Genomic DNA, 53,111 nt, shown 5'->3' with positions numbered 1-53,111 from the left:
ACCTAGGGGCAACTGGATCGGTTTCATGCTGGCTGGGCAGTTCCGAAGAACCACAAGGGGCCTTTTGTGAAAAGTCTGCAAAGTTTATACCCGTGGCGCCAGTCGCACAATCGGCGCGGACCACAAGTAAAATCAAAGGCTTGCATCGACGATGGGTATTCGATGCAAGCCCTTGGCCAGTACCCTAGAGATCCGGGTCGATTTCACCGCCGTAAACATCCGACTCTTTATAGAGGTCGTGCATGTGTCGCAGCAGCACCATGATCACGGCCGCCACCGGCAACGCCAGCAGTACCCCGGTAAATCCGAACAGCTCGCCACCGGCAAGAATGGCGAAAATCACCGCCACCGGGTGCAGGCCGATTCGATCGCCCACCAACAGGGGCGTCAGCACCATCCCCTCCAGGGCCTGGCCGACCATGAACACCGCGGCGATAGCGAGCAACGGATAAGGATCGCCACCGAACTGGAACAACCCCGCTACCATCGCTGCACCGATACCAACGATGAAGCCCATGTACGGCACGATGGCCGCGAGGCCCGCCAGCAGGCCGATCAACAGGCCAAGCTCGAGGCCAACCAGCATAAGGCCGGAGGCATAGATCACCCCCAGGGCCAGCATGACCAGCAACTGGCCGCGCACGAAGGCGCCCAGCACCTCATGGCATTCGCCGGCCAACGCCACGGCCCGTTCTTCGCGCTGGCGAGGCAGCAGGCCGCGGATCTTGGCCATCATCAGGTCCCAGTCGCGCAATAGATAGAAGCTCACCACCGGTATCAGCACCAGGTTGGCCAACCAGGCCAGCAAGGCCAACCCCGACGCCGTGGCCTGGGACAGGATGATGCCGACAATGTCGGTGGTCTGGCCCATGTGCGCGCTGATGGCGGCCTTTATCTTGTCGAACTTCCAGAATCCGTCGGCCAATCCCAGGCGCGCCTGCACGAACGGCAAGGCCTCATGCTGCAGCCAGTCGAGCATCTGCGGTGCCAGCTCGTACAGGCGGATCAGCTGTTTGGCCAGCATCGGCACCAGCACCAGCAACAACAGGGTCAGCAAAAGGGTAAACAGGGTGAACACCACCACCACGCCCCAGGTGCGGGACAATCCCGCCCGCTCCAGGCGATCGACCAGCGGGTCGGCCAGATAAGCCAGCAGTATGCCGACCAGGAAGGGTGAAAGGATCGGGTGCAGCCAGTACAGCAGCGCTGCGCAGAGCAACGCTACGCCAAGCCACACCCAGCGACGCATATCAGTCATGAACGGCTCCAGGCCAGGTTTCACCGATTACCAACGAAAACGCAGCCCGTTGAACGGTTTGGGGGCTGCCGCCTGGGTTGCCCCGGGATTGGCCGGGTCGGCAGCTGGCGCAGGGGCCGGCGCCTCGGCGGGCAGCTCCTGCAGTTTGGCCAGTCCCAACTGGGCGCGCAGCTGGTCGCTGTTACCCGTGACCTTGTAGGTCATGGTATCGCCCTCGACCAGCTTGATCCGCGCCCCATAGGGCTCCAGCACCCGACCCAGCTCGGCGTAGCGCTGAAGGTTCATGCCCTGGACCTGTACCTGCATGTCGCTGCTGGCACCGGGACGGGTGACGAAGCGTGGCGCCAGGCGACTGCTCACCGCCAGCATGACCGCATCGGCCAGGCTTGCCTGGTCGGCCGCTTCGACCTTGCCCTGCTCGCGCTGCTCACCGAGCCACAAGCGCCAGGTGCCCTGCCAATTGCCGTCGGCTTCGCTGGCATGCACCGCCAGCAAGGCGTCGGCGCCGTAGCGCTCGGAAGCGTCGCGCAGTGGCGCAGGGTCTGCACCCTCGAGATTCTTGGCGTTCGCCACCAGTTGCTCGTTCAGGTCAGCCAGCGGCAGGCGCAGCGGCAGGCCACGGTGCTGGGCAGCGCGGCGCAGGGGGGCGGCGCTGTTCTGGCCATCGCCCACCAGGCTTGAGCCTTCGGTGCTGTCGTTCAGCCACCAGGTCAGGATCGCCGGCCGGTTGTTGCCCCACAGCGCCAGGCCCGCCTGGCGCAAGGTGCGCTCGGTGCTGCCCGGATCGAAGTCCACCAGCACGGTTTCCGGCGGGCCGGCCTCGAAGCCGAACTGGCTGATGATCTGCTGCGGGTCCTTGCGCAGCCCTGCCAGGGCTGGGCTCTGGGCCGCCTTGGGGTCGCCGGTCAGGCGCAGCACGAGGGTTTCGAGGGCTTTTCCGGTGGCCTCGGTGCGGGCTTCGGCCCCCTGGCCATTGACCGGTTCACGAACCTGATAGAGGCCCGAGACGGTTTCGGCCTGGGCCGACAATCCAAACAAGGCAAGACAGCCGACGGCCAGGTAATTACGCAAATGCATGGAGGATTCCTGTCCTGATAATAAAGAAGCGACGCTCACGGGCATGTGCGGGTATGACAGCAGCACCCTGCAAAACATTCGGCCAGGGCCGCAATTTCGCCTCATGGCCTTTGCTATACCTTATACAGCCTATGCCCCGGCAACCAGTCGCGGGCTGTCAAAGCGTCTTTTTTAGCTGATCTGTGCCCCTGCCGTCGGCCTGAGGATGGCCGCTACCGGGCAACCCTGATAAAATCGCGCGCCTTCGCAGACCGGCGACGGTCAGGCAGCTGGATTACCCCCCGCTTTGCCTGGCAGGTCACGGTCGATTCCCCCGAATCCCTCCCCCTAAAGGCCTGGATCATGAGCAAGCAACCCTCCCTGAGCTACAAGGACGCCGGTGTAGACATCGACGCCGGTGAAGCATTGGTCGAACGCATCAAAGGCGTTGCCAAGCGCACGGCGCGCCCGGAAGTCATGGGCGGCCTGGGCGGTTTTGGCGCCCTCTGCGAAATCCCGGCCGGCTACAAACAGCCGGTTCTGGTCTCCGGTACCGACGGTGTCGGCACCAAGCTGCGCCTGGCGCTGAACCTGAACAAGCACGACAGCATCGGCCAGGACCTGGTCGCCATGTGCGTCAACGACCTGGTGGTCTGCGGTGCCGAGCCGCTGTTTTTCCTCGACTACTACGCCACCGGCAAGCTGAACGTTGACGTCGCTGCCACCGTGGTCACCGGCATCGGCGCGGGCTGCGAACTGGCAGGCTGCTCCCTGGTAGGCGGTGAAACCGCCGAGATGCCTGGCATGTACGAAGGCGAAGACTACGACCTGGCCGGCTTCTGCGTCGGCGTCGTGGAAAAGGCCGAAATCATCGACGGCTCCAAGGTTGCCACCGGTGACGCGCTGATCGCCCTGCCGTCCTCCGGCCCGCACTCCAACGGTTACTCGCTGATCCGCAAGATCATCGAGGTTTCCGGTGCCGACATCGAAAACATCCAGCTCGACGGCAAGCCGCTGACCGAACTGCTGATGGCCCCGACCCGCATCTACGTCAAGCCGCTGCTGCAGCTGATCAAGGAAACCGGCGCGGTCAAGGCCATGGCCCACATCACCGGTGGCGGCCTGCTCGACAACATCCCGCGCGTCCTGCCAAAAGGCGCCCAGGCTGTTGTTGACGTCGCCAGCTGGGAACGTCCGGTCGTGTTCGACTGGCTGCAACAGCAAGGCAACGTGGACGAGCACGAGATGCACCGCGTGCTGAACTGCGGTGTGGGCATGGTCATCTGCGTGGCCCAGGACCAGGTCGAGAACGCCCTGAACGTCCTGCGCAGCGCTGGCGAGCAACCTTGGGTCATCGGCCAGATCGGCGTTGCCGCCGAAGGCGCAGCCCAGGTCGAACTGAAGAACGTCAAGGCGCACTGATGCCGAGCAAGCCTTGTGATGTCGTGGTGCTGCTGTCCGGCACCGGCAGCAACCTGCAAGCCTTGATCGACAGCGTCCGCACCGGCGACAGCCCGGTGCGGATCCGCGCGGTCATCTCCAACCGTGCCGACGCCTATGGCCTGCAGCGTGCGCAGCAGGCCGGTATCGACACCGCCGTGCTCGACCACAAGGCCTTCGAGGGCCGCGAGGCCTTCGATGCGGCGCTGGTGGAACTGATCGACGGCTACCAGCCACAGCTGGTGGTGCTGGCCGGTTTCATGCGTATTCTCAGTGCCGGCTTTGTCCGTCACTACCAGGGTCGCCTGCTGAACATCCACCCGTCCCTGCTGCCCAAGTACAAGGGCCTGCACACCCATCAACGCGCCCTCGAGGCCGGTGACAAGGAGCACGGCTGCAGCGTGCACTTCGTGACCGAGGAACTCGATGGCGGGCCGCTGGTCGTACAGGCAGTAATACCGGTAGAGTTGGACGACACGCCAGAAACCCTGGCGCAAAGGGTTCACAGCCAGGAACATCAGATTTACCCGCTGGCAGTGCGCTGGTTCGCCGAAGGCCGTTTGCGCCTGGGTGAACACGGTGCTCTACTGGATGACCAGCCCCTGGCGGCCAGCGGCCACTTGATTCGACCCTAGGAGATAATATGCGTCGTGCCCTGCTCTTAGCTCTTGCCGTGCTCGCACTGCCGCTGCAGGCAGCTGATCTGAAGCCTTTCTCGGCCAGCTACACCGCCGACTGGAAACAGCTGCCCATGAGCGGCACCGCCGAGCGCAGCCTGGAAAAGAACGCCAACGGTACCTGGAGCCTCAACTTCAAGGCATCGATGATGATCGCCAGCCTGACCGAGCAAAGTACCTTGCGCCTGGACAAGGACACCTTGCTGCCACAGTCCTACCACTTCGAACGTGGCGGCCTGGGCAAGGCCAAGAAGGTCGACCTGGACTTTGACTGGACCAGCAAGAAGATCACCGGCTCCGACCGTGGCGACGCGATCAACCTGCCACTCAACCGTGGCGTGCTGGACAAGTCCACCTACCAACTGGCCCTGCAGCATGACATCGCTGCCGGCAAGAAGAGCGTGAGCTACCAGGTGGTCGATGGCGACGAGATCGATACCTATGACTTCCGCGTCCTGGGCACCGAAAAAGTCACCACCAAGACCGGCCAGGTCGATGCCATCAAGGTCGAGCGCGTACGCGACCCGAGCCAGAGCAAGCGCATTACCGAGCTGTGGTTCGCCAAGGACTGGGACTACCTGCTGGTGCAACTGCGCCAGGTCGAAACCGACGGCAAGGAGTACGTCATTGTGCTGCAGGACGGTACGGTCGACGGCAAGTCGGTCAAGGGCAACTGAGCTACCCGCAGCATCCCGAACCCCGCCCAGTGCGGGGTTTTTTGTGCCTGTTTGCAGGAGCGGGCCAGCCCCGCGATAGCGATCCAGCAGCCACATCGCATCGCGGGGCAGGCCCGCTCCCACGCAGGTGCATGAAAGATGTTTCATGGGGCAAGCATTTACTTAGCCAGCTATCAAACCCTATAAAAGAGACCTGCGACACGGTGCCGCAGTTAACTGAAAGTGGAGTTTGCAGATGACTGTCAAAGTAACTGAGCGCGACGAATCCAAAATGACTTACGAAAGCCTTGCAGCAGGCCTGCGCATCTGGGATGTGCACCAGCAGAACCAACTGGTCGGCATGTTCCACAATGAACATGAAGCCCACAACTACCGTATCGAACTGGAATTCCTCGAAGCCAGACAGCAACAGGAATAACCCCTCCAGAAAACACAAACCCCGCCGAGGCGGGGTTTGTCGTTGTTACCACATCAGATCGTCAGGGATCACATAGGCCGCGTACGGATCATCGGCATCCGGCGCTTCCACCTGGGTGTTGAGCAGGACGATGCGCTTGGGGTCGCGCTCCTGGATCTTCAGCGCCGCTTCGCGGGGAATCACTTCATAGCCGCCAGCGTGGGCAACGATGGCCAGCGAACCGCTGCTCAGCTTGCTGCGCATCAGGGCGTTGACCGACAGGCGCTTGACCTTCTTGTCGTCGACGAAGTTGTAGTAGTCCTCGGTAGTCAGCTTGGGCAGGCGCGATACCTCGATCAACTGCTTGACCTGGGCGGCACGGGCCTTCTGCTCGGCCTTCTCCTGCTGCTGGCGATTCAGTTCCTGGTCGCGCTTGGCCTTTTCGGCCATGGCTTCGCGGGCCAGGCGCTGCTGGGTGTCGTCGACTTCGACCTGGCCCTTGTGCTCCAGACGCTTTTGTTTCTTCTGTTCTTTACTGACCTGCTTGACCTGCTTCTGGTTGACCAGACCGGCTTTGAGCAATTGGTCGCGAAGGGAAAGGCTCATCGTTCACTCACTTATGTGCTTCAGCTCAGCCGCAGCTGGGCAGGTTCTTTTCTTGACGTTTGGCTTCGCCCCAGAGCGCATCCATGTCTTCGAGGGTGCAATCTTCAATCGGACGGCCCATGTCGCGCAATGCCTGTTCGATGAAACGAAAGCGTCGTTCAAATTTCTGGTTGGCGCCACGCAAGGCATTTTCCGGATCGACCTTCAGGTGCCGGGCCAGATTGACGGTGGCGAACAACAGATCGCCCAGCTCGTCGGCCAGCGCCACACTGTCGTTATCGGCCATGGCCTGGAGCACTTCATCGAGCTCCTCACGCACCTTGTCGAGCACCGGCAGCGCATCGGGCCAGTCGAAACCGACCTGGGCTGCACGTTTTTGCAACTTGGCGGAGCGGGACAGGGCCGGCAAGGCAGCGGGTACGTCATCGAGCAACGAAAGCTGCTCGGGAATGCCCTTCTCTGCCCGTTCCTGGGCCTTGATCTCTTCCCAGCGCTGCTTGACCTGGGCCTCGTCAAGCTTCGGGGTATCCAGCGGCGCATACAGCTCGCCGGTGGGGAAGACGTGCGGATGACGGCGTATCAGCTTGCGGGTGATGCTGTCGATCACGCCGGCGAACTCGAAGCGGCCTTCCTCCCGTGCCAGTTGGCTGTAGTAGACCACCTGGAACAATAGGTCGCCCAACTCGCCCTGCAAGTGCTCGAAGTCGCTGCGCTCGATGGCATCGGCCACCTCGTAGGCTTCTTCGAGAGTGTAGGGAATGATGGTCGCGTAGGTCTGCTTGAGGTCCCACGGACAGCCGTACTGCGGGTCACGCAGGCGGGCCATGAGGTGGAGCAGGTCGTCTAGGGTGTACATCGTTGCTCTCTGCTGTGGTCGCTTCGCGGGGCAAGCCCTCTCCCACAGTTTATTGTGGAAGCGGGCTTGCCCCGCGATAAACGACTTTATGGCGTACGGTTACGCCGCGTCTCGATGATGTTCGGCAACTGCGAGATCCGCCCCAGCAAACGCCCAAGGGCATCCAGGCCGGGAATCTCGATGGTCAACGACATCAGCGCGGTGTTGTCTTCCTTGTTAGAGCGGGTGTTGACCGCCAGAACGTTGATCCGCTCGTTGAGCAGAACCTGGGAGACGTCACGCAGCAAGCCCGGACGGTCGTAGGCGCGGATGATGATATCCACCGGATAGGTCTGCACCGGCACCGGGCCCCAGCTGACCTGGATGATCCGTTCCGGCTCGCGCCCTGCCAGTTGCAGGACCGAGGCGCAATCCTGGCGGTGGATGGTCACGCCGCGGCCGACCGTGATGTAGCCGACAATCGCATCGCCCGGCAGCGGCTGGCAGCAGCCGGCCATTTGCGTCAGCAGGTTGCCGACCCCCTGGATCTGGATATCGCCGCGCTTGCCCGGCTTGTAGCCGGTGGCCTTGCGCGGTACCAGCTCGACGTGGTCGCTGCGCTCAGGCTCCACCAGTTGCTGGGCCGCATTGACCAGGTGCGCCAGGCGCAGGTCGCCCGCCCCGAGGGAGGCGAACATGTCTTCGGCGGTGCGCAGGTTGGCTTTGTCGGCGAGCCGGTCGAAATCCACCTGCGGCAGGCCCAGGCGATTGAGCTCACGCTCGAGCAGGGTCTTGCCGGCGGCGACGTTCTGGTCGCGCGCCTGCAATTTGAACCAGTGGACGATCTTGGCCCGCGCCCTCGACGTGGTGACATAGCCCAGGTTCGAGTTCAGCCAGTCACGGCTGGGATTGCCGTGCTTGCTGGTGATGATCTCGACCTGCTCACCGGTCTGCAGGCTGTAGTTGAGCGGCACGATGCGCCCGTTGATCTTCGCGCCACGGCAGTTGTGACCGATTTCGGTGTGCACCCGGTAGGCGAAGTCCAGCGGCGTGGCGCCCTTGGGCAGGTCGATGGCGTGACCGTCCGGGGTGAAGACATACACCCGGTCCGGCTCGATATCGACCCGCAGCTGTTCGGCCAGGCCACCGATGTCGCCCAGCTCCTCGTGCCACTCCAGCACCTGGCGCAACCAGGAGATTTTCTCTTCGTAGTGGTTGGAGCTTGGCTTGACGTCGGTGCCCTTGTAGCGCCAGTGCGCGCACACGCCAAGTTCGGCCTCCTCGTGCATGGCGTGGGTGCGGATCTGCACCTCGAGCACCTTGCCCTCCGGGCCGATCACCGCAGTGTGCAAGGAGCGGTAGCCGTTCTCCTTGGGGTTGGCGATGTAGTCGTCGAATTCCTTGGGGATATGCCGCCACAGGGTATGCACGATCCCGAGCGCGGTGTAGCAGTCGCGCATTTCCGGAACCAGAACGCGCACGGCGCGCACGTCGTAGATCTGGCTGAACTCCAGGCCCTTGCGCTGCATTTTGCGCCAGATCGAATAGATGTGCTTGGCCCGGCCACTGATGTCGGCATTGACCCCGGTAGCCAGCAGCTCGTTCTGCAACTGGTTCATCACGTCGCTGATAAAGCGCTCGCGGTCCAGCCGCCGTTCGTGCAGCAGCTTGGCGATCTGCTTGTACTGGTCGGGTTCCAGGTAACGGAAGGAAAGGTCTTCCAGCTCCCACTTGATATGGCCGATACCCAGGCGGTGCGCCAGCGGCGCATAGATATCGAAGACCTCTCGGGCGACGCGATGACGTTTTTCGTCATCAGCGTCCTTGACCGCACGAATGGCGCAGGTTCGCTCGGCCAGCTTGATCAATGCCACACGGACATCGTCGACCATCGCCACGAGCATTTTGCGCAGGTTCTCCACCTGCGCCTGGGAGCCGAGCACCAACGATTGGCGCGGGCTGAGACTGGCGCTGATCGCGGCCATGCGCAGCACGCCGTCGATAAGCTTGGAGACTACCGGCCCAAAGCGCTGGCCGACTTCGGCCAGGGTCACCTTGCCTTCGCGTACCGCGCGGTAGATCACCGCAGCGACCAGCGAATCCTGGTCGAGCTTGAGGTCGGCAAGAATTTCGGCAATTTCCAGGCCGGCCTGGAAGCTTGAAGTACCGTCGGCCCAGGAATGCTTGGCCGGATTGCCCTTTTTCTCGACTTCCTGGGCAAACTCGCACGCCCCCTTGAGGGCCTCGCGGTCCAGCGCCAGGTCGACGCTCACCACATGATCCAGCCATGCTTCGAGATTGATACTGCCGTCGGTGTTGACCGGCTGGTGCACTCTCACCTGTACCATCTTTGTTTACCTTTCCCTACAGCGCATACGCAATGCGCTTGATATCACTGGTGCTGCCCCTGCCGGACCCAAGGTGCAGCGCCGAACGCGCCAGCCTTGCTAGCCCGCTTCGAAAAACGCCATGGCTTCGACATGCGCCGTCTGAGGAAACATGTCGAGAATCCCGGCACATTTTAACCGGTACCCCTGCCTGACCAGCTCAAGCGTGTCACGGGCCAGGGTCGCCGGGTTGCACGATACATACACCAGACGTTTCGCCCCCAGGTCTGCGATTTTTCGCACAACCTCGTAAGCACCGTCTCGGGGTGGGTCCAAGAGTACCGCAGAAAAGCCTCCAGCGGCCCAGCCAGAGGCAGACAATGGCTGCGATAAATCGGCCTGAAAAAACCGGGTGTTATGCAAATTGTTGTGGCGGGCATTTGCCTCTGCCCGCTCGACCATCGCCTGCACACCTTCGACCGCCACAACTTCACGCGCCTGCCGGGCCAGCGGCAGGGCAAAGTTGCCCAGGCCGCAGAACAGGTCGAGTACGCGCTCATCGGCCTGCGGTGCCAGCCAGGCCAGCGCTTGCTCGATCATTGCCGTGTTGACCTGCGCATTGACCTGGACAAAGTCGCCCGGTCGGTACGCAAGCTCCAGCGCCCAGGGTGCCAAGGTGAAGCCCAGGGTCTGACCCGCGTCGACCGGTGAAGGTTCACCTTCACCTTGCAGCCACAGCTGCGCATCGGCCTCGGTGCAAAAGGCCTGCAGCCGCGCCAGGTCGCCCTCGCCGAACGGACCGGTATGCCGCAGCAACAAGGCGACTGCCGTACCGCTGAACAACTCGACATGGCCCACCACCTGCGGCTTGCTCAAGCTCTGCAAGAGCATCGGCAGGTGACGCAGGATCGACTGCAAGGGTTGTACCAGTACCGGGCAATCATCAATGGCGACGATGTCCTGGCTGGCCTCGGCGCGAAAACCGACCTCGAGTTTCTTTGCCTTGGTATCCCAGCGTACGGCCACTCGGGCGCGACGCCGATAGCCAAACTCGGGACCGCTGAGCGGGGCCGCCCACTGCTCGGGCACTACGCCGGCAACCCGCTGCAGTTGTTCTGCCAGCAGGCGCTGCTTGAGGGCCAGTTGATCGGCGTGGGGCAGGTGCTGCAGGTTGCAGCCACCGCAACGGTCAAAATGCTTGCAGGGTGCTTCGCGGCGATCCGGGCTTGCCGTGAAGACGCGCTCCAGGCGCGCTTCGACGACCTTGCCATGGGCATTGAGCACCCGCGCCTCGACCTCTTCCGCGGCCAGCGCACCACTGACGAACCACGTACGCCCTTCGAGGAAGGCAATGCCACGGCCGTCACCGGCCAGACGCTCGATACGCAGGCGCTGCTTCTTGCCGGTGGGCACCTGGGGGGTGCGGCTGCCGCCGGCCGGCTGGAAGCGCAAGCCGCTGTTACGTTTACTTTTGGACATCAGTTCGCCGCGTCAAAAATGCCGGTCGACAGGTAACGGTCGCCACGGTCGCAGATGATCGCCACGATGACGGCGTTTTCCAGTTCGCGGGACAGGCGCAACATCGCCGCCACTGCACCACCGGAGGACACGCCACAGAAAATGCCCTCTTCGCGGGCCAGGCGGCGCGTGGTTTCTTCGGCTTCGCTCTGGGCCATGTCGACCACCCGATCAACGCGATCGGCCTGGTAGATCCTGGGCAGGTACTCTTCCGGCCAGCGACGGATACCCGGAATCGCCGAGCCTTCCATTGGCTGCAAGCCAACGATCTGCACGGCCGGGTTCTGCTCCTTGAGGTAGCGCGAGCAGCCCATGATGGTACCGGTGGTGCCCATGGAACTGACGAAATGGGTAATGGTGCCCTGGGTCTGGCGCCAGATCTCCGGGCCCGTGCTCACATAGTGGGCCTCAGGGTTGTCGCCATTGCCGAACTGGTCGAGCACCAGGCCACGGCCTTCGGCCTGCAGCCGATCGGCCAGGTCGCGGGCGCCTTCCATGCCCTCGTCCTTGCTGACCAGGATCAACTCGGCGCCATAGGCCGTCATCGCGGCCTTGCGTTCGGCACTGGAGTTGTCGGGCATGATCAGGATCATCTTGTAACCCTTGATCGCCGCCGCCATGGCCAAGGCGATCCCGGTGTTGCCCGAGGTTGCCTCGATCAGGGTGTCGCCCGGCTTGATCTGCCCGCGCTGCTCGGCGTGGGTGATCATCGACAGCGCCGGCCGGTCCTTGACCGAACCTGCCGGGTTGTTGCCTTCAAGCTTGAGCAGGAGGGTGTTGCTGGTCTGGCCGGCAATGCGCTGCAGACGGACCAGAGGCGTGTTGCCGACGCAATCGGCGATGGTTGGGTACTGCAAGGTCATGGCTTAGTTCGCAATCCAGACTGCGGGGGCGCCTATCATACCGGCAAACCGGTTTTGCCCATATCACGCAATGTGTTGGTGTTATAGCTCCCAGCTATAAGCTGCAGGCGCGGCGGTGCGACGGTTCGACTTGCCCTGCCAGCGAAAGCGCGGTGGGGCGCTGGTCTCGGGGCAAGCCCGCACCTACTGGCAAAAGGATATTCAAGCGCAATCCCTGCCCGGTGTTCTGCGCCCAGAGCCGTCCGCCCTGGCGAACGATGGCGTTACGGGCGATGCTCAGGCCGAGGCCAAAGCCACCGTTCCCGGGGCGCGAACCATCCAGCCGGGTGAAAGGCGCAAAGATTCGCTCCAGATCCGCCTCGGCCACCCCGCCGCCGTGGTCTTCAAGCCAGAGCAGCCAGTGATCGCCCTGAAGACGACCGTCCAGGCGGATCACGCCGTTGGCCGGTGAATGGCGAATGGCGTTGCGCAAAATATTCTCGAAGGCCTGGGCCAGGCTGTTGAGATTGCCCTCTACCCAGCAGGATGCATCCAGGGCGCAATGCAATTGCTTGGCAGGCCAGGTACTTTCGAAGCAGGCGTCTTCGGCAAGCATTTCCCACAAGGCCTGGACCTGGATCGGCTCCTTGCTCGGCGGCGTCCGCTCGGTATCGAGCCAGGCAAGCTGCAGGGCATCCTCGACCAGGCGCTGCATGCAGTCGACTTCACGGCCCAGGCGCTCACGCAACTGCTCGGCATCGCCCTGCCCCTCGCAGGCCACGCGCAGGCGACTCAACGGGGTGCGCAGCTCATGGGAGAGGTCGCGCAACAGTTGTTGCTGAAGGGCCACGGTGCCCTGCAGGCGCTCGGCCATGTCATCGAAGGCCCGGCCCAGTTCGCCCAGTTCGTCCTGGCGGCTGGTCGTGCTGCTGGCCACCCGTGCCGAGAGTTGGTCGGCACGCCAGGCATTGGCCTGCTCGCGCAACTGGATCAGCGGCATGATCAGCATGCGGTACAGGCCCACGCAAAACAGCAGGGTGAACAGCCCGGGAATGATGCCGTTGGTCATTACCTGCCAGAGCAAGCGGTACTGGCCCGGCAGCAAACGCTGCGGCAATTCGATGACCAGAAGCCCCTGCTCCGGATGCTGCACAAAAGGCAGGCGCATCCACGGCAGGCCGGTTACCCGTCGACTCACAGGCCAATCGATACCGCGCAGGAAAGTCATCTTGCGACTTTGATCAGGCGTCAACGGCGTGCTGCTCAACGACTGCAGATCAGGGCCGACCACCGCCATCCAGGTCGATTCCTTGGCGGCCATGGCCGCCAGCCAATCATCGACCCCTTGGCGCCCACCCCGCGCCCAGGCCTGCTCGGCTTCGCCGGCATAGCCTGTGAGGATGGCCCTGGCTTCATCGGACAAATAGGCGTTCTGGGTCTCCATGTGCCGGCCCCAGGTCCAGCTCAGGCCGATCATCAGCAAGCAGAAGCAGACCAGCAGAATTGCCAGCTTCCAGAACAATGAATGACGGTTGGGCACCTCAGCTGACCTCGCTGGCGCTGAGCACATAGCCTTTGCCCCAGACGGTGCGGACTTCCCGCTCCTGGTAGCCGATGGCCTTGAGCTTGCGGCGGATCTGGCTCACATGCATGTCCAGGCTGCGGTCGTGCCGGGAATAACCGCGCTGCAAGACCTGCTGATAAAGGAAGGCCTTGCTCAGCACCTCTTCATCACTGCGGTGCAGGATGTCGAGCAGGCGGTACTCGCTCAGCGTCAGCCCGGCCCATTGCTCCCCCCAGCACACATCGCTGGCCTGCTCGTCGAATTGCAGCTCTCCGGTGGCGGGCGTGGCCGGTTGCAGGCGGAGACGCTCCAGCGCCACCCGGCGCAGAATGGCTTCGATCCGCACCTTGAGCTCGGCCATGCTGAACGGTTTGGGCAAGTAGTCGTCGGCGCCGCGCTGGAACCCGGTGATGCGGTCAGCCTCGGCTCCCAGGGCAGACATCAGTATTACCGGAATCGAGGTGCTTTCGCGCAATTTCGCCAGTACATCAAGGCCGTTCAACCCGGGCAGCAGGATGTCCATCAGGACCACATCGAAACGTGAGCCGCGCGCCATGTCCAACCCTTCGCGACCGTTCTTGCACCAGGTGACGGTGAAGCCGCCACGCTGCAGTTCTTCGTGCAAATGGGCCCCCAGGACGGGATCGTCCTCGATGGCAAGAATGTTGGAAGCGTTAATGGCTACGGGATTCATTGGCGGGTGCTAGCGATTCTCAATCACGCGATTATTGGGTAATTGCTTCCGCCAGGCAACCTGTAACTGTTGATGTACAAAGCCCTGTGACACCAACTACGTCAAAAGTAGATACAAATGAGTGCATTGCTGTGAAAGGCGCGGTACTTTTCCGACTTGGTCTGTCAGCTACGTCTGGCGGGGCTTACAGCAACTGCCGGGCACAGGAGAGTCGCGTGCTGAATCGTTTGGGAATCCGAAGCCGCGTGCTGCTGCTTGCCTTGTTACCCGCCAGCCTGATGGCGTTGGTCCTGGGTAGCTATTTCACCTGGCTGCAGCAAAGCGAGCTGCAAACCCAACTGCTGCAACGCGGCAAGATGATTGCCGAACACCTGGCGCCGCTGGTAGCCCCGGCACTGGCTCGCCACGACGCTGCCCAGCTGGAACACATTGCCGCCCAGACCCTGGAGCAGACTGACGTGCGTGCCGTGGCGTTTCTTGGCCCGGATCGCAACAACTTCGCCCACGCGGGCCCCTCCATGCTCAACCAGGCCCCGGCCGGAGGCGGCACACAGTTGCTGCAGCGCAGCGGCAATGACGCGACCCGCTACCTGTTGCCAGTATTCGGCTACCACCGCGACCTTGCCGGCGAACATGCTCCCGGCGAAGCCGACAAGTTGCTGGGCTGGGTGGAAATCGAGCTGTCCCACGATGGCACCCTGCTGCGCGGCTACCGCAGCCTGTTCACCACCCTGCTGCTGATTTTCTTCGGGCTGTTGGCGACCACGCTTCTGGCCATGCGCATGTGCCGCACGATCAATGACCCGATCAGCCAGATCAAGCATGCCGTGACCCAACTCAAGGACGGCAACCTGGAAGAACGCCTGCCGCCGATGGGCAGCTACGAGCTCGACGAGCTGGCCGCAGGCATCAACCGCATGGCCGAAACCCTGCACAACGCCCATGAAGAGCTGCAGCACAGCATCGACCAAGCCACCGAAGACGTGCGCCAGAACCTGGAGACCATCGAGATCCAGAACATCGAGCTGGACATGGCGCGCAAGGAGGCCCTGGAGGCCAGCCGGATCAAGTCCGAGTTCCTCGCCAACATGAGCCACGAGATCCGTACACCGCTCAATGGCATCCTAGGCTTTACCCACCTGTTGCAAAAGAGCGACCTGACCCCGCGCCAACTCGACTACCTGGGCACCATCGAAAAGTCCGCCGGCAGCCTGCTGGGGATCATCAACGAGATCCTCGACTTCTCCAAGATCGAAGCCGGCAAGCTGGTGCTCGACAGTATTCCGTTCAACCTGCGCGACCTGATCCAGGACACCTTGACCATCCTCGCGCCAGCCGCCCACGCCAAGCAACTGGAGCTGGTCAGCCTGGTGTACCGCGATACGCCGCTGTCACTGGTCGGCGACCCGCTGCGCCTGAAGCAGATCCTGACCAACCTGATCAGTAATGCCATCAAGTTCACCCGCGAAGGCACCATCGTTGCCCGGGCCATGCTCGAAGAAGAACATGACGACAACGTTCAGTTGCGCATCAGCGTCCAGGACACCGGTATCGGCCTTTCCAGCCAGGATGTACGGGCGCTGTTCCAGGCTTTCAGCCAGGCTGACAACTCGTTGTCTCGCCAGCCCGGGGGGACCGGCCTGGGGCTGGTGATTTCCAAGCGCCTGATCGAGCAGATGGGCGGGGAAATCGGCGTCGACAGCACGCCGGGGGAAGGTTCGCAGTTCTGGATCAGCCTGCGCCTGCCCAAGGCCCGCGACGACGCCGAGGACATGCCGCTGCAACCGCTGCTCGAACGCCGGGTGGCGATTGTCGATGCGCACGAACTGGCCCGCCAGGCACTGGTGCATCAACTGGAAGATTGCGGCCTGAACGTCAGCACCTTCATATCCATCGACCCGCTGTTGCATGCGGTGGCCAACGCCCGCATGGCCGGACAACCGTTCACCCTGGCGGTACTCGGGGTGAACCTGGACAGTGTGTCGCCGGAGCGCCTCGGCCAGTACATCGCGCAACTTGAGCGCCTGGATTGCCAGGCGCTGGTGCTGTGCCCGACCACTGAACAGGCGCTCTACCATCCTTACCTGCCCAATGCCCACAGTCAGTTGCAGGCCAAGCCCGCCTGCACGCGCAAGCTGCGCCGGGCCCTGGTGGAACTGGTCCAGCCGCGGCGCAGCCACGAGATCAAGGTCAGCAGCAACCAGCCATTGCCCAAAGTGCTGTGCGTGGACGACAACCCGGCCAACCTGCTGCTGGTGCAAACCCTGCTCGAGGACCTGGGTGCCGAGGTGCTGGCGGTCGACAGCGGCTACGCCGCAGTCCAGGCGGTACAGGACGAACGCTTCGACCTGGTGCTGATGGATGTACAGATGCCTGGCATGGATGGTCGCGAATGCACCGAGCAGATCCGCCAGTGGGAAGCCAGCCAGAGCGGTCCTGCGCTGCCTATCGTCGCCCTCACCGCCCACGCGATGGCCAATGAAAAGCGGGCCTTGTTGCACAGCGGCATGGACGACTATCTGACCAAGCCGATCAGCGAGCGCCAACTGGCCCAGGTGGTGCTCAAATGGACAGGACAGACCCTTGGGGCGTTGCAGCATGAGCGCCTGCAGGAGCGTGCGCCCAACAGCAACGAACTGAAGGTCCTCGACCCGGAAGAAGGCCTGCGCCTGGCCGCTGGCAAGCCGGACCTGGCCGCCGACATGCTGGCCATGCTGCTGGCGTCGCTGGAGTCCGACCGCGAAGCGATTCGCGCAGCGCGTGATGCGGCAGACCGTAACGGCATGATCGAGCGTGTGCATCGGCTCAACGGCGCCTCGCGCTACTGCGGCGTGCCACAACTGCGAGCGGCCTGCCAACGCAGCGAAACTCTGCTCAAGCAGGATGACCCCGAAGCGCTGCGCGCCCTGGACGAGCTGGACCGGGCCATCACCCGCCTCACCGCCCAGGCACGCCTGAGCGCTTGACCCCTGGCTGACCTGAGGCAAGGCCCTGGCCTTGCCCGGTGGTTAGACTCTCCGCCAACCGATTCAGGAAGATCCCATGCGCGTATTGTTTTTCAGCAGCCAGTCCTACGATCAGGACAGCTTCAGCCAGGCCCCGGCAGGCGATGGGCTTGAGCTGCATTTTCAACCCACCCGCCTGACCGAAGACACCGCAGCCCTGGCCAACGGCCACGACGTGGTCTGCGCCTTTATCAATGACGATCTCAGCGCCCCGGTGCTCGAACGCCTGGCGGCCGGTGGTACGCGCTTGATCGCCCTGCGCTCGGCGGGGTTCAACCATGTCGACCTGACCGCGGCAAAACGCCTGGGCCTTGCCGTGGTACGGGTGCCGGCCTACTCCCCGCATGCGGTCGCCGAACATGCGGTGGCGCTGATCCTGGCGCTCAATCGACGTCTGCACCGGGCCTACAACCGCACCCGCGAAGGCAACTTCAGCCTGCACGGGCTGACAGGCTTCGACCTGCACGGCAAGACCGTCGGCGTAGTCGGCACCGGCCAGATCGGCGCTGCCTTTGCCCGTATCATGGCCGGATTCGGTTGTCAGTTGCTGGCCTACGACCCCTACCCCAACCCCGAGTTGCTGGCCCTGGGGGCGCGCTACCTGGAATTGCCGGAACTGCTGCGCCAGGCGCAGATCATCAGCCTGCACTGCCCGCTGACCGAACACACCCGCCACCTGATCAACCCGCAGAGCCTGGCCGGCCTGCAACCTGGCGCCATGCTGATCAACACCGGCCGCGGCGCGCTGATCGACACTCCGGCACTGATCGAGGCCTTGAAGGACGGCCAGTTGGGCTACCTGGGCCTGGATGTCTATGAAGAAGAAGCCCAGCTGTTTTTCGAGGACCGCTCCGACCAGCCGCTGCAGGATGACGTGCTCGCGCGTTTGCTGACCTTCCCCAACGTGATCGTCACCGCCCACCAGGCGTTTCTCACCCGCGAGGCGCTGGCAGCGATTGCCGCGACAACGCTGGAGAACATTACCCGCTGGGCGGCAGGCAAAGCGCAAAACTTGGTCGAGGGTTGATGCTAGGATACGCGGCAGATTTGGAGGACCCATGGTCGAACACGATTTCCGCTACAACCTGTTTAACCCGCAACACACCCTGATCGAATGCCGCGCCCTGGTGCCGGGTCGCTACCAGGTGACCGGTAATGGCGGCTCGATCCAGAAGAGCGACGTCCTGCTGGTGACCCTCAAGGGCAGCAAGGACCTGTGCATGCGCCTGACCGTCGAGACCGTGCGCCACCTGATCAACCCGACCGGTCAATGGGTCGCGGTGGCCAGCGGCCCGGTGTTCGGCGAACTGGCGATACACCAGTGGCAAGTGAACTGCGACAGCTGCCAGGCCAGCCTCGACTTCGAGTTCGCCGTCGACGCCAAGCTTGGCAAGAAAGCCTTGCAGCCCGCCGCCAGCGCGCGCATCGCCGAGCTGGGCTGGACCAGCCGTGGCGACAAACACCTGTGCCCGAAATGCAAGGAGACGGCCCAGTGAAAACGCTGTTGCTCTCAGCCCTGATCGGCACGGCCCTGCTGGGCTGTGCTGCTGAGCCGATGAAGCTTGAACAGGAACGCAGCTACTTGCTGGAGTGGATTGGCGAGCGCCCGCTGATGGACTACAGCCACCTGACCCTGACGCTAGCGGCGGATGGGCGTGCCTATGGCAATGGCGGCTGCAACCACTGGTTCGCGCCTTACCAGCTTGACGGCGACAAGCTCACCTTCGGCAAGGTCGGCAGCACCCGCAAACTCTGCGCGCCGGCGCTGATGGAGCAGGAAAAGCGCTTCCTGCAGGCGCTCGAGACCGTCCAGCGCTGGGACATCTCGCCGATCGAGCAGGTGCGCTTCTGGCCTGCCGAGGGCAAACCGCTGCGGTTCTGGCCTGAAGAAGGCTGAATCGATCGCGGGGCAAGCCCGCTCCCACATCTGTAGGAGCGGGCTTGCCCCGCGCTCAGAAATTCCAATCACGCGCCCTTGAGCGCCTTGATCTTCTCGTTCAACCCTTCAAGCGTCTGCTCGCCCATCAACTGCTCACGCACCTTGCCCTTGTCGTCGATGATGTAGGTCACCGGCAACGCCTCACTGCGCGGCAGCTCATAACGCTCGGCCGGGTCCTGGGCCAGCACGGTGAAGCCGATGCCCAGTGCCTCACTGGCCTTCTTCAGCTCCTCGCCCTGCAGGCCATCGAAGTTCACCCCGAGCACCTTCACGCCCTCGGCCTGCCATTGCTTGGCTGCGGCGTTGAGTTCAGGGATTTCGGTACGGCACGGGCCACACCATTCAGCCCAGTAGTTGAGCACCAGCCAGTGCCCGTCGATCTGCTCGGCTTTCACGGTCTGTCCGTTCTGGTCCAGGCCATAATCTGCACCGCAACCACCGAGCAACAGGCTCGCGGTGATGGCCAGTGCTGCTGCCAAACGCCTTGTCATGGGTCAATCCTTCTCGAAGATTCAAGCAAAATGCGAAGTCGCTGCGGTTAGAATAGCCGCCACACCCTGCTGGATGCGACCCGAACATGACCGACCTGACCCTCTATCACAATCCGCGCTGCTCCAAATCCCGTGGCGCACTGGAGTTGCTTGAAGCCCGCGGCCTGGCCCCGACCGTGGTCCGCTACCTGGAAACACCGCCGAGCGCGACCGAACTCGAGGCCCTGCTCGGCAAGCTGGGCATCGGTGCGCGCCAGCTGCTGCGCAGCGGTGAAGATGAGTACAAGGACCTGAACCTGGCCGATGCAAGCTTGAGCGAAGCGCAGTTGATCGACGCCATGGTCAAGCACCCGAAGCTGATCGAGCGCCCGATCCTGATCGCCGGCGACAAAGCCGTCATCGGTCGTCCACCGGAGAAGGTGCTGGAGATCCTCTCGTGAGTGCCCCCTACATCCTGATCCTGTTCTACAGCCGCCACGGTTCGACCAGCGAAATGGCCCGGCAGATTGCCCGTGGCGTCGAGATGGCCGGCCTGGAAGCGCGTATCCGTACGGTTCCGGCGATCTCCACCGAGTGTGAAGCGGTCGCCCCGGACATTCCCGACACCGGCGCGCTCTACGCCTCCCTGGATGACCTGCGCCATTGCTCGGGCCTGGCCCTGGGCAGCCCGACGCGCTTTGGCAACATGGCCGCCCCGCTCAAGTACTTCATCGACGGCACCAGCAGCCTGTGGCTCAGTGGCGGCCTGGTCGGCAAGCCCGCGGCGGCGTTTACCTCCACCGCCAGCCTGCACGGCGGCCAGGAATCGACCCTGCTGTCGATGCTGCTGCCACTGATGCACCACGGCATGCTGATCATGGGCCTGCCCTACAGCGAATCGGCGCTGCTCGAAACCCGTGGCGGCGGCACCCCGTATGGCGCCAGCCACCACGCTGGAGCCGATGGCAAGCGTGACCTGGACGCCGATGAGATCGCCCTGTGCCGTGCCCTTGGCCAACGCCTGGCCACCACGGCCAAACTGCTGGAGAACGGCCGTGGCTAAAAAGCCCAAGGTTCTGCCCTCGATCGAGTGGCTGGCACCGCGCCTGCGCCTGAGTCGGGCGCTGAGCCTGGCCAGCTTTTTCGGCCTGATCGCCCTGTTGACCCTCAACAACCTGCTGTTTGCCGACCTGCATGGCGCACGCACCGGCGTGATCCTTGCGGTCGAACTGGTGCCATTGGCGCTGCTGTTGCCGGGGATCTTGCTGGGCAACGCGCGCGCGCACGCCTGGACCTGCTTCGTGGTCAACCTGTATTTCATCAAAGGGGTACTGGCCGCGTTCGACCCGGCACGGGCAGTGTTCGGCTGGCTGGAAGTGGCGATCAGCCTGGCGCTGTTCGTCAGTGCCCTGCTGTATGTACGCTGGCGGTTTCAGTATGACCGGCGGCTGGCGGGAGAAGGCTGAGCGGGATTCATCGCGGGGCAAGCCCACAAGCCCCGCGATGGATTTTCAATGATTGACGGTATGCGCCAACATCACCGACAACTGGCACAACGGCCGCCCACTTTCGGCATGCCACTGGTTGAACGCCGCCTGCACCTGGGCCAGGTCACGCTGGCTGGTCGGCGGTTTGTCGATGATGTCCTGGGCAATCAGCGCTGCCGCCATGTCATCGGTGGGGATGAACGTGTCCTTGCCCACCATGCGCAAAAAGCGTGGCGCTGACAGCCCACCCAACTGGTTGCCATGCTTGGCCAGGTATTTCCACAGCCCAACGATATCGGTCACCGGCCAGTCGGCGATGAAGGCACCGAAACTTCCGTGCGCCTTCTCGATGTCAAGGATCATCTGCGCATTGCGCGGCACGCTCTTGAGCTTGCCCAGGTGGCGGATGATCCGCGTGTCCTGCATCAGCCGCTCGAGGTGCTCAGCGCCCATCAGCACCACTTTGTGCGGATCGAAGCCGAAGAACACCTGCTCGAAGGCTGGCCACTTGGCGTCCACCAGGCTGTGCTTGAGCCCGGCGCGAAACACCCGCAGGGCCAGGGTGGAGAGGTAGCGGTCGGCACTGATGGCGCGCAACTGTTCAGGCGTTTTCACCTGGGGCAGGTGCGCTTCCAGGGCGGCAGCCGAGCCGAAGCGGTTCAGGCAATACTCATGCAGCCATTGGTAGTCACGCATGCCGGTCAGATGTTCAGCACGTCGAGAAAACGCGGCGGTGCGGTCTCGTCGATCTTCAGGTTGACGAAATCGAACAGGTTGCGGTCAGCCAACTGCGAGGGTACGACGTTCTGCAGGCCGCGGAAGATGTTCTCGGTACGCCCCGGAGTCTTGCGCTCCCACTCCACGAGCATGTCCTTGACCACCTGGCGCTGCAGGTTTTCCTGGGAGCCGCAGAGGTTGCACGGGATGATCGGGAATTCCTTCATGTCCGAGTAGGCCTGGATGTCCTTCTCGCTGCAGTAGGCCAGCGGGCGGATCACCACGTTGCGGCCATCGTCGGCGCGCAGCTTCGGCGGCATGGCCTTGAGGGTGCCGTTGAAGAACATATTGAGGAAGAAAGTCTCGACGATGTCGTCACGGTGGTGCCCCAGTGCCATCTTGGTCGCACCGATCTCGTCGGCGAAGGTGTACAGGGTGCCACGACGCAGGCGCGAGCACAGCGAGCAGGTGGTCTTGCCCTCCGGGATCAACTCCTTGACCACCGAGTAGGTGTCTTTCTCGACGATGTGGTACTGCACGCCTAGCGATTCGAGGTACGCCGGCAGCACGTGCTCGGGGAAGCCTGGCTGCTTCTGGTCCATGTTCACCGCGACGATCTCGAACTTGATCGGCGCCACTTTCTGCAGGTGCAGCAGAACATCGAGCATGGTGTAGCTGTCTTTGCCGCCGGACAGGCAGACCATGACCTTGTCACCGTCCTCGATCATATTGAAGTCGGTGATGGCTTCGCCGGCGAGACGACGCAGGCGTTTTTGCAGTTTGTTCTGGTTGACCGAAAGGGTGCCCATAGCGCTTGAAATCCGCGAGGTGTGACAAAAGCGGCATATTTTACGCACAAACCGTCGGCAGGCGTAGGCCCATCCGATAAAGACTGCAACGTGATTAGCCGCCACCCTGACAGCGCGATTTGCTCTAAAAAGCCGGCTTTGAGCGGCGAACTCCTTCCTATACTGCGACATAAGGCCACATCAAAGGTGACCTCGATCCTCTGGCCCCCAACCCTTGGGGTCGCAAGCGCTCCGCTGGGGGGCGATGGCAACAACGAAAGGAGTGACTGGCATGATCCATCACGTTGTTGGGCTATTTACCCATCCTGATCAGGAATGGAAGGAGATTCGTGGCGAGGAAGAAAGCATAAGCCACATGTACCTGACCCACACCCTGATACTGGCGGCAATCCCGGCAGTGTCGGCGTTCATCGGTACAACCCAGGTCGGCTGGGTCATTGGCGAACGCGCCCCGGTCATGCTGACCCAGGAAAGCGCGCTATGGATGACCATCATGTCGTACCTGGCCATGCTCGGTGGCGTCGCGGTCATGGGCGCGTTCATTCACTGGATGGCACGGACCTACGATGCCAATCCGAGCCTCGCCCGCTGCATCGCATTTGCCACCTATACCGCAACGCCGCTGTTTATCGGCGGCCTGGCGGCCCTCTACCCACACTTGTGGCTGGGGATGGTCGTCGGCACGGCAGCCGTGTGCTACACGGTCTACCTGCTCTATGTCGGCCTGCCGACCTTCATGAACATCCCTTCGGATGAAGGGTTCCTGTTCTCGAGTTCGGTACTGGCGGTCGGCCTGGTGGTGCTGGTAGCCATCATGGCCTTCACCGTGATCATCTGGGGACTGGGCGTGGGGCCCGTCTATACCAACTAGAACGACTATTAGAAAAGCAGCAACATAGGCGCAGTAACCATCAGGCCGCCCGCGAGGCGGCCTGATGCTGTGCGCTGACAGGTGGCTCGGCAGCGCAGCGATGGTTGCGGCATAATTGCCGGTCAGGAGTGTTCCCCGATATGCCCGAACTGCTCAAATCCCGCGTCGAAACCTGTTACCAGCAAGCCGAAACCTTTTTCAAACGCCCCTTCGCACGCCCCGAAGTCAGCTTCAAGCTGCGCGGCCAGAAGGCTGGCGTCGCCCACCTGCATGAGAACCTGCTGCGCTTCAATCTGCAGCTGTACCGCGAAAACAGCGAAGATTTTCTCAAACAGACCGTGGCCCACGAAGTGGCCCACCTGGTCGCCCACCAATTGTTTGGCGATCGCATCCAGCCCCATGGCGAGGAATGGCAACTGATCATGCGCGGTGTCTATGAACTGCCGCCCAATCGTTGCCACAACTATGCAGTGAAACGCCGCACTGTGACCCGGTACATCTACCGCTGCCCGTGCCCCGACAGCGACTTCCCCTTCTCGGCCCAGCGCCATGGCCTGGTGCGCCAGGGGCGCAGGTACCTGTGCCGGCGGTGTCGGCACACGCTGGTATTCAGCGGGGAAATGCGCGTGGAGTAGTAAGGCAAGCATCACGGGACAACACCCACAAAAAAGCCCATCCGAAGATGGGCTTTCTCATTTCACGTGTCGCCGGTTAGCGGGTAGACACTTCGGCGACGCCCAGGTCGTCGACCGGACCGACCTCGACCAGCGGCGAACCACCGGAAGCCAGTTCGGTCTGCAGCTTGTCTTCATCCAGCTCGTTGACCCACTTAGCCACGACGACGGTGGCAACCGCGTTGCCGATCAGGTTGGTCAGGGCACGGGCCTCGGACATGAAGCGGTCGATACCGAGGATCAGCGCAAGGCCTGCAACCGGCAGGTGACCGACCGCCGACAGGGTCGCGGCAAGCACGATGAAGCCACTGCCGGTGACGCCTGCCGCCCCCTTGGACGCCACCAGCAGCACCAGCAACAGGGTGATCTGGTGAGTGATGTCCATGGTGGTGTCAGTGGCCTGGGCGATGAACACCGCGGCCATGGTCAGGTAGATCGAGGTGCCGTCGAGGTTGAACGAGTAGCCGGTAGGGATCACCAGGCCAACCACGGATTTCTTCGCGCCCAGGCGCTCCATCTTGGTCAGCATGCGCGGCAGGGCCGACTCGGACGACGAGGTACCCAGCACGATCATCAGTTCTTCACGGATGTAGCGGATCAGCTTGAGGACGCTGAAGCCGTGGGCGCGGGCAATACCACCGAGCACCACGAGGATGAACAGCACACAAGTGACGTAGAAGCAGGCCATCAGGTAGCCCAGTTGCACCAGCGAGCCAACGCCATACTGGCCGATGGTGAAGGCCATGGCACCGAAGGCACCGACCGGCGCCAGCTTCATGATCATGTTGATGATGTTGAACATGACATGAGCGAAGCGGTCGATCAGGTCGAGCAGCGGCTTGCCGTAGGCACCCAGGCGATGCAGGGCGAAGCCGAAGATCACCGAGAACATCAGCACCTGCAGGATGTCGCCATTGGCGAACGCGCCGACCACCGTGTTAGGGATGATGTTGAGCAGGAAGCCGACCGTGGTCTGCTGCGCGCCGGCGGCGGCATAGGCGGCCACGCTGCTGGCGTTCAGGGTGCTGACGTCGATGTGCATGCCTGCGCCAGGCTTGACCACGTTGACCACGACCAGGCCGATGATCAGCGCGATGGTCGAGACGATTTCGAAGTAGAGCAGTGCGTAGCCACCGGTCTTGCCGACCGATTTCATGCTCTGCATGCCGGCGATACCGCTGACCACGGTGCAGAAGATGATGGGGGCGATGACCATCTTGATCAGTTTGACGAACCCGTCACCCAGGGGTTTGAGGGCAACGCCGGTTTCGGGATAGTAGTGGCCCAGCAGGATACCGATGGTGATCGCTACTAACACCTGGATATACAGCGATTTGTACAGTGGCTGACGCGTCGTCATGGCTAATTCCTCAAGTGTACCGACCTATCCTTTCCAGGACCCGGGCAGTACCTAAAGCGCGAACCCTCCTGCACTGGAGGGATTTGTTGTGTCGAGCTGCCTGGCAGAACTCTGCTAGGGCAATAGCAAGCCCGATGCCAAAATGCGCTTTACCGGTGCAAGCCCCGTATTTACTGGAGTCGAATGCACAATGAGGTAGCAACCATGCCGGGCGACTTGGCGGATTTCCGCCCGACAGCTTTTGCAAAGGAATGATGTTGGCGGTAATCCGCCCAGGGTGATGGCGACTCAGTCCAAGGGGAAGCGAATACGAAATGCAGCCCCGCCCAACGGCGAGTCTTCGAGGGTCAGGCTGGCGTCGTAGCTTTCGATGATGTCCTTGACCACCGCCAGGCCGATGCCCTGCCCCGGGTTCTGCCGGTCCAGGCGCTCGCCCCGCTGGAGGATGCGCTCGCGCTGGTCGGGAGGGACGCCGGGGCCGTCGTCCTCGATGCTCAACACGACCTGCGACGGCCCACTCTGCAGGCGGATGTGGACCTCGCCCAGGCACAGGCGGTAGGCGTTCTCCAGCAAGTTGCCGAGCAATTCGAGCAAGGCGCCCCGCTCCATGGGCACCTGGCCCTGGTCGGGAACATCCAGGACGATGCTCACCTGCTTGTCGCGGTAGACCTTCGACAGCGTGCTGCACACGCTGTCGAGCAAGGGCCGCAGGGCCACCTGGTGGCGCACCAGGCCACTCTTGCGCAAGCTGGCACGCTGCAGTTGGTAGTCGATCTGCTGGCTCATGCGCTCGATCTGACTTTGCAGTATCCGCGCCTGCTCGCGGTCTTCGCGACGCTCGCCCATGCTTTCGCTCACCCCTTGCAGCACCGTCAGGGGCGTTTTCAGGCTGTGTGCCAGGTCGCCCAGGGAGTCGCGGTAGCGGCGACGTTGCTCGCGCTCACTGTGCAACAGTCGGTTCAAGGAGCCGGTCAGGCGCAACAGTTCACGCGGGTGCTCGGCGCTGAGGCCGTCGCGGCTGCCAGACTCGACCTCATCCAGTTCATGACTCAACTGGCGCAGCGAGCGCAGCCCCCAGGTCAGGCCGGCCCACAGCAGCACCAGCAAGGCCAGCAAGGCTGCCCCGAAGCCAAGGTACAGACGCTCGCGCAAGCCATTGAGGGTTTGCTGGTACTCGCGCACCGGCTGCAACGCGACAATGCTGAAGGCTGCCGACTTGCCACCCAGCAGCTTGACCTCCACGTCATAGACGAAGAACTCCTCGCCATCGGCCTGGCGGATCCGAGCGAACTCGTTGCCACGCCCGTCATAGCGAGGGGTGTAGTTGATGTTCTCGCCGGCCGTGGCGCGCGAGCGCCAGACCAGTTTGCCCTCGCGGTCATAGATGTAACCCAGCAGGCGGCTATCGGGCAGGTTGAACTGCTCATCGGGTAGCAGCTCGGGCATCTGCAACTGATGGTTCTCGATGCGCGCGGCAGAAATCAGGGTGGTCACATCGGACGCCAGGCGCTTCTCGATCGCCTCCTGCAAGGCCAGGCTGAATGCCTTTTGCAAGGCAGGCAACAGGCCGAGCATGAACAACACTGCAAGTAGCGCGGCGGCGGCCATCAGGCGCAGGCGTAGCGAGCGAATCACCGGCAACGCTCGGTGAACAGATAGCCCAGGCCGCGGACGGTATCGATGGGCTTGAAGCCATTGCTGCCTTCAAGCTTGCGACGCAAACGACCGACCAGCACTTCGATCACGTTCGGATCGCGCTCATCGTCATCCGGATAGAGCTGCTCCATCAGACGATCCTTGGCCACCACCTGCTGATGATGGCGCATCAGGTATTCAAGGATCCGGTATTCGTAGGCGGTCAACGCCAGGGGTTGCTCATCGAGCGTTGCCTGCTTGCGATTGAGGTCGAGCAGCAAGGGCCCGGCGGCGATGGTCGACTGGATAAAGCCGCTGGAGCGGCGCAGCAACGCGTTGAGGCGGGCTTCCAGCTCTTCGAACTGGAACGGCTTGACCACGTAGTCGTCGGCGCCGGCAGCCAGGCCTTCGACCTTGTCCTGCCAGTTGCCCCGTGCAGTCAGGATGAGAATCGGAAAACTCTTGTCCATCGAGCGCAGCTGGCGGATCAGGTCCAACCCGCTCATGCCGGGCAGGCCAAGGTCGATCACTGCCAGGTCATGGTTGAACTGTTCGACTTGATAGAGGGCCTCCTCGGCGTTGGCAACCGCTTCGACCACATGTCCACTCTCTGTCAAGCGGCTGAACAAGTGATGACGCAAAAGCGCCTCATCCTCGACCACCAACAGTTTCATACGCTCCTCCCTATACGGTCCCACATACCAGCACGTTAGCCATCCTGTGCTCAAGAATAACAGCGAACCGGCCATGCACCTGCAGGCCGGTTCGTGGATTGCCAGGTACGATCAGAAGGCGTAGTTGGCCGAGAGATAGGTTTGCGCGCTGCTGTCCAGACGCAGGGTGCCGACTTTCGGGCCACCGTGCTCGGCCAGTTCGGTGCTGGCGTTGCTGCGCAAGTAACGGTAGCCCAGCTCGACCGAAGCGTTGTCGGTCACTTGCTGCAGCAGGCCGGCCTGCAGGCCGATGGCATACCCGGTGTCGGTGTCGCGGCTGTAGCCGGACGATTCCTGGGTCAGCTTGGTCAGACCGGCACTGGCGCCACCGAACAGCTTGGTGGTACTGCCCAGCGGGAGGAATACGTCATAGCTGCCCAACAGGTTTTCCTGGCGCACCTTAAGGCCACTGTGGTCGTTGGAGACGTTGTCGTAGGTGAGGTAATAGCGACGCTGGTCGTTCATCTGGCCCAGGCGCACACCCCAGGTGCCATCCTTGTGGATGATGCCGTCAGTGTTCAGGTGGTCGGTGTTGCTGCTGAGCAAACCGGATTTCTTGATCTTGTCGCTGGTCTGGCCGTAGGTGACACCAGCGAAAGTGGTGTCGGTAGCCTGGGCAGAGGCGGCAGCTCCAAGGAAGGCGACAGCGAGGAACAGCGAGTTGAGTGTTTTCATCGTGTTTACTCCAGTTGAGGCCCGGTGTGGGTGTGGACGCTAGAGTAAGCAAGAGGTCCTGAACGGCCGCTGAACCCTGCCTGAACCTCGGCTGAACAAGCCCGCTCCTACTGGAAAGGTTGGAATGGCCACGGCACAATGCCGCTCATGAACCGACTTCCCGCCTGCTGCACCCCACTGCAGAACCAATGGCCCCTGCCCCGCCCAGTCCCAGGCGCGCAGTTGGTCAGTTGCGCATTCGATCCCGACCTGCTCGCCAGTGACGACTTTGCCCGCGCCGGCATCGAGCAATCGGCCAGCCTGCAACGTTCGGTGGCCAAGCGCCAGGCCGAGTACCTGGCCGGCAGGGTCTGCGCCCGGGCCGCATTGCAGCAGTTGGATGGCCGTGTCTTCGTACCCGGCACCCACGAGGACCGCTCCCCCATCTGGCCAACCGGCATCAGTGGCTCGATCACCCACGGTAAAGGCTGGGCTGCCGCCGTGGTGGCGCACCACGCAGATTGCCGAGGGCTGGGCCTGGACCAGGAAAGCCTGCTCAGTGACGCGCGCGCCGCGCGCCTGTCTCGGGAGATTCTTACCGAAGCCGAACTCCAGCGCATGGATTCACAGCAGGCAGGCCTGGTGGTCACGCTGACCTTTTCATTGAAAGAAAGCCTGTTCAAGGCGCTCTACCCGATCGTGCTGCAGCGCTTTTACTTCGAACATGCAGAAGTGCTGCAGTGGTCTGCTGACGGGCACGCCCGCCTGCGCCTGCTGACCGACCTGTCGCCGCAGTGGCATCACGGCAGGGAGCTGGAGGCGCAGTTCTGCTTGCAGGGCGACCAACTGCTCAGCCTGGTAAGTGTCTGACACTCACCCCGGCAACGGGCAATGCTCACAGTGCCCGACCCAGTCCACCTTGTAGCTCAGGCAGCAGGTACGCCGACGCCGCTTGCCCGCGGCATCCAGGCTGACAGCGGCAAATAGCGGGCTGCCCGGCGAGGTGAGCAAGCGCCGCAAGCCGACGTCCCGCTCGGCCTTGTGCAGCACCTGATCAAGGCAATCGCCCGCATTTCCCCAGAGCACCGCTGGCGCCACCACGCCCAGCGTCGCCAAGTGCTGCACCAGGGGTTCCAGGTGCTGGCTGACGACCTCGTCTTCCCCTTCGCAATACCGACCCTGCCCGGTGAACGCTGTCGGCAGCCCGCGGCTATCCAGCACAACTGCGGTGTCGGCAAATACTGGCAGCCTCGCAGCGCCAAGCAGCGTCTGCCAGAGCGTCGCGAAGTAGTACTTGGACCACTGCGACACCAGCACCGGGCGCTGGGTAGGCATGAGTTGCGGGCCATACAGGTCGAGCAGCAATTGATCAAAGTGCCGGGATGCCAGCACGTGGGCCAGGCGCATCGGCGCGCTCATGCCGGGTCCTGTCTACGCGGCCAGCTGAGGCTGAAACGCGCACCACCCAGTGACTCGCTGCGCCCGACCGACGCCCGCCCCTTATGCCAATAGATGATCCGGCGCACGATCGACAAGCCCAGGCCATGCCCGCCGGAGGCACGGGTACGGCTGTCGTCCAGGCGGGTAAAGGGCGTGAAGATACGGTCCCAGACGCTTTCCGGGACACCCGGGCCATCGTCTTCGACATCGATGCGACAACGCTGCGTGCCGAGCTGGTAGCTGAGGCTGACCTGCGATTCGGCATGGCGCATGGCATTGCTGACCAGGTTCTGCAGCGCCCGGTGCAGGTAGCGGGGTTCGGCCTCCACCCAGGCGCCCGGCTCGTCCGCGCCTTGTTCCGGCAGTTGGCAGGGCCCGCGTACCACCTTCACGTCACTGCGCAGGGGGGACAGTTCATGGATTACCTGGTCAAGCAGCGCGTCGAGATCGACCCGCTGAAAATGCAGGGCAGGCGCCCCCTGTTCAAGGCGCGCATAAGTGAGCATCTCGTCAACCAGCTTGTCCAGTTCCTGGATGTCGCCATCCATGCCGCTCAAGTACTTTTCCCGCGCCTGGTCGTCACGCGCGGTGGCGATCATTTCAAGCCCGAAGCGCAGCCGTGCCACCGGCGTGCGCAACTCATGAGAGACGGCACGGACCAATTCACGCTGGATGCTCAGCGAGCGCTGCAGATGCGCCGCCATGCCATTGAACGCTGCGGCCAGGCGCCCCACCGAGTCGGCATCATCGCTTGCCACCCGGGTTTCCAGGCTGCCCTGGGCGATGCGGGTGGCTGCGGTTTCGAGGTCAGACAGGCGCCGCTCGAGCTGGCGTACCAGTAAGTAGACAATCAGCCCGATCAGGCACAAGCCAAGCACGGCGATCATCGCCAGCAACTGCGGGGGGTAAGGGTTCATCTGGTACAGGGGGCCAAGCTCTAGCACCCAGGGCGTGCCGACCATGCCGGCAAACACACGGATCGAGTCGCCATCCTTGCCCAGGGCCATCACCGTATCACCCTCATCGACCCGCCGGCGCTGGTCTTCGTCCATATCGGTCTGCTCGAGCCGTCGCAACCCCAGCTCGAAGCCAAAACCTTTGTTTTGCTTGAGCTCGGCCAAGCGCCGACGCTGCTCGCCGACCGGAAAGCGCACCAGCTCATCGGCCAGCAGGTAGATAGTGGCGCGCGCCAGCTGCTCGCTGATCTGCTGTACTTCGCCGATCAACAACAGTTCCTGGGTACCGACCTGGCGCATGACCTTCGCCGCATGGGGCCCGATCTTCTCCACCAGCACCTGCCCACGCTGCAACTGGCTGCGCTGCCCACCGTCCAGGCCCGCCGTCGTGAAGGTCTGCAACTCCAGCGGAATCCCCAGCAGGCGCTCCCAGATCAACAGCGCGCGCTTGCGCTCGACGTCGCCCAGGGGGGCCAGGTTGTCGGCCATCAGGGTGAAGGTGCCGTGGGCCAGTCGCTCGCGGTATTGCGCGGCACGCACCTCGTTGAGCAGATGGACGCTGAGTACACCGAGCACCGCCACCAGCACCAATGCGGCGAGCATGCCGCCATAGATGCGCAGGAAGATCGAGTTCATCGCACCTGGCCCATGGCCTCGGCCGCCTCGCGCACGAACAGGTAACCCTTGCTGCGAATGGTCTTGATCATGCGTGGGTGCTCCGGGTCATCGCCTATTTTCGGGCGGATCCTGGAAATACGCACATCGATGGAGCGGTCCTGGCCGTCATAACCCACGCCACGCAGCGACGTGAAGATTTCTTCCCGGGACAAGGTACGCCCGGCATTGCTGACCAGCAGCCAGAGCAGGTCGAACTCGGCACTGGTCAGCTCGATGCCGTCGTCTTGCAGCCAGGCCTCGCGCAGGATGTTGTCCACCCGCAGCGGTCCGAACTGCAGCACCTGCGGCGGCTCGATCTCGGCCGGTACTTCGCTGCGCCGCAGCAAGGCGTTGATCCGCGCCAGCAGCAGGCGCGGGCGCACCGGCTTGCACACATAGTCGTCGGCCCCCAGGTCCAGGCCCTGGACCTGGTCCAGGTCGTCGCTGCGTGCCGTGAGCATGAGGATGGGGCCCGGGTATTGCTGGCGCACCTTGCGGCAAATGCTCAGGCCATCTTCGCCCGGTAGCATCAGGTCGAGAATCACCAGGTCAGGCTGCTCGGCGATGATCCGCGCTGCCGCTTGCGCGCCATCGCCTTCGACCTCGACGTCGAAGCCGTTGGCCTGAAGGTACTCACGGGTCAGGTCGGCCAAACGCTGGTCATCCTCGACGATCAACACCCGACTGCGCTGCTGCTCCACGGCTCACCTCGACAGCTTGTTGTTATAAAACGTGCCCCTGGGTGCAACTTCACCAAAAGGCAACATCGGCCCCGGATACTACGTCGGGTACCGACGCCTGCCAACCATCGGCATGGGCGGCAAATGACCACGGCCCGGATCGCTCGGAAGGTCGTCGGTTTTGTGGTAGGGTGCGCGCCCGAAAATTCCCAGCCGGCCCCCCGCGCCCGGTGAAAAAAAGGGTGACGGGCGGTCATCCGTCGCTAAGACGCGGCCTACAAGGCGTTGACCCAAATCACACACAAAATACGCACAAGTTATCCACAGCGCACAACCTTGCAATACCCCCGAGACCGCATTATCTTGTATCCCCATCGCAAACAAACACTACATATTGGGGTTTGAACAAAATCCCAAGCACAAGTTGAGCAAAGAACTCAAGCCCTCCAGCAGTGCTTTTTTTGCTTGAACTTTAGAAGAAATCTGCAGCCAAACCGCTCCTGCGGAGGCGACCGTTGCAAGCCCTTGGAGGGCGTTGTTTCGGGTATGGGTGTTGCAAGGCTTTGCCACACCCGACAGCAACAGTTTTGAGTCGTGGATTCAAAACCTTTGACTTCGGCCAGGGAGCGGCACTCAGTTGCCCTTTAATTCCTGATCTGTCCCGAAGTGAGTATGCCCGACCTGTCCGGCATGCCGGAGCATCGTGTTCCCGCGTGTCGCCAGGGTCGGTTGTTGAGCTTTCGGATGGAACGGCTGGCGCCCACAAGGCGCCTAAATAAACATAGAGAACGTGGAGACACCCATGCAAACCGACACAACTCGCGAGAACCCGCAGGCCAAGGCGCCGCAGGCCGCCGATTCGAATCAGGATCTGGCTGCCACCGCCCCAGGCCAACTGCGCGTGATCAAGCGTAATGGCACTGTCGTCGCCTACACCGACGACAAGATCACCGTGGCCATCACCAAGGCGTTCCTTGCAGTTGAAGGCGGCACCGCTGCCGCCTCGTCGCGTATCCACGACACCGTTGCCCGCCTGACCGAACAGGTCACCGCCACCTTCAAGCGTCGCATGCCATCGGGCGGCACCATCCACATCGAAGAGATCCAGGACCAGGTCGAACTGGCCCTGATGCGTGCCGGCGAGCAAAAAGTAGCCCGCGACTACGTGATCTACCGTGACCAGCGTGCCAAGGAGCGTGCCACCCGTGGCAGCGCCGACGACGCCGCCGTGCAGCCGCACCCAAGCATCCGCATTACCCTGGCCGACGGCAGCCTCGCGCCACTGGACATGAACCGCCTGAACACCATCATCTCCGAGGCCTGCGAAGGCCTGGCCGAAGTCGATGGCGACCTGATCCAGCGCGAAACCCTGAAGAACCTGTACGACGGCGTGGCCATCAAGGACGTCAACACCGCCCTGGTGATGACCGCCCGTACCCTGGTAGAGCGTGAGCCGAACTACTCCTTCGTCACCGCCCGCCTGCTGATGGACACCCTGCGTGCCGAAGGCCTGGGCTTCCTGGGCGTGGCCGACAGCGCCACCCACCACGAAATGGCCGACCTGTACGCCAAGGCCCTGCCGGCCTACGTGGCCAAGGGTGTCGAGTTCGAACTGCTCAACCCTGCCCTGGCCGACTTCGACCTGGACAAACTGGGCAAGGCGATCGACCACGAGCGCGACCAGCAGTTTACCTACCTGGGCCTGCAGACCCTGTACGACCGCTACTTCATCCACAAGGATGGCGTGCGCTTCGAGCTGCCCCAGGTTTTCTTCATGCGCGTGGCCATGGGCCTGGCGCTGGAAGAGAAAGACAAGGAAGCCCGTGCGATCGAGTTCTACAACCTGTTGTCGTCCTTCGACTACATGGCCTCGACCCCGACCCTGTTCAACGCCGGTACCCTGCGTCCACAACTGTCGAGCTGCTACCTGACCACCGTGCCGGACGACCTGTCGGGCATCTACCACGCGATCCACGACAACGCCATGCTGTCGAAATTCGCCGGAGGCCTGGGCAACGACTGGACTCCTGTGCGTGCACTGGGCTCCTACATCAAGGGCACCAACGGTAAATCCCAGGGCGTCGTTCCGTTCCTGAAAGTGGTCAACGACACCGCCGTCGCCGTCAACCAGGGTGGCAAGCGCAAGGGCGCCGTATGTGCCTACCTGGAAACCTGGCACCTGGACATCGAAGAGTTCATCGAGCTGCGCAAGAACACCGGTGATGACCGTCGTCGTACCCACGACATGAACACCGCCAACTGGATCCCTGACCTGTTCATGAAGCGCGTCTTCGATGACGGCAAGTGGACCCTGTTCTCGCCTTCGGAAGTGCCAGACCTGCACGACCTGACCGGCAAGGCCTTCGAAGAGCGCTACGAGTACTACGAAGCCCTGACCGAGTACAACAAGATCAAGGTATTCAAGACCATCCAGGCCAAAGACCTGTGGCGCAAGATGCTGTCGATGCTGTTCGAGACCGGCCACCCATGGTTGACCTTCAAAGACCCGTGCAACCTGCGCAGCCCGCAGCAGCACGTGGGCGTGGTGCACAGCTCGAACCTGTGCACCGAGATCACCCTGAACACCAACAAGGACGAAATCGCGGTCTGCAACCTGGGCTCGATCAACCTGCCGAACCACATCGTCGATGGCAAGCTGGACACCGCCAAGCTGCAACGCACCGTGAACACCGCCGTGCGCATGCTCGACAACGTGATCGACATCAACTACTACTCGGTGCCGCAAGCGCGCAACTCGAACTTCAAGCACCGTCCGGTCGGCCTGGGCATCATGGGCTTCCAGGATGCGCTGTACCTGCAGCACATCCCTTACGGTTCCGATGCTGCCGTCGAGTTCGCCGACAAGTCGATGGAAGCGGTCAGCTACTTCGCCATCCAGGCCTCCTGTGACCTGGCCGACGAGCGCGGCGCCTACGAGACCTTCCAGGGCTCGCTGTGGTCCAAGGGCATCCTGCCACTGGATTCGCAACAGATCCTGATCGAGGCCCGTGGCCAGAAGTACATCGACGTCGACCTGAACGAGTCGCTGGACTGGGCACCGGTACGTGCCCGCGTACAAAAAGGTATTCGTAACTCGAACATCATGGCCATCGCGCCGACCGCGACCATCGCCAACATCACCGGCGTATCGCAGTCCATCGAGCCGACCTACCAGAACCTGTACGTGAAATCGAACCTGTCGGGCGAGTTCACCGTGATCAACCCGTACCTGGTCCGCGACCTCAAGGCCCGTGGCCTGTGGGACCCGGTCATGATCAACGACCTGAAGTACTACGACGGTTCGGTTCAGCAGATCGAGCGCATCCCGCAGGAGCTCAAGGAGCTTTACGCCACTGCCTTCGAAGTGGAAACCAAGTGGATCGTCGACGCCGCCAGCCGCCGTCAGAAGTGGATCGACCAGGCCCAGTCGCTGAACCTGTACATCGCCGGCGCTTCGGGCAAGAAGCTGGACGTCACCTACCGCATGGCCTGGTACCGTGGTCTGAAAACCACCTACTACCTCCGTGCCCTGGCCGCGACCAGCACCGAGAAGTCGACCATCAACACCGGCAAGCTCAACGCCGTATCCAGCGGTGGCGACAGCGCCCCGGTCCAGGCAGCGGGCCCTGCGCCAGTGCCGAAGGCCTGCGCGATCGACGAGCCGGACTGCGAAGCCTGCCAATAAGGCTGTCTGTAGGAGCGGGCTTGTCCCACGACAGGGCCCCTCGCCCCTCCTCCTATAGCGCCCAATAAAAAAGGCCGGAGCAATCCGGCCTTCTCCGAGGAGCCCCGCTCCCGGAAGCATTCCAAGTTTTTGCGTGCACTGCTGTACCCAACGCAAGCAACGCAACCAAGATCCACCGGCCATACTGAACATGGCCCTCAAGCAGGAGCACACCATGCTGAGCTGGGACGAATTCGATAAAGACGAAGGCGAAGAAGCCGCCAAAGGCACCACCGCCACTCAAGCCGCTGCCGCTGGCATCGACAAGCTCGACAGCGCAGGCGGTGTCGCCGCACTGGAAGCCCGTGCAGTGACCGCAGCCGACTCGGACGCGGTAAAACGCGCCAAGGCCGCCCTGGACGACCTCGACATCGCCGAAGGCCTGGCTGAGCTGGAAGGCTCTGCCGCCCGCGTCGCGGTTGACGAAAAGCGCATGATCAACTGCCGCGCCGACCTCAACCAGCTGGTGCCTTTCAAGTACGACTGGGCCTGGCAGAAGTACCTGGACGGTTGCGCCAACCACTGGATGCCGCAAGAGGTCAACATGACCGCGGACATCGCCCTGTGGAAAAACCCTGAAGGCCTGACCGACGACGAGCGTCGCATCGTCATGCGTAACCTGGGTTTCTTCTCCACTGCCGACTCCCTGGTTGCCAACAACCTGGCGCTGGCCGTGTACCGCCTGATCACCAACCCCGAGTGCCGCCAGTACATCCTGCGCCAGGCCTTCGAAGAGGCGATCCACACCCACGCCTACCAGTACTGCATCGAGTCGCTGGGCATGGATGAAGGCGAGATCTTCAACATGTACCACGAGATCCCGTCGGTCGCCAAAAAAGCCGCCTGGGGCCTGCGCTACACCCGCGCGATCTCCGACCCGGAATTCAACACCGGCACCGTCGAGACCGACAAAGAGCTGCTGCGCAACCTGATCGCCTACTACTGCGTCCTGGAAGGCATCTTCTTCTACTGCGGCTTCACCCAGATCCTGTCCATGGGTCGTCGCAACAAGATGACCGGCGTTGCCGAGCAGTTCCAGTACATCCTGCGTGACGAGTCCATGCACCTGAACTTCGGTATCGACGTGATCAACCAGATCAAGATCGAAAACCCGCACCTGTGGGATGCCGAAATGAAGGAAGAAGCCTCGCAGATGATCCTGCAGGGCACCCAACTGGAAATCGAATACGCTCGCGACACCATGCCACGCGGCGTGCTGGGCATGAACGCGGCGATGATGGAGGACTACCTCAAGTTCATCGCCAACCGTCGCCTGTCGCAGATCGGCCTGAAGGAAGAGTACCCAGGTACTACCAACCCGTTCCCATGGATGAGCGAGATCATGGACTTGAAGAAAGAGAAGAACTTCTTCGAGACCCGGGTTATCGAGTATCAGACTGGCGGGGCGTTGAGCTGGGATTGATTCTCTGCTTGTACACTGCAAAAAAGGCTGCCGCGAGGCGGCCTTTTTTGTACGCGTGTGTAGGAGCGGGCTTGCCCCGCGATAGCGATCTGTCTGTCCCAGCGCATCGCGGGGCAAGCTGCTGCTACCGGCAAACGCGTCCCGCGGGACGCGTTCCGATCAGATCTCCCAGATAAGGTTCACCGCCGCGTATCGGCCAGGCTGCGTCAGGCGCGCCAGGCCTGCAGCATCGGTATCGCGGCCCTGGACATCGCCCCAGTTCCAGTACTTCTGGTCGGTGAGGTTGAACAGGCCGCCATTGATAGATACTTCGTCAGTAACCTGCCACCAGCCGTTGAGATCGAGTACGCCATAACCCGGAGTTTCGAACTGGCGGTTGATCAGCAGGTCGGCATCGCCGCTGTGGTCGACACGGTCCTTGGCCTGGACCAGGGTCCAGGTCAGTTGGCCGCCGAACACACCGCTCGGTGCATCGTAGCCCAGGCCCATCACGGCCTTGAGCGGGTCGACGCTGTTGAGCGGCTGGCCGCTTTCTTCATCCTTGCCACGCGCATAGGCAATGGAGCCCAGGGCACGGGTACCCGCTGGCAGGAAGGCGTCGAGCTTGATGTCACCCTTGGCTTCGGCACCGCGGATAGTGACCTTGCCCAGGTTGCGCGGCTGGAAAGTCAGCAGGCCATTGCCATTGGGGTCGGGTACGGTGTCGGTGGCGATGAAGTCCTTGTACTTGTTGTAGAACAGCGCGATGCCGAAGCTGCCCATGTCGTATCGACCACGCAGGCCGAATTCGTAGCTGTCGCTGGTTTCAGGCTTGAGGTCCGGGTTGCCGATCTGCTGGTAGCCGAACTGCGGGTTGCTGAACTCGCCGTACATGTTCACCGGGCTCGGCGCACGGAAGCCGGCAGCGTACTGGCCGTAGAGGCTTTCATGCTCGGTCAGCTGGTAGGTGACACCCAGTTTGGGCGAGATGTGGTCGTCGGTGATGCGCGACGGGTCGGTTTCCGATGGCAGGCCGTTGAGGTAGGCGTTGGTGACGTGCGGGGTCTGGCGATAGTAGTCGTAGCGCAGGCCTGGCAGCAGGGTCCAGCGGCCGATCTCGATGCTGTCCTGGACGAACAGGCCCAGGGATTCACTGGTCGGGTCCGGGAAGTCGCTGACTGGGAAGTTCTCGGTGGCCGGTACCACGGCACCGGTGTCCAGGCGCACTTCGCTGCCCTTGCGCAGGTTGCTGGCTTCGATGCGTTTGACTTCAGCTCCATAGATCAGGTGGTGACGGGTGTCGCTGATGGCGAACTGTTTGTCGAGCTGGGTGTTCAGGCTCCACAGACGCTCATCGTATTGCGAGTCGCGGGTACGAAGGCGATTCACTCCGGTCGTGGTCTGGCGCTGCTGGGCGGTTTTCTGGCTGTTGCTGCTTTCTTGATAGTTGAGCTGCCACTTGAGCTGGTCGGCCAGCAGGCTGTTCAAGCCCAGGGTGTGCTCCAGGCTGTAGCGGTCGCGGTCGATGCTGTCTTTGGCTTGCGAGCCAAGAATGGCCGGGCTGGTGAAGGTCGCCCGCGGGTTGATGTCACTGAGCAGGTTGCTGTTGGCATCGTCCTGGTAGCGCTCGTAGGTGAACTGCAGGCGGTCGCCATCGGCGTAGTCCCAGCCCAGCTTGGCCAGCAGGTTCTCGGTGGTGTAGTCGAGCGGGTTGGCTTCCTCGCGGGCGCTGCCGGTACCGCCGGTGCCACCCCAGGTGTCGACAGACTGGCCATCGCGGCGGCCAAGGTGCAGCAGGCCATCGACCGATCCGGTACGCCCGGCGAAGGTAGCGCTGCGCTGCCAGCTGTCATCGCTGCCGTCATAGCCGGTCTTGAAGCGGGCGTAGGTGTCGTCGCCTTCCTCCAGGTAGTCGCCGGCATCCTTGGTCATGTAGCTGACAGCACCGCCGATGGCGTCGCTGCCATACAGCGAAGATGCCGGGCCGCGGATGATTTCCACCTGTTTGATGGTGTCGAGGTCGACGTAGTTGCTGCGCACGTCCTGGAACGGGCTGAAGAAGTTGCTTTGCGGCATCCGCACACCGTCGACCTGGGTCAACACGCGGTTACCGTCGATACCGCGGATGTTCGCACCATTGAGGCCGAAGCGGCTGCCAGTACCACTGACCGAGACACCCGGCTCGTACCGCACCAGGTCCTTGAGGTTCTTGTCGTTGTGCTGGTCGATTTCGCGTTCGCCATGAACCGAGACCGTGCTCGGCACCTGCATCAGGGTTTGCTCGGTGCGGGTGGCGGTCACGCTGACGGTGTCGAACTGGGTGACGGGCTCTGCAGCCAGGGCCAGCGATGGCGAAAGCAGCAGCAAGGCAAGCCACGAACGCTGGGGGAATGGCGGGCGAATCGACATCTAACTTGACTCCTGAAGGTCAGGCAGCGGTCGTACGCAGCAGGCCTGCAAACGGTCCTGGGCTGGCGTCTGAAGCTGACTGGAATGTGTTGGATTTTGTTATGGACGCAGCGATGGATCCCTTTCTGCGAAGGGCGCTGATCGCAGGACACACTGTTGGGCAGCGGCAGCGAAGATAACCAGCTTGACTTCCAAATGCAAATTATTACCATATGCGTTCTCATTTATAAAAAAGAACGTGCATGAAACGTCTTGCAGGCTATTTGCTGTTGTCTGTCGCACTGCATTCCGGCTTGGCCTGGCTGCTGCACGACCGTGAGGCACGATCAGCCTCCCTGCCCTTTCAGCCGGCGATGGCGATCCAGTGGGTCAGCCTTGCGCCCAACGCTCAAGCAGCCCCGGCACCGTCCCAGCGGCCAGAACCGGCCCCCCGGCAGGCGGCAAAGCCCATGCCGGCAAAAATGCCTGTGCCAGCAAAACCCCAACCTGCACCGCCTGTTCCCAGCGCAGCCAACAGCCGGCCGGCAGTCGCCAAGACATCACCGCCGCCACGCAGCGAGGCTCGCCCTGCCCAGCAAGCCAGCACAGCGCCCCAGTCGATGACCGCCGCCGCACAACCGTCTGGCGCGCCCGTTGCCAAACCTTCTGCACCGATATCGACAGCCCCGGCACCTGCGCTTACCCCGGTGGTGAGCTTGCGCCCAAGCTTCGTCAGCCCTCCCCCACCCCCTCGTTACCCGTCCCAGGCACGCCGACGCAACCAGCAAGGCATCGTGCGCGTGGAGGTGAGCCTGGACGAGCGTGGTCAGCAGCTCAAACTCAAGCTGGTGCGCTCCTCGGGCGTTGACAGCCTCGATCAGGCTGCCCTGGAGGCTGTCACCCAGTGGCGTTTTCGCCCCGAAATTGTCGGCGGCCGGGCAGTACCCAGCCGCGTTGAAATACCAATAGAATTCGCCCTTACGGCGAACCGATGACCCTGAAGGAGTTCACCCATGACCGCCCCAACTTGTGCCCCGTCCAACCAGCCGTCGCTGTACCAGGCCTGGCAACAGCTGCGCAGCGAGCAACCTGGCCTGCGCGCCCGCGATGCCGCTGCCAGGCTCGGTGTCAGCGAAGCCGAACTGACGGCCAGCCGCCTGGGCACCGACACCGTGCGCCTGCGCCCGGAATGGGCAACGCTGCTGCCCGCGCTTGGCGAGCTGGGCTACATCATGGCGCTGACCCGAAACGAGCATTGCGTGCACGAGCGCAAGGGCGTCTACCGTGACGTGACGGTGATGGGCAGCGGCCAGATGGGCATGGTGTTGTCGCCCGACATCGATCTGCGCCTGTTCCTCAGCGGTTGGGCCAGCGTGTTTGCCGTTGACGAAGCGACGGCGCGCGGTCCCCAGCGCAGCATTCAGGTCTTTGACCGCCAGGGGGTTGCCGTCCACAAGGTGTTCCTCACCGCCACCAGCGAGGCAGATGCCTGGGCACCCCTGGTAGAGCGTTTTCGCGCCGAGCAGCAGACGGCCGAGCTGGACCTGCAACTCCTGCCCCCCGCCAAGGCACCACGCGCCGATGCTGAGGTCGACGTGCACGCCCTGCGCACCGAGTGGTCGCAGTTGCAGGACACCCATGATTTCTTTGCCTTGCTCAAGCGCAACGATGTGGCGCGCACCCAGGCCTTGCGCCTGGCCGGCCATCAATGGGCAGAGCCGTTGGCCACCGTCGAGTTGACCAATGTGATCGAGCAAGCCGGCAAGCGCGAAGTGCCGATCATGGTGTTCGTGGGCAACAAACATTGCATCCAGATTCACTCGGGCCCGGTCAGCAACCTGCGCTGGATGGACACCTGGTTCAACGTACTCGACCCTGCGTTCAACCTGCACCTTAAGACCACCGGCGTGACCGAGCTATGGCGCGTACGCAAGCCAAGTGTCGATGGCATCGTCACCAGCTACGAAGGCTTCGATGCCGAGGGCGAACTGGTCATCCAGCTGTTCGGTGTGCGCAAGCCGGGTGTGCCGGAGCGTGACGACTGGCGGGCACTGGCAGAATCCACTCGCCCATTGACTGCCTGAGGAATCCACTTGATGCGTATGAAAACACTGCTGGCCTGTGCCGGCGTGCTCCTCAGCCAGATGGCTACCGCCACCGAGGCCCTGCCCCAGCGCTGGGTCAGTGCCGGCGGCGCGTTCAGCGAGTGGGTGGTTGCCCTGGGTGGCGAAAGCAAGCTGGTCGGTGTCGACAGCACCAGCCAGTACCCACGCTCGCTGCACAGCCTGCCGGGGATCGGCTACCAGCGCCAGCTGGCTGCCGAAGGCATCCTCGCGCTGAAGCCGGACATTCTGGTCGGCAGCAATGAAATGGGCCCGCCACCGGTGCTGGAGCAGCTCAAGGCCGCCGGTGTGCGCATTGAACTGCTGTCGGCCAAGGCCGATGTATCGACGCTGCATCACAACCTGACCGCACTGGGCCAACTGCTTGGCAAACCCACTGAAGCCCAGGCGCTGATGAGTGGCTATGAACAACGTTTGAGCCAACACGCTGCGCTGGTCAAGCAAGCACGACAGCAACACCCGGCGCCCCGGGTACTGATGTTGCTCAGCCATTCCGGTGGCAACTTGCAGGTGGCGGGCAAGGACACTCTGGCAGCCTGGATGATCCAGCAGGCGGGTGGGCAAAGCCTGGGAGAGCACAATGGCTACAAGCCGGTGTCCAGTGAAGCGATGCTGACCCTGGCCCCACAGGTGATCATCTTTGCCGGCGGCCGGCTGCAAGGCGATGCGGCACGCGCGGCCCTGCTCGAGCAGAATCCGATCCTGGCCCAGACTCAGGCTGGACGCGAAGGCCGGGTGATGGTGATCGATCCCACTCTGCTGGTCGGCGGCCTCGGCCCGCGGGTGCCGGATGCACTGGCCGCGCTTACCCGCGTGTTCTACCCGGATGTCAAAGCCCTGGCGGCCGAGGCAGGCCAATGACGGCGATTGTCCGGCCTCGCCCGATGCTGCTCACTCTGGGGGTGATGCTGGTATCGATTATCTGGTTGTCTTTGGCATTGGGGCCGGTCAGCCTGCCGTTGGGCGACACCTTGATGGCGGGTTTGCGCATGCTCGGGTTGTCACTGGACGGCGAGGCTACCCACCAGGCGGAGCTGATCCTGGGCCAGATTCGTTTGCCGCGGACGTTGCTCGGCATTGCCGTCGGCGCGGTGCTGGCGCTGTCCGGGGTGGCCATGCAAGGATTGTTTCGCAACCCGTTGGCCGACCCTGGCCTGGTGGGCGTCTCGGGCGGGGCGGCGCTGGGTGCCGCTATTGCCATCGTCGGCGGCAGCATGCTGGGAGGGATGCCACCGGCGGTTGAACCTTACGTGCTGTCGGTGTGCGCCTTCGGCGGTGGCCTGATCGTTACCGGCGTGGTGTATCGCTTTGGCCGCAGCAACGGGCAGACCAATGTCGCCACCATGCTGTTGGCGGGCGTGGCGATGACGGCGATGGCCGGTGCTGGGGTCGGCCTGTTTACCTACCTGGCCGATGATGCAACGTTGCGCACCCTGACCTTCTGGAACCTGGGCAGCCTCAACGGTGCCAGCTACCAGCGCCTTTGGCCGTTGCTGATCGTGGTGGTCGGGGTCGCGCTGTGGTTGCCTCGCCGGGCATCGGCGCTCAACGCGATGCTGCTGGGTGAGTCCGAAGCTCGCCACCTGGGTTTTGATGTCGAACGGATCAAGCTGGAGCTGGTGTTGTGTACGGCCCTGGGCGTGGGCGCTGCCGTGGCGGCTGCCGGCCTGATCGGCTTCATCGGCCTGGTAGTGCCGCATTTGATGCGATTGCTGGTCGGCCCGGACCACCGGGTGCTGTTGCCCGCCTCATTGCTGGCCGGTGCCGGCCTGTTGTTGCTGGCCGACCTCATCGCGCGCTTGCTGCTGGCGCCGGCCGAACTCCCGATCGGGATCGTGACCGCGCTCATTGGCGCGCCTTTCTTCCTCTTCCTGCTGGTACGGGGGCGCTCCTGATGCTCAAGGCAACCAACCTGTCGGTACGGCGCGCTCATCGCACCGTGTTGGCAAACATCGACCTGCAACTGAACCCGGGCGAGGTGCTGGGTGTACTCGGCCCCAACGGTGCCGGTAAAAGTACCTTGCTTGCCGCCTTGTGCGCAGAGCTGTCAGTCAGCGAAGGCAGCGTCAGCCTCGATGGCCGCCCGCTGGCCGACTGGCCTGGCCAGGAACGCGCCAGGCGGCTGGCGGTGCTACCCCAGAGCTCGAGCCTGAACTTCGGCTTTTCAGTCAACGAAGTGGTGAGCATGGGGCGCCTGCCCCATGCCACCGGCCAGGTGCGCGATGCCGAAATCGTCACCGAGGCACTGCAAGCCGCTGATGCCCTGCACCTGGCCGGGCGCAGCTACCTGGCGTTGTCGGGTGGCGAGCGGCAGCGAGTGCACCTGGCTCGGGTCCTGGCGCAACTCTGGCCAGGTGCAGAAGGCCAGACGCTATTGCTTGACGAGCCGACGTCGATGCTCGACCCCTTGCACCAACACACCATCTTGCAAGCAGTGCGCGACTTTGCCGAACGTGGTGCGGCGGTCATGGTGATCCTGCATGACCTCAACCTGGCGGCCCGCTATTGCGATCATCTACTGTTGTTGCAACAAGGCCTGCCCCATGCCTATGGCCCGCCGGCAGAGGTGCTGACTGCCGATGCGCTGGCAGCAGTCTATGGGCTGCAGGTCCTCATCCAGCCACATCCGGAACGCGGTCACCCGTTGATCATCGCTCGTTGAATTTTAGGAACCCCCCATGCGTCTTCTGTCGCTCTGCCTGGTCGGCCTGTTGACGGCCTGCCAATCCCAAACTGTACAGCCCCCGCCGGCACCGATTGCCCCACAAGGGCGCGACCACGCCGACCTTGGCCTGATCCGCGAACTCGCCACGGGTCACACGCTCACCCCACAGCAATTGGTCGAGCGCCTTGCGGCAGCACCACGTGTGCTGGTTGGTGAGCAACATGACAATCCTGATCACCACGCCCTGCAGCTGTGGCTGATGCGCCAACTGGCAGCGCAACGCCCACAAGGCAGCCTGCTGATGGAGATGATCAACCCGGACCAACAAGCAAACGTCGATGCGGTGCAAGCCGCTGCCCGGGCCGGTGAGGCGCCAGGCGACCTGTTCAAGGCGCTGGCCTGGCAGGCCAATTGGGATTGGAGCGTGTATGGGGCGCTGGTCACCTATGCCGTGAAGCAACCCTATCCTCTATTGGCAGCCAACCTGAACCGAGCCCAGATCATGCAGATCTACAAACAGCGCCCATCACTTGAAGGCTCTGTGTCTACCACCCCAAGCGTACAGGCGACGCTGCTGAACGATATTCGTGAGTCACATTGCGGCTTGCTTCCCGAAGCGCAGATGCCAGCGATGCTCGCCGTGCAACAACAGCGAGATCGGCGCATGGCCGAACGCCTGTTGGCAGCCCCGACGCCTGCCGTATTGCTGGCTGGGGCCTTCCATGTGCGCAAGGACCTGGGGGTGCCCCTGCACTTGAGCGACCTGGGGGCCAAGGAAGGTAACCTGGTGCTGATCCTCGCCGAAACCGGAAAGACCGTGAGCGCCGAAAGCGCTGACTTTGTGTGGTATACGGCGGCGCAGCCCGAGCAGGACCATTGCGCCAAACTGCGCCGCTGAGCACCTGCCTGGTAACAGTCTGCAATGCGTGAAAGGCTGCCATGAGGCAGCCTTTTTTATGAGCGGATGAAATGTGCGAAAATGCGCGCGCTTTTGTTCATATGTGGAGATGTACAGCGTGGTAATGCACTACTCAACGAGCGGCGACGCAGTCGCTTGCGGTCGAAATGGCAACAACCTCAGCAGCACCGCTGACACCGACAAGGTCGATTGCAAATCCTGCCAGCGGTCGCTGGTAAAAGCTGAATCGGTGCCGGCCAAGAAAGCCACCCCTTCCCTGGCTGAGCTGCGTAAACAGCGTCTGGCGAGCCAAGCGAGCCAGGTACAAGCCACTACCTTCTGCTTCAAGGCCAACTGGCGTGTTCGCCTGGTCGCTCAGCCTGATCGTTGCCGCCTGCCGCGTGGCATGGCGCCCCAGGCATTCGTGTAGGCCGGTGCGGGAGCCTGGGTCGGGCTCCCGCGGCGCGTTCAGCTTTACAGTGAACGCGCCGGGCTTTGGGCTTGCAGATGATGCTCTAGCTCAGCCTCCATGCCACAACCAATCAACACCCAGAGCAGTACCCGGCATTTGCGCGGGCAGAGAAAGCCTGCCATCCGCACCCCTCTACGTTGCAAGTCGATCTCACCCCCCTTGAATCCATAGGTGCGTGAGGCCGTAGTGCCAGCACCCGTTCGTGTGGCGACGACGACCGACAGCCGTTGGCTGATCTGCCCCAGACAACGTGCCCATTCCTGAGACACATGTCCGGCACCGAAGCCGGCGATCACCAGCCCTTCGTAGCCCAGTCCTGCTACCTCTTCCAGCAGCAAGGTGTCTGCTGACAGGCTGGCTTCGAGCAATGCCACACGGTGGTCCAGGCGTTGGGGGGCAGGAAGGGCGTAGCGCAGCCTCGATGGTTTCAAGTAGCACACGCGCCCTTCTATCAGCAGGCCTTGCGGACCGACATGCGAAGAAGTGAAGGCGTCCATTGCCAGACTGTCGGCTTTACGCACATTCAACGCAGCATGGATCTGGTCATTGATGACCACCAAAGCCCCCCGCCCCTGACTCTCTGCAGCCAATGCAACCTGTACCGACGCAAACAGATTGGCAGGCCCGTCTGCACCGGCCTGGTTGGCCGAACGCATGGCGCCGGTGAGCACCAAGGGTGCCTCATGTGGCCAAAGCAGATCCATAAAATACGCCACCTCTTCCAGGGTGTCGGTCCCCTGCGTCAACACCACGCCTTGAGCCCCCTGCTTCACCTGGGCGTCGGCCCAATGCAGGACGTCGAGCAACTGGATGAAGGTTAGCGATGCACTGGGTAGCAACTGCAAGGTTTCGGCGCTGATGCGGGCCAGGCCTTGAAGCTGTGGCAAGCCCGCCACCAGGGCCTCGCCGCTCAGGCTCGGGGTAACCCCCTGGCCTGCGCTTTCGACCTGCATGCAGACAGTTCCACCCAGGCTTCCAATCGCCAGCAGAGGGAGGCATTTGGTTGCGCTCATAGCATTGCTCCGGTGATCAAGCGAATGAAGGGGATGATAACCAGGGTACAGACGGCCATGGACAAGACATTGCCTAGGTAGCCATGCATATGGCTCGGCAAGCGTTGGCTGATGGCATGAGCCAGGGGCGGTGCCATCAGCGCCCCCAAGGTAGCGCTGAGCACGATGACTTGCCAGCTGCCGCCCAGCGTGAGTACCGCGGCAGGTACCACAGACACTATCGGAATGTAGGTGGGATACCACCCCAGAGTGCGCCATTTGTGGCGCCACACCAGCACGCCGATAAACGAAGCCAGTGCCTGCCCGGCAATCATCTCGATGACCAACTGTGAGCCATAGGCAGGGCCGGTGGGCGAAATGGCGTAGGCCAGTAGTACTCCCGACAATAAGCCAAGACTGGCCCACTCGTTGCCAAAGAATGGCGCCTCGCTGAAGTCTGCGAGTACCCGACGAAGTGTCCAGAGTCCGCCATATTCAGGCTGGGTAGACAACACAGGCAGTGACGGTGGTGAATCAGCAGCAGGCGTTGACTGCACCAGTATCGGGTAATGCCGACACAATATGAATGCCAGTACACTCGCGATCGCCATGCCGCTGACATTGCCGATGACCACGGGTAGCTGCAATGGATAACACAGATAGTTGACTAGCAGCAGGCTTGCCGGCGTTACCAGCAGCGCGCCCAAAATCGCACCATTGATAGCGACTCTCCAGCCCGCACCGAACAACAGCACCATCGCCGCTGGCAGTGAGACGAAAGCAACGAACGTCGGCTGCCAGGTTCCACTGCTCAATACCCAGCCCCACAAGACATGGCTGAGCAGCAGACCGAGTAGAGAACTGATCACCAACCACGGCCAAAGGCCAGTTCCGTAGCTGATGGCAAACCCCTGCCAGGACTTGCCATTACGGTTTGCCCAATGCGCAAGCGCCGCCCCCGCGAGCAAGCCCAGTGCTGGCAGTTCGTGCTTGTAGAAAGCCACCTCACTGATATCACCGATGATCCAGCGTAGGCGAGCCATCGGCTCCCCCAGATGAGCGAGTAAATGTGAATAGTCCGGCCAGTGTTGTAGCCAGTGCCCTGCCCGGCCACTGATTACCTCGATAGTCAGACAGGTGAAAAGCGATGTTCCCAGGCACAGCAGAAACAGTGGAATGAAAGTGTTGCGAGGTCGTTCAATAATGTTATCCATGACAGCCCCTCAGCGCGGCAGAGCAGGATGTAGCTCATAACCGAGCATCGAGCCATACACATCGACGCGACGGTCCCGGGGCAAGTCGTTGAGGCTGTTCCAGATAGGCGCGCTACGGGCCGCACTGAGGTCAAGGTCGGCAACGATAATGCATTCGTTCTCAGCCCCGGCCACTTCGCCGATTGGCCAACCGTTGGTCCCCGCAATCAACGAGCAACCGAGAAATCGTCCACCGCGTTCGCTGCCAATGCGATTGGCCGCTGCGATAGGAACGTTATTGACGTGGGCCGCGGTCATGGTCAGGTAGGAAGCCATGCATTTGCCGCTGGCATCGAACAGTGGTGGTGGCGTCCAGACCCAATTGTTAAGGCTGCAAATGATATCGGCGCCCTGCAGGGCCAATAGCCGCGGTACCTCCGGGAACCAGACATCCCAACAGATCATCAGGCCAATGCGTCCGATGGGGGTTTCAAACACCGGGAACCCCAGGTTGCCCGGTGTGAACCAGAGCTTTTCCTGGTTCCACAAATGCGCCTTTCGGTAATGTCCGAGCAGCCCCTCTGGGCCAAAAAGCACTGCGCTGTCATAAAGTTTCAATCCATCTCGCTCGGCGAAACCAGCCACCAGATAGACCTGATGCTCCCGGGCAAAGGCCGACCAGCTGTTCAGGCTCGGCCCATCGGCAAGCGTCTCTGCATGCTGGTAGGCTTCTGCACGGGTCTGAAAGGTGTATCCAGTGTTGGCCAACTCCGGCAGTACAATCAGATTGGCACCCTGACGGACTGCCTGCTCAGCGAGCTTCAGTCCCCTGCAGAGGTTGTCGTCACAATGCTGTTGCCCGACCTGCGGATCGAACTGAATGACCGCAACACGAGCAGGGCTGATGGGGGTTGTGTGTACAGACATGGCGAAGTCCTTCTTGTCGTTTTGAGAGGGACGCCAGTTAAGCGGACAGCACACCCGCTAAAACAGTCGGACACCTCCGAAGACGTGGCAGGAAGGTACTCAAGTGGTGGAAAGGGCAATCAAAGCCTCTGCCCTTTTCACCCTTATTTCAGACCTGAACTTGGTAGTGCGGATAGTCGTCCATTGAGAAACCTCCGTTGAAGGAAGCCCCCGTCTTCCTACAGATGTTGATCACCGCATCTACTGCCGTCCTGAAACAAGGCTCCGTCCAGCCAGCATCGACAGAAAATGATTCGCCGACCAGGTAAAGCCCTGAATGCTCGGCGAGGTCGCGGTTGTACTTCATGAGACTGATTGCATCGTAATAGGTACCCGCCCGGTAGAGCTTGGCGCAACCCAGGGCATTCTTATCGGTCACCCAGCGCTGCACCCGAGCGTTGTCAGTATCTACATAGGGCGAAATTGGCTCACCTATGTTCGTACAGCGCAACAGAATCCGGTCGAGCTCTGTGACACAGCGCTTCGTCAGTTCAGTATCACTGAGCGAGGCGAGCTTGGTCGCGTCGTCCTCCCAGGTGTAACTGAGCAGAATGCAGTCGTAGGCATAGCTATCGTTGTATCTATAGGCATATACATCGTGTACGAAACTATCGGTAACCAGAATTTGCGGGATACGCCGATTCCTACGCAGAAAGCTCTTTTTCAGCGGCGCGTAGACTTTGCAACTGGTTTCCCAGTGGGCTGTCTTGTAGGCGTTGATGATGCTGCTCGGCAGCATTGTTGAAGTGAAATGCTCCAGATGGACGTTGGTTTCAATCAACCAGGACGGCAAAGTGACAATCACAGCGTCAAAGTCCGCGCTCAATGGGGTGGTCTTGTCAGGATTGCTGACATTCCATTGATATCGAACCCGTACCTTTCCATTCGGTAGCTTGCTCAGAGCGCAAACGGAAGAGTCGGTGAGTAGCCCATCCTGGTGCTGAAGCAAATGGCTATAGAGTGATTTTCCAAGCTCGCTGATCTCCATGAACAACAAGCACTCGTCCAGTGCAGCGAGCCCCAGGTAGTTCGGTGGCGCGAATCTCAGGCCTTTGCTGTCATATACCGTGTCACCCAGGTAAGGAGCGGGAAGTGGAATACCTTGCTCATCCACTCGCCCATGGACCAGCTGCAAATGGCTACTGAATCCGAAGATGGCAGTGCGCAGGGGGTAGAGACAGCACACGTCGTAGAAGGCGCCCCAACTGCCATCACCAATACCGATCGCATAAAAAATGGCCGATTCCTCAGCACTCATACCCAACCCGCCAAAATCGCCAGGGGCATCGGCATCCCAGCTATCAAGGGCGGGAAGACGAACCAGATCGCGAAATGACAACACGTGATAGTGAGCCACAATGGCGGCCCATTGTGCCTCCCAGTGCTCAGAGCCATACACTGCAGCTACGTGTTCCGTCATCCGGGTAGCAAACCTGTGCCATTTGGCATAGACCTGCTGCAGGACCGCGGCAGGAGGCAGTGTGGAACCGTCAGGATTGTTCCATATCAGCATCCTTGGCTCACCCTGCCCCTCCAGTTCACCTTCCTGCAAGTAAATGCCGGTAGAAGCGACCCAGGGCGTGCCAGGATTGGGAAAATCCGAAATACGCAACTCGAACAACTTGGCGTAATAGGCCATGAGTGAGCAGCCATCTTTAGGTGCTTCACCTGTTCTATTAAAGAATGGCATGCGCATCGCGCCCATTTCGAAAGGGGTCGATGGAGAGGAAGACCGAGGATTGTTTACTACGGTCAGGTGACGACCACCAACGCGCTTAGACTGCTCGATCACGGTGATTTGAGCGAAGCCGCAACGGAGCAACTCGCGCGCGGCGGTAAGGCCGGTAACACCGGCTCCCACGATGCAGATGCGGTGGTTTGTGAGGTTAGCCTTGGCAATACCACCCGTTTGCTCCACCAATTTACGGTAGTCGAAGCAGAGATCTGGAGGATTGGGGAAACGTGCAGCCCAGGGATTGGAAGGACTTGGTAGCGTGGTGGCGATATTGGCTGGATGGTTGTAGCTGGAGCCGATAGTCATGGTCGAATTCTCCGAGAAGGCTAGGAGGTTCGAGCTTGACGAGAGGAAGGGAGGCCGTGGCACTACATAGTTCTTGATTTGCATTCTGCGCCCGGATCCTTGATCCCGAATGGTGGGGCAAGCCCACTCCTGCAGATCGATATTTAGCGGCCCAGAAAAGACAAAACCCCTACCTGCGTACGCAGATAGGGGTTTCGGAATTTAATCTTGACGATGACCTACTCTCACATGGGGAAACCCCACACTACCATCGGCGATGCATCGTTTCACTGCTGAGTTCGGGATGGGATCAGGTGGTTCCAATGCTCTATGGTCGTCAAGAAATTCTGTTGCCAGAAGGTCTTGTGCAGACACTCCAGCGAATCGGGTATGTGACAATCTGTGGTTTTTGAACTTTCGGTTCAGTGCGTCTTCACCACCACAATCTGCGCTGCAGATTGCTTGGGTGTTATATGGTCAAGCCTCACGGGCAATTAGTATTGGTTAGCTCAACGCCTCACAGCGCTTACACACCCAACCTATCAACGTCGTAGTCTTCGACGGCCCTTCAGGGAGCTCAAGGCTCCAGTGAGATCTCATCTTGAGGCAAGTTTCCCGCTTAGATGCTTTCAGCGGTTATCTCTTCCGAACATAGCTACCCGGCAATGCCACTGGCGTGACAACCGGAACACCAGAGGTTCGTCCACTCCGGTCCTCTCGTACTAGGAGCAGCCCCTCTCAAATCTCAAACGTCCACGGCAGATAGGGACCGAACTGTCTCACGACGTTCTAAACCCAGCTCGCGTACCACTTTAAATGGCGAACAGCCATACCCTTGGGACCGGCTTCAGCCCCAGGATGTGATGAGCCGACATCGAGGTGCCAAACACCGCCGTCGATATGAACTCTTGGGCGGTATCAGCCTGTTATCCCCGGAGTACCTTTTATCCGTTGAGCGATGGCCCTTCCATACAGAACCACCGGATCACTAAGACCTACTTTCGTACCTGCTCGACGTGTCTGTCTCGCAGTCAAGCGCGCTTTTGCCTTTATACTCTACGACCGATTTCCGACCGGTCTGAGCGCACCTTCGTACTCCTCCGTTACTCTTTAGGAGGAGACCGCCCCAGTCAAACTACCCACCATACACTGTCCTCGATCCGGATAACGGACCTGAGTTAGAACCTCAAAGTTGCCAGGGTGGTATTTCAAGGATGGCTCCACGCGAACTGGCGTCCACGCTTCAAAGCCTCCCACCTATCCTACACAAGCAAATTCAAAGTCCAGTGCAAAGCTATAGTAAAGGTTCACGGGGTCTTTCCGTCTAGCCGCGGATACACTGCATCTTCACAGCGATTTCAATTTCACTGAGTCTCGGGTGGAGACAGCGCCGCCATCGTTACGCCATTCGTGCAGGTCGGAACTTACCCGACAAGGAATTTCGCTACCTTAGGACCGTTATAGTTACGGCCGCCGTTTACCGGGGCTTCGATCAAGAGCTTCGCGTTAGCTAACCCCATCAATTAACCTTCCGGCACCGGGCAGGCGTCACACCCTATACGTCCACTTTCGTGTTTGCAGAGTGCTGTGTTTTTAATAAACAGTCGCAGCGGCCTGGTATCTTCGACCGGCATGAGCTTACGGAGCAAGTCCTTCACCCTCACCGGCGCACCTTCTCCCGAAGTTACGGTGCCATTTTGCCTAGTTCCTTCACCCGAGTTCTCTCAAGCGCCTTGGTATTCTCTACCCAACCACCTGTGTCGGTTTGGGGTACGGTTCCTAGTTATCTGAAGCTTAGAAGCTTTTCTTGGAAGCATGGCATCAACCACTTCGTCGCCTAATGGCAACTCGTCATCAGCTCTCGGCCTTAAGATCCCGGATTTACCTAAGATCTCAGCCTACCACCTTAAACTTGGACAACCAACGCCAAGCTGGCCTAGCCTTCTCCGTCCCTCCATCGCAATAACTAGAAGTACAGGAATATTAACCTGTTTTCCATCGACTACGCTTTTCAGCCTCGCCTTAGGGACCGACTAACCCTGCGTCGATTAACGTTGCGCAGGAAACCTTGGTCTTTCGGCGTGGGAGTTTTTCACTCCCATTGTCGTTACTCATGTCAGCATTCGCACTTCTGATACCTCCAGCAAGCTTCTCAACTCACCTTCACAGGCTTACAGAACGCTCCTCTACCGCATCACCTAAGTGATACCCGTAGCTTCGGTGCATGGTTTGAGCCCCGTTACATCTTCCGCGCAGGCCGACTCGACTAGTGAGCTATTACGCTTTCTTTAAAGGGTGGCTGCTTCTAAG

The 53,111-nt window shown here is 61.8% G+C and carries 47 protein-coding genes, 2 rRNA genes and 1 pseudogene (1 of these 50 running past the window's edge); 23 read left to right on the top strand and 27 right to left on the bottom strand.

The window, feature by feature from the left end; all coding sequences use genetic code 11:
• Positions 1 to 184 precede the first annotated feature (184 nt).
• Positions 185 to 1,258: an AI-2E family transporter gene (locus NPS58_RS10770; RefSeq protein WP_274115326.1), complete on the bottom strand. Its 1,074-nt coding sequence runs from the start codon at positions 1,256 to 1,258 to the stop codon at positions 185 to 187.
• 27 nt (positions 1,259 to 1,285) lie between these two features.
• Positions 1,286 to 2,335 carry a DUF2066 domain-containing protein gene (locus NPS58_RS10765; protein WP_274115325.1) on the bottom strand — a complete coding sequence of 350 codons (1,050 nt, stop codon included), beginning with the start codon at positions 2,333 to 2,335 and terminating at the stop codon, positions 1,286 to 1,288.
• A gap of 342 nt (positions 2,336 to 2,677) precedes the next feature.
• Here NPS58_RS10765 and purM point away from each other — a divergent pair, with 342 nt between their 5' ends.
• The 4 genes from purM to NPS58_RS10745 all read left to right on the top strand — a co-directional run bounded on the left by purM (position 2,678) and on the right by NPS58_RS10745 (position 5,526).
• On the top strand, positions 2,678 to 3,736 hold the full coding sequence (gene purM, locus NPS58_RS10760; protein ID WP_274115324.1) for a phosphoribosylformylglycinamidine cyclo-ligase: 1,059 nt from the start codon (positions 2,678 to 2,680) through the stop codon (positions 3,734 to 3,736).
• Positions 3,736 to 4,389: a phosphoribosylglycinamide formyltransferase gene (purN, locus tag NPS58_RS10755; RefSeq protein WP_274115323.1), complete on the top strand. Its 654-nt coding sequence runs from the start codon at positions 3,736 to 3,738 to the stop codon at positions 4,387 to 4,389. Before purM ends, purN begins: the two co-directional genes overlap by 1 nt.
• Positions 4,390 to 4,397: 8 nt before the next feature.
• Positions 4,398 to 5,108 carry a DUF3108 domain-containing protein gene (locus NPS58_RS10750; RefSeq protein WP_274115322.1) on the top strand — a complete coding sequence of 237 codons (711 nt, stop codon included), beginning with the start codon at positions 4,398 to 4,400 and terminating at the stop codon, positions 5,106 to 5,108.
• Between the two features lie 235 nt (positions 5,109 to 5,343).
• Positions 5,344 to 5,526 carry a hypothetical protein gene (locus NPS58_RS10745; protein ID WP_274115321.1) on the top strand — a complete coding sequence of 61 codons (183 nt, stop codon included), beginning with the start codon at positions 5,344 to 5,346 and terminating at the stop codon, positions 5,524 to 5,526.
• A gap of 45 nt (positions 5,527 to 5,571) precedes the next feature.
• On the opposite strand, the gene NPS58_RS10740 is transcribed toward NPS58_RS10745, so the two are convergent.
• The 7 genes from NPS58_RS10740 to NPS58_RS10710 form a co-directional block, all read right to left on the bottom strand.
• Positions 5,572 to 6,111, bottom strand: a complete 540-nt coding sequence (locus NPS58_RS10740; protein WP_274115320.1) for a DUF2058 domain-containing protein — start codon at positions 6,109 to 6,111, stop codon at positions 5,572 to 5,574.
• Positions 6,112 to 6,136: 25 nt separating this feature from the next.
• Positions 6,137 to 6,967, bottom strand: a complete 831-nt coding sequence (gene mazG, locus NPS58_RS10735) for a nucleoside triphosphate pyrophosphohydrolase (RefSeq protein WP_274115319.1) — start codon at positions 6,965 to 6,967, stop codon at positions 6,137 to 6,139.
• An 86-nt stretch (positions 6,968 to 7,053) separates the two neighbouring features.
• A complete protein-coding gene (gene relA / locus NPS58_RS10730) occupies positions 7,054 to 9,294 on the bottom strand; it encodes a GTP diphosphokinase (protein WP_274115318.1) in 2,241 nt (746 codons plus the stop codon).
• 99 nt (positions 9,295 to 9,393) lie between these two features.
• Positions 9,394 to 10,752 (bottom strand): 23S rRNA (uracil(1939)-C(5))-methyltransferase RlmD, encoded by a 1,359-nt coding sequence (rlmD, locus tag NPS58_RS10725; RefSeq protein ID WP_274115317.1) that lies wholly within the window; start codon positions 10,750 to 10,752, stop codon positions 9,394 to 9,396.
• Positions 10,752 to 11,654 carry a cysteine synthase CysM gene (gene cysM / locus NPS58_RS10720; protein WP_274115316.1) on the bottom strand — a complete coding sequence of 301 codons (903 nt, stop codon included), beginning with the start codon at positions 11,652 to 11,654 and terminating at the stop codon, positions 10,752 to 10,754. The genes rlmD and cysM overlap by 1 nt, the downstream gene beginning before the upstream one ends.
• Before the next feature lie 94 nt (positions 11,655 to 11,748).
• Positions 11,749 to 13,203, bottom strand: coding sequence for a sensor histidine kinase (locus NPS58_RS10715; protein WP_274115315.1), 1,455 nt, complete (start codon positions 13,201 to 13,203; stop codon positions 11,749 to 11,751).
• Positions 13,175 to 13,891 carry a response regulator transcription factor gene (locus tag NPS58_RS10710; RefSeq protein WP_274115314.1) on the bottom strand — a complete coding sequence of 239 codons (717 nt, stop codon included), beginning with the start codon at positions 13,889 to 13,891 and terminating at the stop codon, positions 13,175 to 13,177. Before NPS58_RS10710 ends, NPS58_RS10715 begins: the two co-directional genes overlap by 29 nt.
• Positions 13,892 to 14,106: 215 nt before the next feature.
• Between NPS58_RS10710 and NPS58_RS10705 the strand changes: the two genes are divergently transcribed.
• The 4 genes from NPS58_RS10705 to NPS58_RS10690 all read left to right on the top strand — a co-directional run bounded on the left by NPS58_RS10705 (position 14,107) and on the right by NPS58_RS10690 (position 18,793).
• Complete coding sequence (locus tag NPS58_RS10705; RefSeq protein ID WP_274115313.1) at positions 14,107 to 16,857, top strand: response regulator; 2,751 nt, start codon at positions 14,107 to 14,109, stop codon at positions 16,855 to 16,857.
• Between the two features lie 76 nt (positions 16,858 to 16,933).
• Entirely contained in the window at positions 16,934 to 17,923 is a 990-nt protein-coding gene (locus NPS58_RS10700; RefSeq protein WP_274115312.1) for a 2-hydroxyacid dehydrogenase, read from the top strand.
• Between the two features lie 31 nt (positions 17,924 to 17,954).
• Positions 17,955 to 18,392, top strand: coding sequence for a hypothetical protein (locus NPS58_RS10695; RefSeq protein ID WP_274115311.1), 438 nt, complete (start codon positions 17,955 to 17,957; stop codon positions 18,390 to 18,392).
• Positions 18,389 to 18,793 carry an META domain-containing protein gene (locus tag NPS58_RS10690; RefSeq protein WP_425313041.1) on the top strand — a complete coding sequence of 135 codons (405 nt, stop codon included), beginning with the start codon at positions 18,389 to 18,391 and terminating at the stop codon, positions 18,791 to 18,793. Before NPS58_RS10695 ends, NPS58_RS10690 begins: the two co-directional genes overlap by 4 nt.
• 68 nt (positions 18,794 to 18,861) lie before the next feature.
• On the opposite strand, the gene NPS58_RS10685 is transcribed toward NPS58_RS10690, so the two are convergent.
• Positions 18,862 to 19,326, bottom strand: a complete 465-nt coding sequence (locus NPS58_RS10685; RefSeq protein ID WP_274115309.1) for a TlpA disulfide reductase family protein — start codon at positions 19,324 to 19,326, stop codon at positions 18,862 to 18,864.
• Positions 19,327 to 19,412: 86 nt separating this feature from the next.
• On the opposite strand from NPS58_RS10685, the gene arsC reads away from it, so the two are divergent.
• The 3 genes from arsC to NPS58_RS10670 are packed head-to-tail and all read left to right on the top strand — an operon-like array spanning position 19,413 to position 20,771.
• The gene (gene arsC, locus NPS58_RS10680) at positions 19,413 to 19,766 is read left to right on the top strand and encodes an arsenate reductase (glutaredoxin) (protein ID WP_274115308.1); all 354 of its coding nucleotides are present in this window, start codon (positions 19,413 to 19,415) and stop codon (positions 19,764 to 19,766) included.
• Complete coding sequence (wrbA, locus tag NPS58_RS10675; RefSeq protein WP_045195589.1) at positions 19,763 to 20,368, top strand: NAD(P)H:quinone oxidoreductase; 606 nt, start codon at positions 19,763 to 19,765, stop codon at positions 20,366 to 20,368. Before arsC ends, wrbA begins: the two co-directional genes overlap by 4 nt.
• Complete coding sequence (locus tag NPS58_RS10670) at positions 20,361 to 20,771, top strand: DUF2069 domain-containing protein (protein WP_028943565.1); 411 nt, start codon at positions 20,361 to 20,363, stop codon at positions 20,769 to 20,771. Before wrbA ends, NPS58_RS10670 begins: the two co-directional genes overlap by 8 nt.
• 45 nt (positions 20,772 to 20,816) lie before the next feature.
• On the opposite strand, the gene NPS58_RS10665 is transcribed toward NPS58_RS10670, so the two are convergent.
• Together NPS58_RS10665 and ttcA are read right to left on the bottom strand one after the other, a co-directional pair.
• Entirely contained in the window at positions 20,817 to 21,488 is a 672-nt protein-coding gene (locus NPS58_RS10665) for a DNA-3-methyladenine glycosylase I (RefSeq protein ID WP_274115307.1), read from the bottom strand.
• Between the two features lie 5 nt (positions 21,489 to 21,493).
• Complete coding sequence (gene ttcA, locus NPS58_RS10660; protein ID WP_274115306.1) at positions 21,494 to 22,318, bottom strand: tRNA 2-thiocytidine(32) synthetase TtcA; 825 nt, start codon at positions 22,316 to 22,318, stop codon at positions 21,494 to 21,496.
• 271 nt (positions 22,319 to 22,589) lie between these two features.
• Here ttcA and NPS58_RS10655 point away from each other — a divergent pair, with 271 nt between their 5' ends.
• Positions 22,590 to 23,189 carry a Yip1 family protein gene (locus NPS58_RS10655; protein ID WP_028943562.1) on the top strand — a complete coding sequence of 200 codons (600 nt, stop codon included), beginning with the start codon at positions 22,590 to 22,592 and terminating at the stop codon, positions 23,187 to 23,189.
• 140 nt (positions 23,190 to 23,329) lie between these two features.
• Positions 23,330 to 23,824, top strand: coding sequence for a SprT family zinc-dependent metalloprotease (locus NPS58_RS10650; RefSeq protein ID WP_274115305.1), 495 nt, complete (start codon positions 23,330 to 23,332; stop codon positions 23,822 to 23,824).
• 76 nt (positions 23,825 to 23,900) lie between these two features.
• Here NPS58_RS10650 and NPS58_RS10645 read toward each other — a convergent pair whose 3' ends face one another.
• The 4 genes from NPS58_RS10645 to NPS58_RS10630 form a co-directional block, all read right to left on the bottom strand.
• Positions 23,901 to 25,223 carry a dicarboxylate/amino acid:cation symporter gene (locus NPS58_RS10645; RefSeq protein WP_274115304.1) on the bottom strand — a complete coding sequence of 441 codons (1,323 nt, stop codon included), beginning with the start codon at positions 25,221 to 25,223 and terminating at the stop codon, positions 23,901 to 23,903.
• A 288-nt stretch (positions 25,224 to 25,511) separates the two neighbouring features.
• Positions 25,512 to 26,858, bottom strand: coding sequence for an ATP-binding protein (locus tag NPS58_RS10640; protein WP_274115303.1), 1,347 nt, complete (start codon positions 26,856 to 26,858; stop codon positions 25,512 to 25,514).
• Positions 26,855 to 27,532, bottom strand: a complete 678-nt coding sequence (locus NPS58_RS10635) for a response regulator (RefSeq protein ID WP_274115302.1) — start codon at positions 27,530 to 27,532, stop codon at positions 26,855 to 26,857. Before NPS58_RS10635 ends, NPS58_RS10640 begins: the two co-directional genes overlap by 4 nt.
• A gap of 111 nt (positions 27,533 to 27,643) precedes the next feature.
• A complete protein-coding gene (locus NPS58_RS10630; protein ID WP_274115301.1) occupies positions 27,644 to 28,246 on the bottom strand; it encodes an outer membrane beta-barrel protein in 603 nt (200 codons plus the stop codon).
• A 147-nt stretch (positions 28,247 to 28,393) separates the two neighbouring features.
• Here NPS58_RS10630 and NPS58_RS10625 point away from each other — a divergent pair, with 147 nt between their 5' ends.
• The gene (locus NPS58_RS10625; protein WP_274115300.1) at positions 28,394 to 29,095 is read left to right on the top strand and encodes a 4'-phosphopantetheinyl transferase family protein; all 702 of its coding nucleotides are present in this window, start codon (positions 28,394 to 28,396) and stop codon (positions 29,093 to 29,095) included.
• A gap of 3 nt (positions 29,096 to 29,098) precedes the next feature.
• Here NPS58_RS10625 and fhuF read toward each other — a convergent pair whose 3' ends face one another.
• The 4 genes and pseudogenes from fhuF to NPS58_RS10610 form a co-directional block, all read right to left on the bottom strand.
• Positions 29,099 to 29,536 carry a siderophore-iron reductase FhuF gene (gene fhuF / locus NPS58_RS10620; protein WP_425313058.1) on the bottom strand — a complete coding sequence of 146 codons (438 nt, stop codon included), beginning with the start codon at positions 29,534 to 29,536 and terminating at the stop codon, positions 29,099 to 29,101.
• Positions 29,509 to 29,599 (bottom strand): annotated as a pseudogene (locus NPS58_RS29585) (siderophore-iron reductase FhuF); the annotation flags it as partial. The gene fhuF and the pseudogene NPS58_RS29585, both read right to left, overlap by 28 nt.
• A 41-nt stretch (positions 29,600 to 29,640) precedes the next feature.
• Positions 29,641 to 31,257 (bottom strand): ATP-binding protein, encoded by a 1,617-nt coding sequence (locus tag NPS58_RS10615; RefSeq protein WP_274115298.1) that lies wholly within the window; start codon positions 31,255 to 31,257, stop codon positions 29,641 to 29,643.
• The gene (locus tag NPS58_RS10610; protein ID WP_274115297.1) at positions 31,254 to 31,979 is read right to left on the bottom strand and encodes a response regulator transcription factor; all 726 of its coding nucleotides are present in this window, start codon (positions 31,977 to 31,979) and stop codon (positions 31,254 to 31,256) included. Before NPS58_RS10610 ends, NPS58_RS10615 begins: the two co-directional genes overlap by 4 nt.
• Positions 31,980 to 32,760: 781 nt before the next feature.
• Here NPS58_RS10610 and NPS58_RS10605 point away from each other — a divergent pair.
• Both NPS58_RS10605 and NPS58_RS10600 read left to right on the top strand, forming a co-directional pair.
• Positions 32,761 to 35,643, top strand: coding sequence for a ribonucleoside-diphosphate reductase subunit alpha (locus NPS58_RS10605; RefSeq protein ID WP_274115296.1), 2,883 nt, complete (start codon positions 32,761 to 32,763; stop codon positions 35,641 to 35,643).
• Between the two features lie 214 nt (positions 35,644 to 35,857).
• Positions 35,858 to 37,105, top strand: a complete 1,248-nt coding sequence (locus tag NPS58_RS10600) for a ribonucleotide-diphosphate reductase subunit beta (RefSeq protein ID WP_274115295.1) — start codon at positions 35,858 to 35,860, stop codon at positions 37,103 to 37,105.
• 159 nt (positions 37,106 to 37,264) lie between these two features.
• Here NPS58_RS10600 and NPS58_RS10595 read toward each other — a convergent pair whose 3' ends face one another.
• Entirely contained in the window at positions 37,265 to 39,493 is a 2,229-nt protein-coding gene (locus NPS58_RS10595; protein ID WP_274115294.1) for a TonB-dependent hemoglobin/transferrin/lactoferrin family receptor, read from the bottom strand.
• A 242-nt stretch (positions 39,494 to 39,735) separates the two neighbouring features.
• Between NPS58_RS10595 and NPS58_RS10590 the strand changes: the two genes are divergently transcribed.
• The 7 genes from NPS58_RS10590 to NPS58_RS10560 all read left to right on the top strand — a co-directional run bounded on the left by NPS58_RS10590 (position 39,736) and on the right by NPS58_RS10560 (position 45,588).
• Complete coding sequence (locus NPS58_RS10590) at positions 39,736 to 40,467, top strand: energy transducer TonB (protein ID WP_274115293.1); 732 nt, start codon at positions 39,736 to 39,738, stop codon at positions 40,465 to 40,467.
• An 18-nt stretch (positions 40,468 to 40,485) separates the two neighbouring features.
• Entirely contained in the window at positions 40,486 to 41,556 is a 1,071-nt protein-coding gene (locus NPS58_RS10585) for a hemin-degrading factor (protein ID WP_274115292.1), read from the top strand.
• Between the two features lie 12 nt (positions 41,557 to 41,568).
• A complete protein-coding gene (locus tag NPS58_RS10580) occupies positions 41,569 to 42,456 on the top strand; it encodes a heme/hemin ABC transporter substrate-binding protein (RefSeq protein ID WP_274115291.1) in 888 nt (295 codons plus the stop codon).
• Positions 42,453 to 43,490: a FecCD family ABC transporter permease gene (locus NPS58_RS10575; protein ID WP_274115290.1), complete on the top strand. Its 1,038-nt coding sequence runs from the start codon at positions 42,453 to 42,455 to the stop codon at positions 43,488 to 43,490. Before NPS58_RS10580 ends, NPS58_RS10575 begins: the two co-directional genes overlap by 4 nt.
• Positions 43,490 to 44,257, top strand: coding sequence for a heme ABC transporter ATP-binding protein (locus tag NPS58_RS10570; RefSeq protein ID WP_274115289.1), 768 nt, complete (start codon positions 43,490 to 43,492; stop codon positions 44,255 to 44,257). The genes NPS58_RS10575 and NPS58_RS10570 overlap by 1 nt, the downstream gene beginning before the upstream one ends.
• 16 nt (positions 44,258 to 44,273) lie before the next feature.
• Positions 44,274 to 45,158, top strand: coding sequence for a ChaN family lipoprotein (locus tag NPS58_RS10565; protein WP_274115288.1), 885 nt, complete (start codon positions 44,274 to 44,276; stop codon positions 45,156 to 45,158).
• Between the two features lie 124 nt (positions 45,159 to 45,282).
• Positions 45,283 to 45,588, top strand: a complete 306-nt coding sequence (locus NPS58_RS10560) for a hypothetical protein (protein ID WP_274115287.1) — start codon at positions 45,283 to 45,285, stop codon at positions 45,586 to 45,588.
• Between the two features lie 44 nt (positions 45,589 to 45,632).
• Here the strand turns inward: NPS58_RS10560 and NPS58_RS10555 are convergent, their stop codons facing one another.
• The 6 genes from NPS58_RS10555 to NPS58_RS10530 form a co-directional block, all read right to left on the bottom strand.
• Positions 45,633 to 46,643 (bottom strand): asparaginase, encoded by a 1,011-nt coding sequence (locus tag NPS58_RS10555; protein ID WP_274115286.1) that lies wholly within the window; start codon positions 46,641 to 46,643, stop codon positions 45,633 to 45,635.
• Positions 46,640 to 47,836, bottom strand: a complete 1,197-nt coding sequence (locus NPS58_RS10550) for a hypothetical protein (protein WP_274115285.1) — start codon at positions 47,834 to 47,836, stop codon at positions 46,640 to 46,642. The genes NPS58_RS10555 and NPS58_RS10550 overlap by 4 nt, the downstream gene beginning before the upstream one ends.
• 9 nt (positions 47,837 to 47,845) lie before the next feature.
• Positions 47,846 to 48,742, bottom strand: coding sequence for a nitrilase family protein (locus tag NPS58_RS10545; RefSeq protein WP_274115284.1), 897 nt, complete (start codon positions 48,740 to 48,742; stop codon positions 47,846 to 47,848).
• A gap of 148 nt (positions 48,743 to 48,890) precedes the next feature.
• Positions 48,891 to 50,822 carry a flavin monoamine oxidase family protein gene (locus tag NPS58_RS10540; RefSeq protein ID WP_274115283.1) on the bottom strand — a complete coding sequence of 644 codons (1,932 nt, stop codon included), beginning with the start codon at positions 50,820 to 50,822 and terminating at the stop codon, positions 48,891 to 48,893.
• Positions 50,823 to 51,027: 205 nt separating this feature from the next.
• Positions 51,028 to 51,143: ribosomal RNA gene (rrf, locus tag NPS58_RS10535) — 5S ribosomal RNA — on the bottom strand.
• Between the two features lie 131 nt (positions 51,144 to 51,274).
• Positions 51,275 to 53,111 (bottom strand): 23S ribosomal RNA (locus tag NPS58_RS10530); it runs 1,051 nt beyond the window's last position.

It is taken from the genome of Pseudomonas putida (assembly GCF_028682455.1).
Taxonomy (GTDB): Bacteria; Pseudomonadota; Gammaproteobacteria; order Pseudomonadales; family Pseudomonadaceae; genus Aquipseudomonas; species Aquipseudomonas putida_AA.
The sequence above is the reverse complement of the archived record's forward strand: the minus strand, read 5'-3'. Positions and strand labels throughout refer to the sequence as shown.

Coding starts and splice junctions, on each gene's coding strand:
- NPS58_RS10770 (WP_274115326.1), bottom strand. CDS start 1,258: ATGACTGATATGCGTCGCTGGGTGTGGCTTGGCGTAGCGTTGCTCTGC.
- NPS58_RS10765 (WP_274115325.1), bottom strand. CDS start 2,335: ATGCATTTGCGTAATTACCTGGCCGTCGGCTGTCTTGCCTTGTTTGGA.
- purM (WP_274115324.1), top strand. CDS start 2,678: ATGAGCAAGCAACCCTCCCTGAGCTACAAGGACGCCGGTGTAGACATC.
- purN (WP_274115323.1), top strand. CDS start 3,736: ATGCCGAGCAAGCCTTGTGATGTCGTGGTGCTGCTGTCCGGCACCGGC.
- NPS58_RS10750 (WP_274115322.1), top strand. CDS start 4,398: ATGCGTCGTGCCCTGCTCTTAGCTCTTGCCGTGCTCGCACTGCCGCTG.
- NPS58_RS10745 (WP_274115321.1), top strand. CDS start 5,344: ATGACTGTCAAAGTAACTGAGCGCGACGAATCCAAAATGACTTACGAA.
- NPS58_RS10740 (WP_274115320.1), bottom strand. CDS start 6,111: ATGAGCCTTTCCCTTCGCGACCAATTGCTCAAAGCCGGTCTGGTCAAC.
- mazG (WP_274115319.1), bottom strand. CDS start 6,967: ATGTACACCCTAGACGACCTGCTCCACCTCATGGCCCGCCTGCGTGAC.
- relA (WP_274115318.1), bottom strand. CDS start 9,294: ATGGTACAGGTGAGAGTGCACCAGCCGGTCAACACCGACGGCAGTATC.
- rlmD (WP_274115317.1), bottom strand. CDS start 10,752: ATGTCCAAAAGTAAACGTAACAGCGGCTTGCGCTTCCAGCCGGCCGGC.
- cysM (WP_274115316.1), bottom strand. CDS start 11,654: ATGACCTTGCAGTACCCAACCATCGCCGATTGCGTCGGCAACACGCCT.
- NPS58_RS10715 (WP_274115315.1), bottom strand. CDS start 13,203: ATGTGCTCAGCGCCAGCGAGGTCAGCTGAGGTGCCCAACCGTCATTCA.
- NPS58_RS10710 (WP_274115314.1), bottom strand. CDS start 13,891: ATGAATCCCGTAGCCATTAACGCTTCCAACATTCTTGCCATCGAGGAC.
- NPS58_RS10700 (WP_274115312.1), top strand. CDS start 16,934: ATGCGCGTATTGTTTTTCAGCAGCCAGTCCTACGATCAGGACAGCTTC.
- NPS58_RS10695 (WP_274115311.1), top strand. CDS start 17,955: ATGGTCGAACACGATTTCCGCTACAACCTGTTTAACCCGCAACACACC.
- NPS58_RS10685 (WP_274115309.1), bottom strand. CDS start 19,326: ATGACAAGGCGTTTGGCAGCAGCACTGGCCATCACCGCGAGCCTGTTG.
- arsC (WP_274115308.1), top strand. CDS start 19,413: ATGACCGACCTGACCCTCTATCACAATCCGCGCTGCTCCAAATCCCGT.
- NPS58_RS10665 (WP_274115307.1), bottom strand. CDS start 21,488: ATGCGTGACTACCAATGGCTGCATGAGTATTGCCTGAACCGCTTCGGC.
- ttcA (WP_274115306.1), bottom strand. CDS start 22,318: ATGGGCACCCTTTCGGTCAACCAGAACAAACTGCAAAAACGCCTGCGT.
- NPS58_RS10655 (WP_028943562.1), top strand. CDS start 22,590: ATGATCCATCACGTTGTTGGGCTATTTACCCATCCTGATCAGGAATGG.
- NPS58_RS10650 (WP_274115305.1), top strand. CDS start 23,330: ATGCCCGAACTGCTCAAATCCCGCGTCGAAACCTGTTACCAGCAAGCC.
- NPS58_RS10645 (WP_274115304.1), bottom strand. CDS start 25,223: ATGACGACGCGTCAGCCACTGTACAAATCGCTGTATATCCAGGTGTTA.
- NPS58_RS10635 (WP_274115302.1), bottom strand. CDS start 27,532: ATGAAACTGTTGGTGGTCGAGGATGAGGCGCTTTTGCGTCATCACTTG.
- NPS58_RS10630 (WP_274115301.1), bottom strand. CDS start 28,246: ATGAAAACACTCAACTCGCTGTTCCTCGCTGTCGCCTTCCTTGGAGCT.
- NPS58_RS10625 (WP_274115300.1), top strand. CDS start 28,394: ATGAACCGACTTCCCGCCTGCTGCACCCCACTGCAGAACCAATGGCCC.
- NPS58_RS10615 (WP_274115298.1), bottom strand. CDS start 31,257: ATGAACTCGATCTTCCTGCGCATCTATGGCGGCATGCTCGCCGCATTG.
- NPS58_RS10605 (WP_274115296.1), top strand. CDS start 32,761: ATGCAAACCGACACAACTCGCGAGAACCCGCAGGCCAAGGCGCCGCAG.
- NPS58_RS10600 (WP_274115295.1), top strand. CDS start 35,858: ATGCTGAGCTGGGACGAATTCGATAAAGACGAAGGCGAAGAAGCCGCC.
- NPS58_RS10595 (WP_274115294.1), bottom strand. CDS start 39,493: ATGTCGATTCGCCCGCCATTCCCCCAGCGTTCGTGGCTTGCCTTGCTG.
- NPS58_RS10590 (WP_274115293.1), top strand. CDS start 39,736: ATGAAACGTCTTGCAGGCTATTTGCTGTTGTCTGTCGCACTGCATTCC.
- NPS58_RS10585 (WP_274115292.1), top strand. CDS start 40,486: ATGACCGCCCCAACTTGTGCCCCGTCCAACCAGCCGTCGCTGTACCAG.
- NPS58_RS10580 (WP_274115291.1), top strand. CDS start 41,569: ATGCGTATGAAAACACTGCTGGCCTGTGCCGGCGTGCTCCTCAGCCAG.
- NPS58_RS10575 (WP_274115290.1), top strand. CDS start 42,453: ATGACGGCGATTGTCCGGCCTCGCCCGATGCTGCTCACTCTGGGGGTG.
- NPS58_RS10570 (WP_274115289.1), top strand. CDS start 43,490: ATGCTCAAGGCAACCAACCTGTCGGTACGGCGCGCTCATCGCACCGTG.
- NPS58_RS10565 (WP_274115288.1), top strand. CDS start 44,274: ATGCGTCTTCTGTCGCTCTGCCTGGTCGGCCTGTTGACGGCCTGCCAA.
- NPS58_RS10560 (WP_274115287.1), top strand. CDS start 45,283: ATGCACTACTCAACGAGCGGCGACGCAGTCGCTTGCGGTCGAAATGGC.
- NPS58_RS10555 (WP_274115286.1), bottom strand. CDS start 46,643: ATGAGCGCAACCAAATGCCTCCCTCTGCTGGCGATTGGAAGCCTGGGT.
- NPS58_RS10550 (WP_274115285.1), bottom strand. CDS start 47,836: ATGGATAACATTATTGAACGACCTCGCAACACTTTCATTCCACTGTTT.
- NPS58_RS10545 (WP_274115284.1), bottom strand. CDS start 48,742: ATGTCTGTACACACAACCCCCATCAGCCCTGCTCGTGTTGCGGTCATT.
- NPS58_RS10540 (WP_274115283.1), bottom strand. CDS start 50,822: ATGACTATCGGCTCCAGCTACAACCATCCAGCCAATATCGCCACCACG.